Below are 41940 nucleotides of genomic sequence, written 5' to 3'. Positions count from 1 at the left end.
CAACCGCGTCGACAAGGTGGTCAAGGACAGGGCGAATCGGCGATGATGACGCGGCAGGCATGGTCCCTCGTGACGATCAAGGCGTAGGAAACCTTCATGATCATCACGAGGGCCGTGCCGCCCGAGCATCTCCACGGCGTGTCGCCACCAACATCACTGGTCACGCAGGTCTACAGACGACTTTGCCGGAGCCCTGCCCGCCTGGCCAGCAGCGGCCGATACCACCGCATCTCCAGTTCGTCGACCAACTCGCCGAGAAGCCGGTCAATGCCGTATTCCTCGACCTCGGCCAGGGTGGTCTTGTCGATGCCGGGTGCGCCGTCGTTGTTGCGCACCGCGACCCACGCGCGCCTCAGGACGTCTCTGCGGCAGACCTTGTCCATCAGCGCGTGGAACCGACGTCCGGGATCGGCCTTGGCCGCCCGGTACAGCGCATGCTGCAAGGCACGGACCGGATCACGACCCCGTGATCCCAACGCGGCGGAACTAGCCCGACCGGCACTCACCAGGCCTCCTCCTTGACAACACTGCGCATCGACGAAGCAGCGGCCCTTCCCTCACCGCCGATTGTGTTGTCCGGTCGGCTCCAGCGGTACTACGGCCGCCTCCGACGCCCACCCGACCAGCAATCCACTTCCCGGTTGGTCCGGTTATAGGACGCCACGCTCCGGCAACACCATCCGCAGGTTGCCGGGCCGGGGAGGGCCTCCCCAGTTCCCGCCGCCACTATCGATACGTTCCGCGCCCCATACGCCGGGGAGTTCCTCACGGCTGCGCTTCCAGGCTCTACACCGCTTCCCTGGCCTTCGCCCCGATCTCGAAGGGCTCGGCTCTCCCTTGTCCCACCCACCGGGCGGGCTGAGTAACGACGCCGCAGGCTTCGCTTCACGCTACGGACCGCATCGTCGCTTCCCCTTACAGGGCCTTTGACGCTGGGCTTCGACCCCGCCCGTTTCCAGGCGACACCACCAGCCTGCTACCGGGCCTCCTAGCAGCTACCCGGACCGGACTTCCACCGGCAAGCAACGACGAGCTTACGAACACCAAGGTCCACCGCTACGTCACGGCCAACCTCCTGTTCTGCTGGGCGCACGAGATCACCTCAATACGCACACAATCACTTACAAGAATGGTGATCTGTGTGCCTCGTCACTCGCATTGACTTTCACCGTGTCCGGTTCGTAATGTTCCCGCGTTCCTGCGGTGACCTGCGATCTGCCCCGAGGATCAGCGGCCGCGGACCACCCCGAGCAGCTTCTGGCAGCAATTCCGCTCTCGGCAGTCCCCCCCACTGCCGAGACGGGTCCTGCGCTGCCAGCGGCACAGGCGGGTGTGACTGAAAGGAACCCCGCAAGACGTTGGGACGTCACAGCAACAACCCCGGCAAGACGAAAACCATTCTCCAGCGAACCGGCGCGACAGCCGCTATCGCAGGGATCATTTTCGGTGGTCTCGCCATCGCCGAAGCCGGTACCGCCAACGCCTTCCCCGGCCAGGCCGGACTCGTCAGGTGCGAAAGCGGCGGCAACCCCAAGGCCGTCAACAACACCGCGGCGGGAGTGCAGGCGGGCCGCCCGGCCGGCCTGTTCCAGATCGTGACCAAAACCTGGCTGGCCAACGGCGGCGGCCAGTTCGCCCCGACCGCGGACAAGGCCGCACCATGGCAACAGCAGATCGTCGCGGACCGGATCTACGCCCGCCAGGGTGCCAGGCCGTGGCAGTGCAAGCCCGGCCCCGGACCATCGACGTTCGCCAACTTCGGCAGGTGACCTGTCGAAGGCCGGTGGAAGCGCCCCGCCGTATTCCCTGTGCGGTGGGGCGCATTCCGCCGGAAGTATCCGGACGGACTGTTTGAGGTGACCCGTCGCGTCCGGTGCCAGGTCAGCGGACCGAAGACCCGCCTCGATGGTTTCCGGAGCGGCCGGCCTGTTTCAGGTGCCCTCGCCGTGCCGGTTCCATGCAGCTCGGTCCGCCAACCGAGGGGAACAGTGAGGCGTCGCGGAGCCACCGTGGCCGAACATGCAGGCGGCGCCTCGATCCAGTGCTCTCGCTTCGCGTTCGCGCGGTAGAGGGTCTCGTGATGGTGGAACCGGTCCACCTCCGCGATCTCGCCGTGCAGTGCCTCACCGCGCGTTGGTCGGCCGTCCAGGAGTCCGACCTTCGATCTGTCAGGTCGTGCGCCTCGCGCAGCGTGGCCGGCATGGCGTCGGTGGGCTCGGTCGCCGGGTTCTTCCGTTCTTGTCCTCGGAGGCCCCGGAGCCGGGGGCCCCTGCGCCGTGGTCAACAACAACTCACTTCGTTGGCAGACCCCGTCTTCCGAGGGCGCCACACATCTCTCCAGGACCCGTCTGAGATCAACGCAATGCGCACTCGATCAATGCGCGGAATTACTGATCTGTGGTCCTCGTCACTCGGTTCGTTGACTTTCACCGTGGCCGTTTCGTAATGTGCTCGCACCCCTGCGGTGACCTGCGATCTACCCCGAGGATCAGCGGCCGCGGGCCACCCCGAACGTCACTGATAGCAGTTTCGATCTTGGCAGTACTCGACTGCCACGAGGGATTCTGTGCTGCCAGTGGCAAGGCGGTGTGACTGAAAGGAACCCGCGAAACGTGGGACGTCACAGCAAGCCAAGCAAGACGAAGACCATTTTCCAGCGAACCAGTGCGACCGCGATTCTCGCAGGAGCCACCGTCGGTGGTCTCGCCATCGCCGGAGCCGGTACCGCCAACGCCTTCCCCGGCCAGGCCGGACTCGTCAGGTGCGAAAGCGGCGGCAACCCCCGGGCCGTCAACAACACCGCGGCGGGAGTGCAGGCGGGCCGCCCGGCCGGCCTGTTCCAGATCGTGACCAAGACCTGGCTGGCCAACGGCGGCGGCCAGTTCGCCCCGACCGCGGACAAGGCCGCACCATGGCAGCAGCAGATCGTCGCGGACCGGATCTACGCCCGCCAGGGTGCCAGGCCGTGGCAGTGCAAGCCCGGCCCCGGACCATCGCAGTTCAGCAACTTCGCCAAGCCCGGCGGAACTGCCCCGGTCGTGGCCACCACCCCGGCGTCGGCCCCTGCCCCGCATGCGCCCGCTCCCAGCGGGTCGGGCCCGAGGGGCGAGTACACCGTCGTCGCCGGCGACACCCTGTGGGGGATCGCGCAGAAGTTCCACGTGCCGGGCGGTTGGGTGCAGCTCCAGCAGCTGAACCACATCCCGAACGCCGACCTGATCCTGATCGGGCAGCAGATCACCGTCGGGTGAGCTGCTGGAGGCCGGTGGAAGCGCCCCACCGTATTCCCCCGTGCGGTGGGGCGCATTCCGCCGGAACTCTTGCGGACAGAGGTTGTCGCGGAAATCCGGTGGCGCTGTCCGCGATGGGTAAGGACAGCACGCGACCAGCGCGCCGTATCCCACAGCGCCGACGTGGAGATCCTGGGTCGCGTACAGCACGAACACTCAGACCTGGGCGAAGCCTCCGTCCACGAAGAGTTCGGCGCCGGTGGTGAAACCGCTGGCATCGGTGGCCAGGAAGACCGCGGCCGCGGCCACCTCGTCAGGGTCACCCGTCCGCGCCAGGGGAATGCCGGCCAACGGGGTGTTCCTGAGCTCCGTGGCCTGTTGGTTCGCCCGCGACCGCGGCAAGACCGGGCGTCTCGACCTGGCCTGGGCTGATCGCGTTGACCCGGATACGGCGACCCGCAAGCTCGGCGGCCCAGGTGCGGGCGAAGCCGCGGATGGCGGCCTTGGTGGCGTTGTAGACACTCGTCGCCTCGACGTCCTTGGACGCGGCGACGGAGGCAGGCAGGATGATCGACGCTCCATCCACGAGCAAGGGCAGCGCCTTCTGGACGGTGAACAACAGTCCCTTGACGTTGATACCGAAGACGCGGTCGAAGTGTTCCTCCGTGATGTCTCCCAGCCGGGCGACCTCGGCGACACCCACGTTCGGGAACAGCACATCGATGCGGCCGCTGTCGTCCTTGACCCGAGCGTAAAGGCGGTCGAGGTCCTCGAGTACGGACACGTCGCTTCGTACCGCGATGGCTTCTCCGCCGTCGTGCTGTGCGCTGATCTCGTTCACCGTGGTGTCCAACTCGGCCTGACGTCGGCCGGTGACGAACACGGTCGCCCTTCGGCGGCGAAGCGCCGGGCGGTGGCCGCGCCAATGCCCTCGGAACCGCCGGTGACGACGGCGACCTTCCCGTTGAGCTGACCCATGGGGATCCCTCCCCCAGCCGATGCTCCGCTTGCGCCAGCCCGGTTACCTGGGTCGTTCGTCCTCCGGGCACAGGGCGCACGTCGCTGGGTTGACGCGGTGGTGCGCGCCGAGCGGGGTGGTCGGGTCGTGTGCCGACGAGGTGGTGAGTGCCGGGTGCGAGTCGGCGCGGCCCGAAGGCAGACGCGGCCGGTCCGCCGACGCGTGTCCGGCCCGATCTTCCAGCAGCGGGGCGGCTCAACCTCCACAGTGGACGGTTCGCGTCGAACGACCGGCACGGACGGGTCGGCCGGCAACCGGGGGGCGCATCGGCCGCGCTTCCCCGGAGGAAACGCAGCCGCCTGCTGTGCCGGGTTACTGCCGCTGCGAGATGCCCTTCAGGCACCACTGGCCCTTGGTGACGCCGAGCACCACCTCGGCGGGCACGTTCTGGGTCTGGCCCTGCGCGCTGAGCGTGATGTCGACGGGTGCCACCGCCTCGGTGTCCAGCAACTGCTGCGTCGGGCCCGCCGGCTTGACGGACTGGATCATCTGCATGGCCTGCGCCGGAATCTGCGCGGTCGACTTGCCGTCCGGGCCGTGGCAGGACACCTTCTCCAATTCGTCGGCGTTCTTGCTGGCCAGCGCCGCCGTTGCGGCGGAGGCCTTGCCGTCGGGCTTGCCCGGTCCGCTGAGGAAACCCGGCCAGACGAACGCGCCGAGGGCCAGGACGACGATCAGCCCGACCAGAGCGCCGCCGCCGACCCCGATCAGCAAACCCTGCCAGCGCGCCCTCCGTTGGGTCTCCGAGGTACCGGTGACGTCGGTGGACCCGGTTTCGGCCTGCCGTGCCTCGGTCTGCTCGATCCCCGCCCGCGCCGCCTCGGCGTCCGCCCGCGGCCGCTCGGCGGTGGCCTGTGCCTGCTCGGTACCGCTCTGGGGCTGCTCGCTGTGGGAGGCCCGGACTTCGGTCTCCGGCGCCGCGGAGGTGCCGGCCGGTTGCGTGGCGCCCTCGCCGGACTCGCCCTGATGCTGCGGCTTCGCCTGGTCCTGGCCGGAGCCCTCCTCGCCTGCTGACTTGCCGGACTGCTGCGGATCGGACATCGGACATACCTCCCACGGCGCCCGTGCAGGGCGCCGACGACGCCAGGTGTTCACCCACACGGTCCCTTATGCCGGGAAGCGAAGGACACCTGGGTCCGCTGTGCGGGCCGAGCGACGCCAGCGGCCCGCAACAGGGACCCGAGGACCAGCAGCTGCGCCGGCAGATGCCCGAGAACGGGTGCCGCGAAGCCCGGCATGACGGTGACCAGGATGGCGGCGATCACCACCGCGGTCACGGGGATGGGCAGGTGGCCGGTCAGGTGGCCTTTGCGGGTTTACGGGGTTCGCCGGCCTCGGCGGGTTCACCGGCGGTGAGCCAGCCCTGCTCGCCGCGGCCGATGTGGTACGGGACGTTGACCACGACCACGCCGCGGGTGAACAGCAGCCGGGCCTTGAGCCGGAAGGCGCTCTGGTTGTGCAGCAGGTTCTGCCACCACCGGGGCACCACGTACTCCGGGATGAACACGCTGACCAGGCCGCGCGGGTCCTCCCGGCGCAGCCGGTTGACGTGGTCGACGATCGGCCGGCCCACGTCCCGGTACGGCGAGCTGAGCACGATCAGCGGGGTCTGGATGCCGCGCCCCTCCCACTCCTGCTGCAGCGCCCGGGTCTCCTCCTCGTCGGCGGCCACGGTGACCGCCTCGAGCTGGTCGGGCCGGGTGGCCTTGGCGAACGCGAGCGCCCGCAGGGCGGGCTTGTGCAGCCGGGAGACCAGCACGATCGCGTGCACCCGTGGCGGCAGCGTGGGGGTGCCGCCCTCCGACGCGACCTCGGCCTCGACCCGCTGGTAGTACCGGCTGATGCTGCGCATCACCACGAACAGCACGATCATCGCGGCCACCGCCAGCCACGCCCCGTGCTCCACCTTGGTGGCGAACACGATGACCAGCACCACCGAGGTGACCACGCCGCCGACCGCGTTGACCACCTGGGAGGCGCGGATCCGCCGGCGCCGGCTCGGGTCGTCGACCGAGTCCAGTTCGCGGCTCCAGTGCCGCACCATGCCGAACTGGCTGAGCGTGAAGCTGGTGAACACGCCGATGATGTAGAGCTGGATGAGCCGGTCGATGTTCGCGTCGAAACCGATGATCAGCAGCACGGCGGCCACGGCGAGCAGCAGGATGCCGTTGCTGAACACCAGCCGGTCGCCCCGGTTGTGCAGCTGCCGGGGCAGGTAGCGGTTCTTGGCCAGAATCGAGGCGAGTACCGGGAAGCCGTTGAACGCGGTGTTCGCCGCGAGGATCAGGATGGCGGCGGTGGCCGCCTGGTAGAGGTAGAACAGTGCCGAGGTGCCGCCGAACACGCTGCTGGCGAGCTGCGAGATCACCGAGGGGTTGCCGTCCGGCTCGGCGCGCGCCTGGAGTTTGATGGCGAGGAACGTGATCCCGCCGAACATGGTTACCGAGATCGCGCCCATCATCGCCAGCGTTGCCGCCGCGTTGTGCGACTTGGGTTTGCGGAACGCCGGCACGCCGTTGCTGATCGCCTCGACGCCGGTGAGCGCGGTCGACCCGGAGGCGAACGCGCGGAGCAGCAGCGCCACCACCGCCACGGTGCTGGCGTGCACGGTGGCCGGCAGCGGCTGGGACGCCGACTCGGCCGGCGGCACGCCGTCGCCGAACGCGGCGCGCGCGCCGGCGACCAGGAACATCAGGTAGGTCAGGCCGATGAAGCCGTAGGTCGGGATGGCGAACGCCTTGCCGGACTCCTTGACGCCGCGCAGGTTCGCCAGCGCGATGAGAAGGACGAAGCCGACCGAGATGGCAACCGCATGCGGCGCCCACGACCGGACCGCCGAGGTGATCGCCACCACGCCGGCCACCACGGACACGGCGACCGTCATCACGTAGTCGACCAGCAGCGCGGCCGCCGCGGTCAGCGACGCGGACTCGCCCAGGTTCTCCTTGCTGACCACGAAGGCGCCGCCGCCGCTGGGGTAGGCGTAGCAGGTCTGCCGGTACGAGGCGACGACGATGATCAGCACCAGCGCGACCGCGGCGGCGACCGGGGCGGACAGCGACAGGAAACCCGCGCCGCCGAGCGCGAGGGTGAGCAGGATCTGCTCGGTGGCATAGGCGACCGACGAGATCGGGTCGCTGCAGAACACCGGCAGCGCCAACCACTTCGGCAGCAGCGTCTCACCCAGCCGCTCACTGCGCAGCGGGCGCCCGACGAGCAGGCGCTTGACGATGTCGAACACCCCGACGACCTCGATTCCTCGGCACGACCACCATGGTCACGCATCGGACGTGCGCGGCCCATGCTCGCAGAGCGAGAGCCCCTTGCGAAGGGTGCTCCGGCACACGTCGCGGACAAACGTACCGAATGTTCGCCCAGGTCAGCGGCGGGGCGGCAGCAGAGCGGCCAGTTCCGTGGCGGCCTCCGTCAGCGCGCTGTCGCTGGCGCTCGCCGCCGGGCTCACCATCGTGGTGCGGCCCGCCGCCAGGGCCACCACCCAGCAAATCACCACCACCGGCGCGCCCGTCGACCCCGCCGCACGCTGACCGGGCAGCGCCCCGCGACAAGATGGGGAGAGTGATGCAGGACAAGCCACGCGTCCTGGTGCCGTTCTCGGCCGAGGACCTCGGCGGGTTCCCGGCCGGGCTCCGGGTGGACACCTGGGACGGCACCGGCGACCCGCCGCGCGACCTGGCCGACGTCGCCATGTACGTGCTGCCCTACGCCGGCGGCCAGAACACCACCGACGTGCTCGCCGAGATGTCCGGGCTGCGGGTGGCGCAGAGCCTGACCGCGGGCGTGGAGAGGCTGCTCCCGCTGCTGCCGCCGCACGTGGTGCTGTGCAACGGCAGGGGGCTGCACGACGCCAGCGCGGCCGAGCACGCGCTCGCGCTCATCCTGGCCGCCCAGCGCGACCTGCCCCGCTGGGTGCGGGACCAGGACGCGCACCGCTGGGCGCCGCACTTCACCCGGTCGCTGGCGGGCAGCCGGGTGCTGATCCTCGGCTACGGCTCCATCGGCGCCGCGCTGGACACCAGGCTGCGGGCCTGCGAGGCCGAGGTCGTCCGGGTGGCCCGCGCCCGGCGACCGGCCGAGCACGTGCACGGCATCGCCGAACTGCCCGACCTGCTACCGCACGCCGACATCCTGGTCAGCATCCTGCCGGACACCGACCACACCCGGGGCCTGCTCGGCGCCAAGGAACTGGCCCTGCTGCCCGACGAGGCGCTGGTGGTCAACATCGGCCGCGGCACCGCGGTGGACACCCTGGCGCTGGTCGCCGAGACGGCCAGCGGCCGGCTGCGGGTCGCGCTGGACGTCACCGACCCCGAGCCGCCACCGGCCGAGCACCCGCTGTGGTCCGCGGCGAACGTGCTGATCACCCCGCACGTGGCGGGCGGCTCGGCCACCTTCTACCCGAGGGCGAGGCGGTTCGTGGCCGACCAGCTCCGCCGCTTCGCCGAGGGCCGCGACCTGCGCAACGTGGTGCCCAGGGACTGATCGGGAAATCCGGTCGCCACGGGAAGTGCCGTGGAGTAGGAACGCCGTCATGGCCGACCCGCAGTTCACCGTACGCACGCTGTCCGCCGAGGAGTTCGACGCGTTCCAGGCGGTGGAGAACGCCGCCTTCCTCGCCGACCGGCGCCCGGAGGTGGAGCAGCGGCGCCGGGCGCTGTTCGAGCCGGAGCGCACGCACGGCGCGTTCCAGGCCGGCGAGATGATCGGTGCCGCCCAGGTGTGCACCCGGTCGATGACCCTGCCCGGGGTGGGCCCGCAGCCGGTCGCCGCGGTGACCGGGGTCGCCGTGGCACCCGGGCACCGGCGGCGCGGCGTGCTCACCGCACTGATGCGGGCCCAGCTCACCGCCCTGCACGAGGCGGGCGGCGAGCCGGTGGCGGTGCTGTGGTCCTCCGAGAGCGAGATCTACGGCCGGTTCGGCTACGGCCTGGCCGCCGGGCACGCGCGGCTCGCCGTGCCGGCCGGCGCCGCGTTCCGCCCCGGCGTGCCCACCAGCCCGGCCCCGGTGCGGGAGATGTCCAGGGAGGACGCCCTGCCGCTGCTGGCCAAGGTCTACGACGAGGCGGCCGCGGGGCGGGTGGGCCACCTGACCCGCTCTCCCGCCGCGTGGGCCGCGCAACTCGCCGACGAGGAGTACCTGCGGGACGGCTGCACCAGCTACCGGTTCGCGGTGCATCCGGAGGGCTACGCGGTGTACCGGGCCAAGCCGGCCTGGGGCGACCGCGGGCCCGACGGCCAGCTACGGGTGCGCGAGATGGTGGCCACCACCCCGGCCGGTTACGCGGCGACCTGGCGGTACCTGCTCGACGTCGACCTGATCGCCGAGCTGCGCTGGGAGGTGGCCGCGGTGGACGAGCCGCTGGTCCACCTGCTGGCCAACGCGCGGGCGGCAGTCATGCGGGTGTCCGACGCGCTGTGGGTGCGTCCGGTCGATGTGCCCAGGGCGCTGGCGCTGCGCGGCTACGCCGCGACGGTGGACCTGGTGTTCGAGGTCGCCGACGAGTTCTGCCCGTGGAACGCGGGGCGGTGGCGACTGGCGGTGGACGGCGACGGCCGCGCCGAGGTGTCCCGCACCGACCGCGCCCCCGACCTCGCCCTGGATGTCGCCGACCTGGGTGCCGCCTACCTCGGCGGCACCACGCTGGCCACGCTCGCCGCGGCCGGGCGGGTGCGGGAGCGGGTACCCGGCGCGCTGGCCGCCGCCACGCGGGCGTTCGCCGGCGACCGGCCACCGCACTGCGCGGAGATCTTCTAAGCCGGGTGAACCACCTAGCGGGCCAGCCCCGTGGAACCGGACAGGTAGCGTCACCGTTATCCATGTACACCCAGGACGTGGCCGCCAACCTGGAGGATCCGTGCTTACCGCCGTCGTGCTGGTGCTACTGATCGCGCTGGTGATCGGAGTCGTCATGTGGGGCATGCGAAGGCAGGCCGCCGCCAAGCAGCAGGACCTGGAGGACGCCAGGGCTGAGGCGCGCCGCTGGATCGAGCGCCTCGGCGGCCAGGTCTACAACCTCGACGGCGCCAGCGACCCGGCGGCCAAGCAGGCGCTGGCCGACGCCGGCGAACGGTACAACGCGGCCGGCTCGCAGCTCGACCAGGCGAAGACCCCGGCACAGTGCCGGCTGGCCACACAGACCGCCATGGAGGGCCTGTACTACGTGCGGGCGGCACGCACCGCGCTGGGCATGGACCCGGGTCCGGAACTGCCCGACCTGTCCGGGCAGAACCAGGCCGGCCGGGTCACCGAGGACCGGAAGGTGACGGTGGAGGGCCACGACTACGAGGCGTCCCCGCGGCCCGGCGCGAACACCCCGCACTACTACCCGGGCGGCGTGATCGCCGGCCGCCCGGTACCGCAGGGCTGGTACAGCGAGCCGTGGTGGAAGCCGGCGCTGATCGGCGGCGCCTGGGGCGTGGGCGCGTTCCTGCTCGCCGACGCGCTGTTCTCGGGCATGCACAGCGTGCCGATGGGTGGTTGGGACGCCGGCTACGCCGAGGGCTTCTCCGACGCCCAGCACGACATGGGCGGCCAGGGCTTCGGTGACTTCGGCGGTGGCGGCGACGCCGGTGGGGACGGCGGCTGGGACATCGGCGACGTGTTCGGCGGCGGCGACGGGGACAACTGGGATCTCGGCGGCGGCGGCGACTTCGGCGGCGACTGGTGAGGCACCGGGGTCAGTGGTCATTTCTCGGCGCGCGCCGCGATCGCGTCACCGGGGCTCGGCTCCCTCTGGTACCCGGCGGTGCTCGCGGTGCGACGCCCCGCCACCGCGATCGCGGGGTCTTCGACCGGCGCGCTCAGGCGCGTTCCGGCTGGCAGGTGGGGCACCAGTAGAGGTTCCGGCCGGCCAGCCGGGTGCTGGCCACCGGGGTGCCGCAGACCAGGCAGGGCAGCCCGGCCCGGCGGTACACGTACACCTCACCGCCGTGCCGGTCCACCCGGGGCGGGCGGCCGGTGGCCTCCGGCGTGTGCTCGGGCCGCACCGTGTCGATCCGGCCGGCACGTACCCCGTCCGCCATGAGCGCGACCAGGTCCGCCCACATCGCGTCCCATCGTTCCCTGGGGAGGTCGCGGCCCGGCAGCATCGGGTGGACGCCATGCCGGAACAGCACCTCCGCCCGGTACACGTTGCCCGCGCCGGCCACCACGGACTGGTCCAGCAGCAGCGCCGCGAGCGGCGTACGTGACCGGGAGATCCTGCTGAACGCCCGATCCGGGTCGGCGTCCGCGCGCAGCGGGTCCGGACCGAGCCGGCCGCGCAGCGTGGCCACCTCGTCGTCGGTGAGCAACTCGCACGCGGCCGGCCCGCGCAGGTCGGTCCAGTGTGTCGGGCCGACCATCCGCATGCGCACCTGACCCTGCGGTCGGGCCACCGGCAGCGGGTGCTCGCGGAACGCGCCGTACAGGCCGAGATGCACGTGCACCACCGCGTCCGGGCCGTAGACGTGGAACAGATGCTTGCCGTGCGCCTGCGCCCCACACAGCGTCCGGCCGTCCACTTTGGACGCTCCGGCGGAGAACCTGCCCTGCGGGCTGGTCACCTCCACCGGCGAGCCCCCGTAGCGATCCTGGTGCAGCCTGGCAAGCCGGTGCACCGTGTGGCCCTCTGGCATGGCAGCGCACTTCTCCCGATCATGGCGCGGGATCAGCCGATTCCGGTCGGCCGACCGGATCACCCCGCGCGGCGGTAACCCGATCAGTACAGCATCGTCGGCCACGCCCGGACCCACGCGGCCGGGTCCCCGCCGTGCCGGCCGAGCAGTGGTTCACCCGGTGCGGGTGATGCCCCGGCGAGCGCACCGGCGCACCCTCGGAATCGGCGGAGTGGCCGCGGCGTGGGGTGGGCACTCCGCCCTCGTGTTCGCCCGGGTGCAGCCCCAACCAAGGAGCGCGATGGCGACGAGATCGGCGGCGTCCGCGGGGGAGGTCATAGCCGAGGCCGCGCCACCGACCATTCCGTTGCAGCGGCAGGTGGTGGAGGCCGAGCGGGCGGTGGCCTCCGTGGTGCGGTTCTCCGCGCGCGCGGTGGGCGGCATGGTCGGCGCGGTCCGCCATCCCGGCGCGGTGGTGCAGGCCGCCCGGCAGGTGCTCGACGCCCTACCGATGATCACCGCGTCAGTGAAACCGCTGGTCACCGGGCATTTCGACGACTGGCGCGAGGAGTACGCGTACACCCTGGGCATGCAGGCGTTCGTCTACGGCTTCCCGTGGATGCGGCTGGCCACACTGCGCTGGCGCTGGGTGACCCAACCCGACGATCCGGACTGGACGCCGTACGCCGCGCTCAACCAGTTCTGGCACATGAAGTCGCCGGCCACCGCCCGGCACCGGCCCGGAGGAGCACCCAACCCGGACACCCTGTGCTCGGTCGCCTGGCTGGACCTGCGGGACGGGCCGGTCATCCTGTCCCACCCGGACATGGGTAGCCGTTACTTCTGCTTCCAGCTCGCCTCGATGGACTCGGACAACTTCGGCTACGTCGGCACCCGCGCGACCGGGCCGTCGGCCGGCCGGTTCGCCATCGCCGGCCCGGACTGGGCGGGCGACCTGCCGGAGGGGGTGCGGCGGCTGGAGCCGTCCCGGACACCGTTCGCCCTGCTGCTCGGCCGCACCGCGGTGGACGGCCCGGACGACGTTCCCGAGGTGCGGCGACTGCAGCTGCGCTACCGGCTGACCCCGCTGCGCGACGAGGCCCGGCGGGGCGGCCAGAGCCGGCCGCAGCGTGACGTGTGGACCCCGCCCGACGAGCGGGTGGACCCGCTGGGCTGCTGGGAGACGATGAACCACGCGATGACGGAGAACCCGCCCGAGGCCCGGCACGCCGCGCTGCTGAACCTGTTCGCCACCATCGGCGTCGGGCCGGGCCAGGACGTCTACACCCGGGACGGGGCCACCCGCCGGGGGCTGGTGCGCGCCGCCTACGAGGGGCACCGGCTGCTCGACGACGCGCTCGGGCAGTCGGGCGGGCGGCGGGTGAACGGCTGGCAGTACCCGCCGCCCACGATGGGCCGGGCCGGGCTGCACGACGACTTCGTCACCCGCGCGGCGGTGCAGTGCGGCGCGGGCATCGTCTCGCACGACCCCGAGGAGGCGACCTACCTGATCGGCGCCGCCGACGAGAACGGCCATCCGCTGTCCGGCCGGCACCGCTACGAGCTGCGGTTCACCCCGCACGAGCTGCCCAGGCTGCACGACCGCGGGTTCTGGTCGATCACCGCGTACGACACCGACCACAATCTGGTGGACAACCCCGCCGACCGGTACGCGATCGGCGACCGCACCCGCGACCTGCGTTACGACCCGGACGGCGGGCTGACCCTCTACGTGCGCCGGTACCGTCCCCGCGGTCAGCGCGCGACCAACTGGCTCCCGACCCCGGCGGACGCCTTCTACCTGGTGCTACGCACCTACCTGCCGGGCAGGGAGATCGTCGCGCAGACCTGGAAGCCGCCGCCGCTGATCCCGTGGTGAGCGGCGCCGGGTCACCACCAGGCGACCACCGACAGCGCCGCGTAGCCGGCCGCGCAGCCGAGCGCCACCCACAGCCCCCGGCGCACCGCCGACCGCGGCCGCGGGTCCCGCTTGTGCCGCACCGCCACCACCGGGCCGGCGATCGCCGACGCGCACAGCGCGACGAACGCGTACCCGATGAGCTGCACCCCGATGCCGAGCGCGCAGTCCGGGGGTCGCCCGGCGCAGCCACCGCCCATGGCCGGCACCAGCCACGCCTCGCCGTAGTAGATGGCGACCACCGCGAGCAGCGTGGCCGCGAAACCGATCAGCGGGGTGAGCAGCCAACTCGCCGGTGGCCGCGGCGGATGGTCCCGCACGGGTGGGCCGGGTCAGCTCGCCGGCAGCGTGGGCGGCTTGCCAGTCTGCTCGTACTCGTCGATCAGGCGCAGCCGGCGGATGTGCCGCTCGCCCTCGGAGAACGGGGTGGCGAGGAACGCCTCCACGATCGCGGTGGCCTCCTCGGCACTGTGCATGCGCGCGCCGATGCCCACCACCTGGGCGTTGTTGTGCTCCCTGGCGAGCTTGGCGATCTCGGGGTTCCACGCCAGCGCCGCGCGGCAGCCGGCCACCTTGTTCGCCGCGATCTGCTCGCCGTTGCCGGAACCGCCGATCACCACGCCCAGGCTGCCCTCGTCGGCCACCACCCGGCGGGCCGTCTCGATGCAGAACGGCGGGTAGTCGTCGTCCGGGTCGTAGGCGGTGGGGCCCACGTCCACGACGTCGTGGCCGCGCCCGGTCAGATGCTGGACGAGGTGGGCCTTGAGTTCGTAGCCGGCATGGTCCGATCCGAGGTAGACACGCACGGCGCGAAGTCTGCCATCCGGAGCAGCCCGCCGCCGCACCGGTACCGGCACGCCGGAGGGGGTTCCGACCCCGCCGGGACCGCGGGCGCGCCCGGGCCGCCGAACGCGGGACGACGAGGTGAGCGATGACGGCCGTGGCCGGGGTGGACGGCATGCGCGGCGGGTGGGTGGTGGCCGTGGTGCACGCCGCCGACCGGGTGGTGTGGCACGCGGTGCCGGACGCCGCGACGGCACTGGCCCGCACCGCGGACTGTGCCGCGGTCGGCGTGGACGTGCCGATCGGGCTGCCCGAGCACGGCCGGCGGGACTGCGACGTGGCCGCCGCCCGCCGGTTGGGCGCCGCCCGCTCCTCGGTGTTCCCCGCCCCGGTGCGCGCGGTGCTCGCCGTCGCCGATCATGCCGAGGCAAGCGAGCTGGCCAGAGCGGTGGACGGGCGGGCGATCAGCAGGCAGACCTGGAACCTGGTGCCCAAGATCGCGGAGTGGGCACGGGTGCTGTCCTCGGACGAGCGGCGGATCGTGGAGGTGCATCCGGAACTGTCGTTCCGGGCGATGGCCCCTCGGATGTCCTTCGCGGCCAAGCGCACCGCCCGCGGCGCCGGCCAGCGGTTGGCCGCGCTGCGCGGCTTCGTGGACCCCGCGCTGACCCTTGCCGACCTACCCGCCGGCCCGGCGCTGGACGACGCGCTGGATGCGCTGGCCGCCGCCTGGTCCGCCCACCGCTGGGCGGCCGGCACCGCCGAGGTGCTCGGCGGTACCCGCGCGCCCGACGGCACCTCGATGCGGATCGTGATCTGACAGTGACAGCCGGTCCGGACGTGGACTGAGCCGCGACGCTGATCTTGGGAACACGCCGAGGTGTAGCCCCTGCGATCGTGCGGGCGGCGCGAGCCACCAGGACAACCCGGGGCGTGCCATGTCACTTGCGAGCCCCGGCGACACGATCGCGGCGCGCGTTCAGGAACAGGCATCGCGGCGCATGTGCGCCGAGCAGGACGTGTGACGGCGCGGTGAACCGATCGGCGGGGTTCGTGCGAAGAACAGGAGTGGCGCAACGAGGCGACACGCGATCGAAGGAGAATGCACGAATGGGCGACGTGACAGCCTGTTCCAGGACCGGACCGACCTGCGATGACGAGCACGGGAACGCGCCGCGGCGAAGCCCCGAGATCGCGGCGCGCGTTCCGGGACAAGCACCGAGGTGAGGTGGGCGAGTGGCGGGACGATGGGTCGAGGTCGGGGACCGGGTACTGGTCCGCCGGTACCGCGAACTCGACCTCTCGGTGGGCCTGGTGCTCGGCGACGGCGCATGCCTGGTGGTGGACACCCGCGGCGATGCGGCCCAGGGTGCGGAGTGGGCCGGCGCGATCCGCACGGTCACCGCCGACCCGTGGACCGTGGTGCTCACCCACGCCCACTTCGACCACTGCTTCGGCACGGAGGCGTTCCTGCCGTGCCCGGTGTGGGCGCAACGGGGCTGCCGTGCCGAACTCGCCGCGACCGCGGCGGAGCAACGGCGGGTCTGGGCCGAGCACTACCGGCGCACCGGGCAGCCGGAGACCGCCGCCCGGCTGGCCGAGGTGGAGCCGGTGCTGCCGGAGCGCGCGGTCGCCGAGCGCGGCGAACTGACCCTCGGCGCGCGGCGGGTGGTGCTGGCACATTTCGGTCCCGGGCACACCAACCACGACCTGGTGGTGCACGTGCCGGACGCGTCCGTGACGTTCGCCGGCGACCTGGTCGAGCACGGCGCGCCGCCGGATTTCTCCGACGCCGATCCGCTGGCCTGGCCGGCCGCACTGGACGGCGTGCTGGAATTCGGCGCGGCGGTGGTGGTGCCCGGCCACGGCGAGCCGACCGGGACGGAATTCGTCGCCGCCCAGCGCGCGGAGGTGGCCGAATTGGCCGCGCTGTGCCGGGCGGTGGCCGAAGGCCGGGTGCGGCCTGGCGAGGCGGTGCGCCGCTCGCCCTTCCCGGAGGCCACCACGCGGACCGCTATTGCCCGGACACCCACTCAGAGCGAGCCCATACCGGGACAGACCTGGCAGTAATCACCGTTCGGCGCTAACGACATTGGTCCGAACAGGCGATAGCCGCCTAGCCGATCAACGACAAACTGTTACTGAACAGGGACAAAAGCGAGACCCTGTCCCCCAGTGGGCCCCCGACCACTGGGCTGAACAGCCGATATGACAAAACCCCGATCCCCAAGTTCCGGAGACGCCCGTGCTGCATCAAACAGTGCAGTTCACTGCCGCCATCTCCGCCCATGACCAAGGCCTTCGACAGGCTGCCCAGGTCGCGGCCAGAAGCTCGTACGTGCTGAGCCTGCTCACCCTCATCTGGGGTGCGCTGGTCAGCACCGGGTGGGTGGAAAGACTCACCGGCAGGCAGGCCATGCGGTCGAGCCACATGATGCTGGCCACCCTCGCGGTAGGCTTCGGCGCCCTGCACTTCCTGGCGTTCCTGTACGCGCAGGACCAGAATTTCACCCTCTTCACGCTGCTCTTCCCCGCCTCCCCGGACGGGACGCTGCGCTGGACCTTCGGGATCATCGGTTGGGAGCTGATGCTCGCCATCCTGATCTCCACCGGCGTCGTGCGGTTCATGATTTACCGGCGCTGGCTGTGGCTGCACCGACTGGCATACCCGGCGGTCGGTCTGATCGTGCTCCATTCCCTGTTCGGCGCGATTCAGAACGGGCACCTGTCGATCGTGTGGTTCGGCGGTCTCACCGTGCTCGTCCCAGCCCTGCTGATCACTGCCCTGCGGATCGTGCCGCCGCGGGTGCTCACCAAGGCCGGTCTCGTTGAGGAGGAGATGTGAGGCATCGCCGCCGCGAAGCCGAGATCAGGATCAGCGTCAACAACCGGCGCTGCCATCGCTACGGGTTCTGTGTCATGGAGGCGCCGGACGTCTTCTGGCTCGTCGAGGACGGGCAGTTGCGCTTCGACTCGCGCCCCGACATCACCCGACGCGACCAGGCGCGCATGGCCGCGCGCATCTGCCCCATGCAGGCCATCGGCATCCAGGAGCGCGCCAAATGACAGACCTCGACCCGATGCTGTCCCGAGCCTCCGCCGACGCGGCGGCCGCGAGCCCCGAGCGGATCGTCATCGTCGGCGCCGGCCTCGCCGGCCTGCGCGCCGCCGAGCGGCTGCGCGAGCTGAACTTCACCGGTGAACTGGTCATCATCGGTGCGGAGCGGCACCAGCCGTACCACCGGCCGGCGCTGTCCAAGCAGTTGCTGCTCGGCGAGTTGCGCCCGAGCGACCTGCTCTTCGAGAGCTACGTGGAGCTGGACGCGCAGTGGCGGCTGAACACGCCCGTGTACCAGGTGGACACCTCGCGCCGGATGCTGCACCTGCCGGGCGGCGAGGAGATGCGCTACGACGGTCTGGTGATCGCCACCGGCGTGGAGCCCAGACACCTGGCTGGCTCCCCCCGGCACGATTCCCGCGTGGTGCAGCTGCGCACCCTGGACGACGCCGCCCAGCTGCGCCGCCAGCTCCGCCACGGGGACGGGCCAGTGGTGGTCATCGGCGGCGGGTTCACCGCCTGCGAGGTGGCCTCCACCGTGCGCCAGATGGGCCGGGCGGCGACGATCGCGTCCCGCTCGCCGGTTCTGATGGGCAGGGCGTTGGGCCAGAAACTCGGCAGGTCCCTGGCCGAGCTGCACCGCGCCAACGGGGTGGACGTGCACCTCGGCGTCAAGGTGCTGAACTGGTTCCGGGAGAGCTGGGGCATGGCGCTGCACCTCTCCGACGGGCACCTGGTGCTCGCCGACGCCGTGGTGCTCGCGGTGGGCAGCGTGCCGGCCACGGCCTGGCTGCGCGGCTCCGGGCTGGCCCTGGAGGACGGTGTGCTGTGCGGGCCGACCTGCCACGCCGTCGGCGCCAACGACGTGGTGGCCTGCGGCGACGTGGCCCGCTGGCCGAACCTGCGCTTCGACAGCACGCCGCGGCGGGTGGAGCACTGGACCAACGCCGTCGAGATGGGCCGGCACGCGGCGGAGAGCCTGCTCGCCGGGCAGCGCAGCGCCCGCCCGTACACCCCGCTGCCGCGGTTCTGGACCGAGCAGCACAAGACCCGGCTGCAGGGCTCGGGCCTGCCCGCGCTGGGTGACGACACGGTGCGGCTGGCCGGTGCCGCCGAAGACGGCGGCGGCGGGCTGGTCGGGTACGTCAAGGACGGCCGGCTGGTTGGCGTGGTGGGCCGAGAGGCCCCGCGGGCCATGGTCCGCTGGACGGCGGAACTGGAGGAGCAGCTGCGCCGCACCGCGACCCGCGCCCCGGGGCGCGAGCGGATCACCACCACCCAGCGGACCGCCGAGCGCAGCAGCGCCAACCTGCGCGGACCGGCAGCGGACCGCACCAGCGGCCCGCTGCGCACCCCGGACGGCGAGCGCAGCAGCGGCGCGCTGCGCCCGGTCGGCGCCGAGCGCAGCGGCCCGTACCTGCGCGCGGTGGGCGCCGAGCGCAGCCGACCGAACCTGCGCGCCGTGGGCGCCGAGCGCAGCAGCCCCAACCTGCGCAGCGTGGACCCCGGCCCGGCCTCGGAACAGGAGATGCCGCCGGTGGACCGCACCCGGCTGGCCGCGTGGGAGTTCAGCAGGGACGGGGCCAGGGCGATGAACTAGGGCGGAGCCCGGGAATCGCGGAAGGAGCATCGGGCGGGCCGGCGCCACGTCGGCCCGCCCGATGCCTGTGCCCGCTGGTCAGGAGAAGTCCAGCTCGCCGGTGCGGGTGCGCTTGAGTTCGAAGAAGTACGGGTACCGGGCCAGCGCCAGGGCGCCGTCGAAGATCTGTCCGGCCTCCTCGCCGCGCGGGATCTTGGTCAGCACCGGGCCGAAGAACGCCACCCCGTCCACGTGGATCGTGGGCGTGCCGACGTCCAGGCCCACCGGATCCATGCCCGCGTGGTGGCTGGCCCGCAACTCCTCGTCGTACTCGGTGGACTCGGCGGCCCGGGCCAGCTCGGCGGGCAGGCCGACATCGGCCAGCGCCTGCTCGATGGCCGAGCCGAAGTCCTTGTTCCCCTCGTTGTGGATGCGGGTACCCAGCGCCGTGTACAGGGCGGGAAGCACGTCCTCACCGTGGTGCTTGGCGGCGGCGATGCACACGCGTACCGGTCCCCACCCCCGGGACAGCAGCTCCTGGTACCGCTCCGGCAGGTTGTCCCGGCCCTCGTTGAGCACGGACAGGCTCATCACGTGGAACCGCAGGTCGATGTCGCGCACCTGGGCCACCTCGAGAATCCAGCGTGAGGTGATCCAGGCGAACGGGCAGATCGGGTCGAACCAGAAGTCGACACGGGCCGGGTGCTTCGTGGTCTCTCCAGCGGTGGTCACGGGCGCTCTCCAGTCGGTTGACGGGCACGGGCGCCGCCGTTCGGACGCCCATTCCTGCCAACCACCGCGGCCCGTCTACTCTTCCCGAGCACGATCTTGGTCGAGCTACGGCGATCATTGCACGCGTCGTGGTTGGATGCGACGGTCCGTGTTCGAAACGAATGTCGAAGCCGACAGATGAGGTGATCAGTGGCCGCGCCGAACCTCACCCGTGACCAGGCCCAGCAACGCGCCGCGTCGCTGGAGGTGGTGTCCTACCAGATCGACCTGGACCTCACCGACGGCCAGGGGGGCCCTGGTGAGGGGACGTTTCGCTCGGTGACCCGGATCCGCTTCCGGTGCCGTCAGCCGGGCATCTCGAGCTGGGTGGATCTGGTGGCCGCGCGGGTGGATCGGGCGGTCCTCAACGGCACGGAGCTGGACGTCTCCGGCTACCGCGAGGAGGACGGCATCCCCCTGCCAGAGCTCGCCGAGGACAACGAACTGGTGGTGTCCGCGGACTGCCGGTATATGACCACCGGCGAGGGGTTGCACCGCTTCGTCGACCCGGTGGACGGCGGCGTCTACCTGTACTCGCAGTTCGAGACGGCGGACGCGAAGCGGATGTTCGCCTGCTTCGACCAGCCCGACCTCAAGGCCAGCTACGACGTGACGGTGACCGCGCCCGCGGCGTGGGAGGTCGTGTCCAACGCGGCCGCCGAGGTCACCGAGACGCTGCCCGGCGGCGCGGTGCGACACGTCTTCGGCACCGCCGGCCCAATGTCCACCTACCTGGTGGCACTGGTCGCCGGGCCGTACGCGAAGTGGCAGGACGCCTACACCGACGACGAGGGCACCATCCCGCTGGGCATCTACTGCCGGGCGTCGCTGGCCGAGTACATGGACGCCGAGCGGCTGTTCACCCAGACCAAGCAGGGCTTCGGCTTCTACCACCGGGCGTTCGGGGTGCGCTACCCGTTCGGCAAGTACGACCAGTGCTTCGTGCCCGAGTTCAACGCCGGCGCGATGGAGAACGCGGGTTGCGTCACCTTCCTGGAGGACTACGTCTTCCGCAGCCGGGTCACCCGCTACCTGTACGAGCGGCGTTGCGAGACGCTGCTGCACGAGATGGCGCACATGTGGTTCGGCGATCTGGTCACCATGCGCTGGTGGGACGACCTGTGGCTGAACGAGTCGTTCGCCACCTGGGCCAGCGTGCTCGCCCAGGTGGAAGTGACCGAGTTCCGGCACGCCTGGACCACGTTCGCCAACGTGGAGAAGTCCTGGGCGTACCGGCAGGACCAGCTCCCGTCCACCCATCCGGTGGCCGCCGACATCCCCGACCTGCAGGCCGTGGAGGTCAACTTCGACGGCATCACCTACGCCAAGGGCGCCAGCGTGCTCAAGCAACTGGTCGCCTACGTGGGGCTGGAGAACTTCCTGTCCGGACTGCGGATCTACTTCGCCAAGCACTCCTGGGCGAACGCCACGCTGAACGACCTGCTCGCCGCCCTGGAGCAGGCGTCGGGCCGGGACCTGTCCTGGTGGAGCGCGCAGTGGCTGCAGACCACCGGGCTGAACATGCTGCGGCCGAAGTTCGCCGTGGACGAGCGGAACCGGTTCACCGAGTTCGCCGTGCTGCAGGGGCCGGCCCGGCCGGGCGCCGGGGAGCTGCGCACCCACCGGCTGGCCGTCGGCGTGTACGACGACGACCCGGCCACCGGCAGGCTGGTCCGCACCCACCGGGTGGAGCTGGACGTCACCGGCGAGCGCACCGACGTGCCGGACCTGGTCGGCGTGTCCCGGGGCAAGCTGGTGCTGGTCAACGACGACGACCTGACCTACTGCACGATGCGGCTGGACAACGACTCGCTGGCGGTGCTGATCGACCGGATCGCCGACATCACCGAGTCGCTGCCGCGCACGCTGTGCTGGTCGGCGGCCTGGGAGATGACCCGCGAGGCCGAGCTGAAGGCGCGCGACTTCGTCAACCTGGTGCTCGGCGGTATCCAGGCGGAGACCGAGGTCGGCGTGGTGCAGCGGCTGCTGCTGCAGACCCAGACCGCGCTCGCCTCCTACACCGACCCGGCCTGGCAGGCCGAGGGCTGGCGGCGGTTCACCACCCGGCTGTTCGAGCTGGCCGAATCGGCCCCGGCCGGCTCGGACCACCAGCTCGCCTTCGTCAACGTGCTGGCCGAGTCGGTGCTCTCCGAGGATCAGCTCGCCGTGGTGCGGGGCTGGCTGGACGGCTCCACACCGCTGTCCGGGTTGGTTGTGGACACCGACCTGCGCTGGCGGCTGCTGCACGCGCTGGCCGCGCACGGCAAGGCCGGCGAAGAGGAGATCCAGCGGGAGCTGGAGCGCGACCCCACGGCGACCGGCCGGCGCCGGGCCGAGCGGGCGCGGGCGCTGCGGCCCACACCGGAGGCCAAGGCCGAGGCGTGGCAGCGCGCGGTGCACGACGACGGGCTGGCCAACGCGGTGATGGAGGCGATCATCTCGGGCATTCCGCACCCGGGTCAGAAGGCACTGCTCGCGCCATACGTGGACCGCTACTTCGCGGATGTGGCCGGGGTGTGGCAGCGGCGGTCCAGCGAGCACGCGCAGCCGGTGGTGGTCGGGCTGTTCCCGGCGTGGGCGGTGGAACCGGCCACGGTGGCGGCCGCGGACCGGTGGCTGGAAGGCGACCACCCGCCGGCGCTGCGCCGGCTGGTGCTGGAGGGCCGCGCCGGCATCGTCCGGGCGCTGGCCGCGCAGGAGTTCGACCGCTCGTGAGCCGCGCGTGGCCCGGGGTGGTGTGCCGGCGTCACCCCACCCGGGCCACGCGCGGTCAGGCTTCCGGGTGAGCCGGGTCGGATCGGCCCGCACGGGAGGGCCGAGCGGCCATACCCTGCGGCCGTGGCCGACACGATCTCGGCGGTGAGCAGCCTGCTCTGGCCGCTCCTCGCGCTGGTGGCAGTCCTGTCGTTCCACCGACCACTGGGCCGGCTGCTGGACCCGGTCAGGCGGCGCAGGATCACGCTGGAGGTCGGTGGCCAGGAGCTCTCCCTGAGCGAGCTGATTAAGGAGCAGGGCCGGCTGGTCGCCGACCTGCAGGAGCAGGTGGTGGTGCTGCGCCGCGAACTGGAGGCGCTGGCCACCTACGGCGCGACCCGGCTGCCCGCCGAGCCGGGTGCGCCGCCGATACCGCCGACCGCCGACGGGCCGGCCCTGGTGCCGCACCAGCCCAGCGGGTCCAGCGTGGAGGAGCACCAGCCGGCGGCGAGCCCGGAACCGCCCAGCCGCCCCGGCACCCCACCGGCCGAGGAGATGCTGATCCGGCGGGGCATCAACTGGGTGACCCGCCGGCGCCGGTGGGCGTTCAGCCGGCGGGCCAGGTCCGCCGAGTTCGGCGTGGAGCCGTTCGGCGTGCTGTGGGTGGACGACAACCCGAAGAGCTTCGCGCTGCTCGCCGACCAGTTGCACGACCGCGGCATCCGGGTGGACGTGGCGACCACCACCAGCCAGGCGCTGGAACGGCTCGGCGAGCGCCGGTACCGGGCGGTGATCACCGATATGAGCCGCGCCGAGGGCAACGGCGTGGTGCCGGACGCGGGTGTGCGGCTGATCCGGCAGGTGCGCAGGGCGGACGAGGCCACCCCGGTGCTCGTCTACACCAACGAGCAGGCCGCCCGGCACTTCGGCTCCGAGGCGGTGGACGCCGGCGCCGACGCGGTCACCACCTCGGCGGTCGGCCTCACCGAACGCTTCCGCGAACTCGGCCTGCTCTGACAGCCTGTTCCGGGAACCGGACCGACCCGGCGATGACGAGTGTGGGAACGCGCCAGGCCGAAGCCCCGCGATCGCGGGGGGCGGGGCGCCTGACACGACCGGATTGCCGGGTCCCGATCGCGCCCCGGCGACGCGATCGCGGCGCGCGTTCCGGAACAGGCACTGACGTGGTTGCCGTCTCGCAGGTCGGCTCTCGCTGCACGAGATGACCGAGATCGACGCGGCCCTCCGTGTGGTACTCGGCCTGCGCTGACCGGGCCACCGCGCGGACCCCGCTTCCCTCGGTACCGCTCACCTTCGTCCGCGGCGGCAGGGCGCGGCTTCGCCGTCGGCGAGCAGCAGGCTGATGGCCGCAGAGGCGTGCAACCGCAGGACACCGCCGCACCCGCCGGCTGCCTGCGGCCAGCCCGCGCGAGTCAGTGGCGCGGCGGGGAGCCGGCCTGGTCGGTGAGCATGCGCAGGCCACCGATCAGGCCACCGAACAGGTCGCCCTCCTTGAACGAGGCCACCATGCTCATCACGGCCAGCTTGCAGCCGCGGTCGGCCAGCCGGCGGTGGGACTCCTCGCCGGTGACCACCTCGACCACCCGCTGGCCCGGGGACACCGCGATCAGCACGGCGTGCGGGGCCCGCTCGCCGGTGGCGGCGTGCAGGTTCTCCGCGGTGGCCCTGGTGTCCTCGCCGAGGTCGCCGAGGTAGACGCTGAAGTCCAGCCCGGTGGTCCGGGTGGCGAGGGTGAGCGCCTCGTCCAACCGGGTGAGCTGGCCGGGGCTGAACGGCACCCTCGGCTTGCTGAGCACCACGCGCCGGGCGATGGACACCCGGCCGGTCGGCATCACCACCTCGCCGTTGCCCAGTTGCCGCTGCGCGGTCGAGGGCTCGCCGCCCGCGCCGGATCCTTCCTGCTTCGCGACGTCACCAGCTACCACGGGCACCTCCCCGGGCGGTCGGGGCCGGCGCGCCGGCCCTGTCGTTGTCGGTGTGCTCGGCGCCTTCTCCCGCACGGGACAGCGCCTCGGGGGCGCTCGCCGCGGCCGGGTCCGCGCTCCACCACAGCGGCGGGTACTCCCACGGCTGGCCCGGCCGGTACCGCGGGGTCTGGGTGAACTTCGGCCACAGCGTCAACAGCATGATCACGCCGTAGATGCCCAGCGGGATCAGCGCGAAGACGGAAACGGTCTCCACGACGGTCACGGCGGTACGGTAGCCGATACGGCCCACTGACCGGCCAGGGCGGGGCCGTGGACTCCCGTGGTCCGTTCGAGGATCACGCGCCGGACGGGGTTCGGGGAACGCCCACCGGGCGGCTCAGCGGCCGGGCCAGCACCACCGCGGTCACCGCGATGACGGCCCCGGCGACGACGAACACCGTGCCCAGCGAGGTGGCGACGGCCAGCGGCCCGGCTACGCCGGCGCCCAGCGGCATCAGCCCCCACGCGAACAGCCGGTACGAACTGGTGACCCGGCCCATCATCGACCCGGGCGTGAGCCGCTGCCGGCGGGTCGCGGACAGCACGTTCCACGCGCCGGCGGCGAACCCCACCACCGCGTACGCGCCCCACACCGCCCCCGCCCGCGGCACCATGCCCACCACGAGGTACCCGCCGGCCAGCAGCAGCAGCGCGCCGACCAGCACCCGCCCCTCACCCGCGGCGCGGACCATGCGGGGAGCCGCCGTCGCGGCGGCCAGCGTGCCCAGCGACATGACCACCCACAGCGTGGGCACCACGGCGGCGGGCACGGCCAGGTCGCGCAGCGCGTACAGCGGGATCACCGCGTTGGCCGCGCTCACCCCGAACGCGGCGGCCGCCACGGCGGTCAGCAGCACCCGCAGCGGGCTGCTGCGCAGCAGGTGAGCGCCGCCCCGCACGACCTCCTCGCGCAGCGTCGCCAGCACGGCCCTGCCGGCGGCCGACGGCGCCTCGCGGGCGGGCACGACGTCCGGGAGCCCGGCGACCAGCACCGCCGCCACCACGAAGGACAGCGTGTCCAGCGCGAAGCACGCCGCCGGGTGCCAGAGGAACAGCGCCGAGGCGGCGAGCGGGCCACCGAGATCGAGGCCGACCGTCTCGGCCGTGACGAAACGGCCGTTCGCTCGTTCCAGTTCCGTCGGCCCCGCCAGGCCGACCAGCAGCGACTGTGACGCCGAGTCGGCGAATGTCTCGGCCGAGGTCAGCAGGAAGGCAACCGCCACGAGTAGCGTCACGCCCGCATGTCCGGTGACCACCGCGGCGGTCAGCGCCGCGGTCGCCACCGCGCGCACCGCGTGGGCGACGACGACGACCCGCCTCGGCCGCCACCGGTCGACGAGCGCGCCCGCTGGCAGCGCCACCGCGAGCCAGGGCAGCACCTCGGCCACGGCCACCGCCGATACGGCCAACGGGCTACCCGTGTTCACCGCCGTGAACAGCGGCAGGGCGGCCACCCGCACCCCGTCACCGAGAAGGGAAACCAGCCACGCTCCCGTCAGCCGGCGAAATGCGGGAGTATGCACACCTCGTCGGTCTCTACCAGCAGAAACGGATACCTTGCCCCCCGGCCCGCCACTCACCTGGTTTTCCTTTCTCTTTGCAAATTTTCCCCCGCCGAACGGCTGCGGTCAGTCATCAACCCGAACCGTTCGGTACTCATCGACGCTACCCGGAGTGCTCGTCGCAGGTGTCGCCATCACGGAGTGCTACACGAAGAGATCACGTACTGCGGCCGAACGGCCCCGGCCCGGACGGCGGCAAATGGCGGCCGGATTGGCGGCTTGTTCCGTGGGGGCCGACATCCTAGCTTTTCACCTGTCCGGACCTTGCGTAGTCGAGAAGTCCCCTTAACAGCACGTGAACCGCTTCTGGAGGACACGCCATGCTCACGTCCCTTACCCCTGCTCGGGTTACGTCGATCGTCCGTTCGGGTTACATCCGTTCGGCATGGAGTGGCCATGGCCGTACCCCGGCGAGCACTGCTCCAGATGCCGTCGCGGGCACCCGGATCACCGGCGGGACGCGCATCACCCAGCGTGAAGGCACCCGGATCACCGCCCACCCGGGCACGCGGATCACGGCCTTCGACGGCACCCGGATCACCGCGGGAACCCGCATCACCGCCCGCGAAGGGACCAGGATCACGGCCACCTCCGGCACCCGAATCACCGACGGCACCCGCATCACCGCCGGAACCCGGATCACCGCTGCCGACGGCACGCGAATCACGGCGCACGAGGGCACGCGCATCACCGCCGGAACCCGCATCACCGCACACGAGGGCACCCGCATCACGGCAAACCACGGCACCCGGATCACCGCACACCAGGGCACCCGAATCACCGCCGGAACCCGCATCACCGCACACCAGGGCACCCGGATTACCGCCGTCAATGGCACTCGGATTACCGCGGGCACCCGGATCACGGCGCACGAAGGCACCCAAATCACGACCCAGGACGGCACGCGGATCACCTGCCGCACGGGAACCCGGATCACCGCGGGAACCCGCATCACCGCCGCCGAGGGAACGCGAATCACCGCACACGAGGGCACGCGCATCACCGCCGGAACCCGCATCACCGCCGGAACCCGCATCACCGCACACGAGGACACCCGGATTACCGCCGTCAATGGCACTCGGATTACCGCGGGCACCCGGATCACGGCGCACGAAGGCACTCGCATCACGGCCAGCGAGGGAACCAGGATCACGGCCGGCACGCGGATCACCCGGGGCGGACTGACCCGTGCCCAGCTTGCGCTGGCGGCCTGAATCAGGCGGCGGGCTCGCCCAGGTAGGGCAGCCACAGCGGGTCGGTGTCGGTGATGCCGGCGAGCAGCCGCCAGTGCGGCCCACGGGGTGCGGTCGGCACCACGCGCAACCGCCAGCCCAACTCGGAGAGCAGCTTGTCGGCCTTGCGGTGGTTGCACCTGGCGCAGCTCGCCACGCAGTTCTGCCAGGTGTGCTGGCCACCCCGGCTCCGGGGCACGACGTGGTCGATGGTCTCCGCCCGACCCCCGCAGTAGGCGCACCGGTACCGGTCGCGGTGCATCAGCGCGGCTCGGGTGAGCGGCGGCCGGCCGCGGTAGGGCACCCGCACGTAGCTGCTCAGCCGGATGACCGAGGGCACCACGACGCTGGTGGTGGCCGAGTGCAGGGTCAGCCCGGCGGGGTCGTCGTGCACGACCTCGGCCTTGCCGCAGACCACCAGCACCACCGCACGGCGCAGCGGCAGCGCGGTGAGCGGTTCGAACGTGGTGTTGAGCAGGAGTACCCGCCGCCGACCCCAGGGAGGTGACCCGGATGCGGTCGCCTTATCCTGGGCGATCATCGTCGGCGCATGTGCCGACAGCGGGTTGGAGCACACAACAACCTGCGGCGCCACCGTCATGGGGGCGCCGATCGGGGTCGGTTGATGGTCGGGCACGCAACCACCTCCACCGGTGCCTGACATAGTCGACCACAAAACACGCCTCGAACGCACGTGTGATGCGGGACGTGTCACCTCTACGACACCTCTCTGCCACCACGGATTGCGCAGGGTAACCGCACATTCCGTGGTGGAGTCGCTAATGTCGTGCCGTGACCCAGGCCCCGACCCCGACCCTGAGCTACCCTGCCGCCCCGCGCCTCGACCTGGTCGACGAGCTGCACGGGCGGCCGGTGCCCGACCCCTACCGGTGGCTGGAGGACGCCGGAGACCCGCGCACCCGGGAGTGGTCGGCGGCCCAGGACGGGCTGGCCAGGTCGTGGCTGGACGCGCTGCCCGGCCGGGCGGCGCTGGGCGACCGGCTGCGGGACATGCTGCGCGCCGGGTCCACCATGGCTCCGGCGTGGCGCGCCGGCCGGGCGTTCTTCCGCCGCCGCGGCCCGGACCAGGAGCACCCCGTGCTGTACGTCCGGGAGGGCGACGCCGAGCGCGTTGTGTTGGACGTCACAGCACTGGATCCGACCGGGCAGACCACGCTGGACGGCTGGGCGCCCAGCCCAGACGGGCGGCTGCTGGCCTACCGGCTGTCCACCGGCGGTGACGAGGAGTCGTCGCTGTCCGTGTTGGACGTGGACACCGGCGAGGTGCTCGAGGGGCCGATCGACCGGTGCCGGGTCAGCCCGGTCGCCTGGCTGCCGGACGGTTCCGGCTTCTACTACGTGCGCCAACTTCCGCCGGACGAGATACCGCCCGGCGAGGAGATGCTGCACCGCCGGGTGTGGCGGCACGCGCTGGGCACCGATCCGGACACCGACGCACTGGTGCACGGCGACGGTCTGGACCCGACCAACTACTACGGGATCGACCTGTCCACCGACGGGCGGTGGCTGGTCGTCACCGCGCGTCCCGGGACCGCGCCCCGGCAGGCGGTGTGGCTGGCCGACCTGCACGGCGACGGCACCCTGCGCGAGCTGATCGGCCAGGACGCCGGCGCGTACTGCCACACCTGGGTGGAGCGGGACGGCCGGCTGTACCTGCTCACCACGCTCGGCGCGCCCCGCTACCGGCTGTGCGTGGCCGACCCGGAGCACCCGGAGCCGGAGCACTGGACCGAGCTGATCGCCGAGGAGCCGGACTCGGTGCTGGACGCGGTGCGCTGGCTGGACGGCGGCGAGCACGGGCCCCGGTTGGTCGCGCTGCGCACCCGGCACGCGGTGTCCGAGGTGCACCTGCACGACCCGGGGTCCGGCCGGCGGCTGGACCGGGTTCCGCTGCCCGGCACGGGTTCCGTCGTCGGGCTGTCCACTGTAGACGACCGCACGGAGGCGGGGCGGGACACCGTGTGGCTCGGCTGGACCGACTTCGTCACCCCGCCGTGCGTGCACCGGTTCTCCCTCGCCGAGCGGCGCACCGAACTGGTCGAGGCCGCTCCCGGCGCGGTCGCACTCCCCGACATCAACACCCGCCAGGTGGCCTACCCGTCCGCGGACGGCACCACCGTGCGGATGTTCCTGATCTCCCGCACCGGCCGGCCGGACGTGCCGCGGCCCACCCTGCTCACCGGCTACGGCGGCTTCTCGATCAGCCGCGAGCCCGGCTACTCGGCCAGCACGCTGGCCTGGGTGGAGGCCGGCGGGGTGTGGGCGGTCGCCTCGCTGCGCGGCGGCGGCGAGGAGGGCGAGGAGTGGCACCGGGCCGGCATGCGCGAGCGCAAGCAGAACGTGTTCAACGACTTCCACGCGGCCGCCCGCCACCTGGTCGACACGGGCTGGACCACGCCGGACCGGCTGGCCATCATGGGCGGGTCGAACGGCGGGCTGCTGGTCGGCGCGGCGCTGACCCAGCGGCCCGAGCTATACCGCGCGGTGGTGTGCTCGGCTCCGCTGCTGGACATGGTGCGCTACGAGCGGTTCCTGCTCGGCCGCATCTGGAATGACGAGTACGGCACCGCGGATGACCCGGAGGAGCTGGGTTGGCTGCTGTCCTACTCGCCGTACCATCACGTCCGCGACCGGGTGGCCTACCCGGCCGTGCTGTTCACCGTGTTCGAGTCGGACACCCGGGTGGACCCGTGCCACGCCAGGAAGATGTGCGCGGCGTTGCAGCACGCCACCGCCGCCGACGTCACCACGTCCCCGGTGCTGATCCGCCGGGAAACCGAGGTCGGGCACGGCGCTCGCGCGGTCAGCCGTACCGTTGACCTCGCCGTCGACCAGCTCGGCTTCCTCGCTCACGCGACCGGACTCGACCTGGAGGTGCTCCCCCGGTGATTGACCTCCCGAGAGACCCGTTGGGCAATCCCCAACTGGCCGCTCAGTGGCTCGCCGACAACTGGCTGAACATCCTGCTCGGTCTCGGCAAGATCGCCGGCAATATCGCGATCATCGTGGTCGTCGCCTTTGTGGTGCGCTACCTCACCCACCGGGCGATCGACCGGTTCACCCGGGGCGCGAGCGAGGACCGGGTGCCGATGCTGCTGCGGCCGCTGCGCGAGCGGGCGCCGGAGGCGCTGGGGCCGCTGATCTCCGAGCGGCGCGCGCAGCGGGCCAGGACGATCGGCTCGGTGCTGAAGTCGCTCACCTCGTTCGTGGTCTACGGGCTGGCCTTCATCGAGGCGCTCCGTGAGCTGGGCATCGACCTCGGGCCGATCCTGGCCTCGGTCGGGGTGGTCGGCGTCGCGCTCGGCTTCGGCGCGCAGAACCTGGTCAAGGACTTCATCTCCGGCGTGTTCATGATGCTGGAGGACCAGTACGGTGTCGGCGACGTGGTCGACCTCGGCCCGGCCAAGGGCACCATCGAGTCGGTGGGCCTGCGGGTGACCACCCTGCGGGACATCAACGGCACCGTCTGGTACGTGCGCAACGGCACCGTGCAGCGGGTGGGCAACTCCAGCCAGGGCTTCGCGTTCGCGGTGGTGGACGTGCCGCTGGCGTACTCGGTCAACCTGGAGAAGGCCAACCACGTCCTCGGCACCGTGGCCGAGCAGGCCAGCCGGGACGAGGACCTGGCCAAGGACGTGATCGAGCCGGCCGAGGTGCTGGGCGTGGAGAAGGTCACCGCGGAGAGCATCACGCTGCGGCTCACCGCCAAGGTGCGACCCGGCCGGCAGTGGGCGGTGCAGCGCAAGCTGCGCGCCCGGATCATGGCGGCGCTGGACGAGGCTGGGATCGAGCCGCCGCTGGGCCGGCCACCCCTGCTCAACGGTTCCTCGTCGGCGGCCACCCCGGCGGTGCCCGCCGCGCCGGCCGGTGGGGCACCGGCCGAGGAGGAAGAGGACGACATGGAGTCGCTGCAGCCCGGGCACTGACCAGGCGCTCCCGCGCCCCGGATGGCAGCCCGCACGCGCGATGAGCCAGGATGGAAAACGTGGGTATGCCGCAGAACCGCAGCCTGTACGAGGCCGTCGGCGGGGAGGAGACGTTCCGGCGGATCGTCGCCCGCTTCTACGCCGAGGTGGCCAGGGACGAGGTGCTCCGGCCGCTGTATCCGGGCGAGGACCTCGGTCCGGCGGAGGACAAGCTGCGCTGGTTCCTCATGCAGTACTGGGGCGGCCCGCACACCTACGGCGAGCGGCGCGGCCATCCCCGGCTGCGCATGCGGCACGCCCCGTTCAAGATCGGGCCGATCGAGCGGGACGCGTGGCTACGCTGCATGCGCATCGCGGTGGACGAGGAGCGGCTGCCCGAGCCGTACCGGACGCAACTCTGGCAGTACCTCGAGATGGCCGCGCACAGCCTGATGAACTCGCTGGAATGAGCCCTGGTCTACCTGGTGTAGCGCGCCGCAGTGGTGTTCACCTCGATCTTGCCGGGTTGACCAAAGTGTCCCTTCTCGGTGGCAGGATGGGCCTTCGTGCGACGCTCCGCCGACATCCGAGACGAGATCGCCGGGGGCCCGGCCTGGTGGCGTGACGCGGTCTTCTACCAGGTCTATGTCCGGTCCTTCGCCGACTCCGACGGGGACGGGGTCGGCGATCTCGACGGGTTGCGCTCCCGGCTGGGCTACCTGGAGCTACTCGGCGTCAACGCGCTCCGGTTGACCCCGTTCTACCGGTCGCCGATGGCGGACCACGGTTACGACGTGGCCGATCCCCGGGACGTGGACCCGGTGTTCGGCAACCTGGCCGCGTTCGACCGGCTGGTCGACGAGGCGCACGCGCGGGACATGCGGATCACCGTCGACCTGGTGCCCAACCACACCAGCGACCGGCACCCGTGGTTCCAGCGGGCGCTGCGCGCCGCACCGGGCAGTCCGGACCGGGACCGCTACGTGTTCCGCGACGGCCGGGGCCGCGGCGGCGCGCTGCCGCCCAACAACTGGACCAGCCTCTTCGGCGGGCCGGCGTGGAGCAGGGTCGCCGACGGCCAGTGGTACCTGCACCTGTTCGCGCCCGAGCAGCCGGACCTGAACTGGGACAACCCCGAGGTCCGCGCCGACCTGGCGCACACCCTGCGGTTCTGGTTGGACCGCGGGGTGGACGGGTTCCGCATCGACGTGGCGCACGGAATGTCCAAACCGGACGATCTGCCGGACATGGATCTCGCGGCGCCGGCGGCCGGGAACGGCGACCCGCGCTTCGACCACGACGGCGTGCATCACATCCACCGGATGATCCGCGAGGTGCTGGACGAGTACCCGGGCCGGGTCGTGGTCGGTGAGCTGCGGGTGCGGGACGAGGAGCGGTTCGCCCGCTACCTGCGCCCGGACGAGCTGCACCTGGGCGTCAACTTTCAGCTGCTGGAGGCCGACTTCGACGCGGACTCGGTGCGCGGCTCCATCGAACGCACGCTGGACGCGGTCGCCCGGGTGGGCGCGGCGCCCGCCTGGACGCTGTCCAACCACGACGTGGTGCGGCACGTTTCCCGGTACGGCGACGGCGCGGTGGGTCAGCGGCGGGCCCGGGCGATGGCGCTGGTCCAGCTCGCGTTGCCGGGCACGGTGTACCTCTACAACGGCGAGGAACTCGGCCTGCCCAACGTGGAGTTGCCGGACTGGGCGTTGCAGGACCCGATCTGGGAGCGCTCCGGGCGGGCCTGGCGCGGCCGGGACGGCTGCCGGGTGCCGCTGCCGTGGGAGGGGCACGCTCCGCCGTTCGGGTTCTCCACCGGCCCGCACAGCTGGCTGCCGGTGCCGCACGAGTGGGCCCGGCTGACCGTCGAGGCGCAGCTGGAGGACCCGGACTCGATGCTGTCGCTGTACCGCCAGGCGATCGAGCTGCGCCGGACCCATCCGGCGTTCGTCGGCACCGGGGTGGAGTGGTACGGCGCCCCGCCGGGGTGCTTCGCGTTCCGCCGCCGTGGCGGCGGCCTGATCTGCGCGCTCAACACCTCCGGTACCGCTGTGCCGCTGCCGCCCGGTGAGCTGCTACTGGCCAGTGGCCCGGTGGCCGGCGAGGAACTGCCCCCGGACACCGCCGCCTGGCTGGCCTGATGCCCACCCCCCAGATTCCCGTTCAGCCCGCTGAATGCGGTCTGAAGGGCGCCCGAAACCCCCGTTCAGCCTGCTGAATGCGGGTCAGGTCAGCAGCGGCAGCAGCGCGTGCCGGCGGCGGACCACCGCACCGTAGCGGGCGTCCATCCGCAGCCACGCGTCCGTCGCGCTGACCCGGACCACCTCGTCCGCCTCTCCCTGGCCGACGAAACCCATCCCGGACAGGGCGAACAGGCAGCGCAGCGGCACCTTGACGGCCAGCCCGCCGCCGGACACGGTGAGCACCTCCTGATCCAGCAGCGAGGCCGGCGGCGTGCCCTGCGGACCGGTGTTCTCCCTGGCCACCGCGATGCCCCGGTCGGCGAGGTCGGAGACCACCGGCGCGGGCAGCGTGTCCACCGGCTGCCACCCGGAGAGCGGCGGCAGCGCGGACCGCCACAGGATGTCCCGCGCCGGGCCGGGGTCCACCCGGTCCCCGCGCATCACGGTGAGGCCGGCCAGCAGCTCGTTGCCGGACACGGTCACGTCCGGCGGACTCACCCGGCCGGCCACGGTCCTGGTGACCAGGGCGTCGAACGGCGTCGCCACCCACGCCTCGACCAGGTACCCCTCCCCGGCCTCCCGGTTGCGCAGCCGCACCGCGGCCAGCGCGTCCAGCCGCACCGCGCGGGCCACGAACGCGCCCAGATCGTCCCGCTCGGCGCGGTCGGCGAAGACCAGCTCAGGCACTTCTGCTCCCGGCCCGCCAGCCGGCCAGGAAGTCCCGCTCGGCGTCGGTCAGCCTGCGCGGCCGCGCGGAGTCCACGTTGTACGGCACCATCAGCGTCTCCGCGTTGACCGCGACCGGGCCGGCCGGGTCCGCGCGGACCGCGTAGTCCAGCGTGAACGAGGCCGCGCGCAGGTCGCGCACGGAGATCTCCACCCGCACGTCGCCGCCGGTGTACACCAGCGGCGCGTGGTAGTCCACGGCCAGCCGGGCCACCACCATGCCGCGCATCATGCCGTCGGCGTGCCGCCGCGCCGCCTCGTCGCCCAGCAGCGCGATCCGCGCCTCCTCCAGCAGGGTCACCGTCCGCGCGTGGTTGACGTGGCCGAACGCGTCCATGTCCGACCAGCGCGGCCGCACCGCGGTGACGAACACACCCACTCCGCCAGTGCCTCCCGTCGTCTTGCCGGTCAGTGCCTGTCCCCCGAACCCGGCCCCGCGCGTTCCGTGCGCGTCATCGCAGACCCGCCCGGACCCCAGAACAGGCTGTCAGCGAACCATGCCGCGCACCTGCCGGGCGGCCACCGACAGCGTGGCCAGGTCCAGCCGGCCGACCCGGTTGATCTCGTCCAGGGTGGCCCGTGCCCGGCCGAGCCGGGACGCGTTGGTGGCCTCCCACTGGGCGATCTTCTCCTCCGGGCTGTCCGTCGGGTCGCTGTGCCGCAGCACGTCCACCGCGATGCCCCGCAGCGAGGAGTACAGGTCGTCGCGCAGCGCCAGCCGGGCCAGCGCGTGCCAGCGGTTGCCGCGCGGCAGCTCGCTGACCGAGTTGAGCATCAGGTCGATGCCCAGGTGGTCGGACAGCGCGTAGTACAGCTCGGCGGCCTCGGCGTGGGTGCGCTCGGCGCCGATCGTGCCCGTGCCGGCCTCCCGCTCGGCCAGTTCGGCGATCTCCGCCACGTCCAGCAGGCCGTATGTGTAGAGCAGCGACGCGACCCGCTCGGCCAACCCGGCGGGCACGCCGCGGTCGATCAGCCGCTCGGCCCGCTGCCGCACGCCCTCCTGCTCCCGGCCGTGCAGCAGCTCCATCATCCGCGGCGCGAGCTGGCCCACCACCGGGGCGAACCGGCTGATCTCCGCGCCGACCGCGAGCGGCTGCGGCCGGTTGGACAGCAGCCACCGGGACGCCCGGTCCAGCAGCCGCCGGCTTTCCAGCACCATCTCGTCGGCCACGTCGCTGGAGATCGCGTTGTCCAGCGCCTCGATCTCCGCCCACAGCCGGTTCAGCTCGTAGATCCGGGTGACCGCGGTGTAGGCGCGGATCGCGTCGGTGGCGCTCGCGCTCAGCTCCTCGGCCAGCCGGAACGCGTACGACACGCCGCCGCCGTTGACCACCTCGTTGACCAGCAGGGTGGTGATGATCTCCTTGCGCAGCGGGTGCGCGGCGATCGCGTCCTCGTAGTTCTCCCGCAGCCTCGTGGGGAAGTAGTCGGGCAGCCGGCGGGCGAACACATCTCCGGTGGGCAGGTCGCTGGCCAGCGCCTCGTCCTTGAGCCGCAGCTTGACGTGCGCCAGCAGGGTGGCCAGTTCGGGCGAGGTGAGCCCGTGGCCGGCCTTCTCCAACTCCTTGAACTGCGCGGCGGTGGGCAGCGACTCCAGTCGGCGGTCCAGGCCGCCACGCTCCTCCAGGTCGGCGACCAGCCGCGCGTGCACCGGCAGCATGGCGGCGGCGTGCGCCCTGGCCACGCCGAGCACCTTGTTCTGCGCGTAGTTGTCGGCCAGCACCAGGTCGGCGACCTCGTCGGTCATCTCGGTGAGCAGCTTGTTCCGCTCGTCGGTGCCCAGCCGCCCCTCGGTGACCAGGTGGTCCAGCATGATCTTGATGTTGACCTCATGGTCGGAGCAGTCCACCCCGGCGGAGTTGTCCAGGGCGTCGGTGTTCACCCGGCCGCCGGCGCGGGCGAACTCGATCCGGCCGCGCTGGGTGAGCCCCAGGTTGCCGCCCTCGCCGACCACCTTGACCCGCAGGTCGCGGCCATCCACCCGGACCGCGTCGTTGGCCTTGTCGCCGACCTCGGCGTGGGTCTCGGTGGCCGCCTTGACGTAGGTGCCGATGCCGCCGTTCCACAGCAGGTCGACCGGGGCGAGCAGGATCGCCTTGATCAGCTCGGTGGGGGCGAGCCGGGTGACCTCCTCGGACAGCCCCAGGGCCTCCCGCATCTGCGCGGTGACGACGATGGACTTGGCGGTGCGCGGCCACACCCCGCCACCCTCGCTGATCGTGCTGCGGTCGTAGTCGTCCCAGGACGACCGGGGCAGGCCGAACAGCCGCTCCCGCTCCCGGAAGGAGGTCGCCGCGTCCGGGTTCGGGTCGACGAAGATGTGCCGGTGGTCGAACGCGGCCACCAGCCGAATGTGCTCCGAGAGCAGCATCCCGTTGCCGAACACGTCGCCGGACATGTCGCCGACGCCGACCACGGTGAAGTCCTGGGCCTGGGTGTCCACGCCGAGTTCGCGGAAGTGCCGCTTGACGCTCTCCCACGCGCCACGCGCGGTGATGCCCATGGCCTTGTGGTCGTAGCCGGTGGAGCCGCCGGAGGCGAACGCGTCGCCCAGCCAGAACCCGTAGCTGATCGCGACCTCGTTGGCGATGTCGGAGAACGTCGCGGTGCCCTTGTCCGCGGCGACCACCAGGTAGGTGTCGTCGCCGTCGTATCGGACCACCTGCGGGGCGGGCACCACCGTGCCACCGGAGAGGTTGTCGGTGAGGTCCAGCAGGCCCGAGATGAACTGCCGGTAGCAGGCGATGCCCTCGGTGAGCTGGGCCTCCCGGTCCAGGCTCGGGTCGCCGGTCGGGGCGGGCGGGCGCTTCACCACGAAGCCGCCCTTCGCGCCGACCGGCACGATCACCGCGTTCTTCACCGCCTGCGCCTTGACCAGGCCGAGGATCTCGGTGCGGAAGTCCTCCCGGCGGTCCGACCAGCGCAGCCCACCCCTGGCGACCGGGCCGAAGCGCAGGTGAACGCCCTCCAGCCGCGGCGAGTACACGAAGATCTCGAACTGGGGCCGCGGCTCGGGCAGTTCCGGGATGCGGCGCGGGTCCAGCTTGATCGCCAGGTACGGACGGGGTCGGCCGTCGGCGTCCCGGACGAAGTAGTTGGTCCGCAGCGTCGCGGCGATCAGGGTGAGGTAGCTGCGCAGGATGCGGTCCGCGTCCAGGCTCTCCACCTCGTCGATCATCTGGGTGATCTCGGCGGTCAGCGCCTCGGCCTGGTTGACCCGGTTGGTCTCCGGCAGCGCCGGGTCGAAGCGGGTCTCGAACAGCCGCACCAGCGCGGTGGCCACCGCGGTGTGCGCCAGCACCGCGTCCTCGATGTAGTTCTGGCTGTACGGGGTGCCGGCCTGGCGCAGGTACTTGGCGTACGCGCGGAGCACCGACGCGCCGCGCCAGGTCAGCCCGGCGCGCAGCACCAGCGCGTTGAACCGGTCGACCTCGCACTCGGCCCGCCAGGCCGCGGCGAACGCCTGCTCGAAGCGGGTGCGCACGTCGTCCAGGTCGGCCTTGGCCAGCCGCTCCAGCACGGCCGGGTCCACCCGCAGCCCGAAGTCGAAGATCCAGTACTGCCGGCCGTCGTCCAGCCGCACGTCGTACGGCCGCTCGTCGACCACCTCGACGTCCATCCGCTGCAGCACCGGCAGCACCTGGGACAGCGTCACCCGGCGGCCGGAGAGGTAGAGCTTGAACCGCCGCTCCCCCGGCTCGGCGTCGGCCGGCACGTAGAAGGCGATGTCCAGGCCGCCATCCCCGAGCGCCTGCAGCCGGCGCAGGTCGGCCAGGCCGTCCGCGGCGGAGAAGTCCTCCTTGTACGCCTCGGGGAACGCGGTGGCGTACCGCTGGCCCAGCTCGGAGGCGGACTCGGGGCCGAGCTGCGGGCCGCCCTCGGTGTCCCGCTGCTCGGCCACCACCGCGTCCACCATCAGGTCGTCCCAGCTGCGCACCGCCTCCGTCAGCCGTTCCTGGATGCGGGCAGTGTCCGGCTCGACCGCCTCGGTGGGGTCGGTGTGCACGGTGAAGTGCACGCGTGCCAGCGCGGACTCGCCGACCCGGGTGCTGAACTCCAGGTGGGTGCCGTGCAGCTCGTCGAGCAGCACCTCCTGCATGGCCAGCCGGGACGTGGTCGTGTACCGGTCCCGGGGCAGGTACACCAGGCAGGAGAAGAACCGGTGGTAGGGGTCGCGGCGGAGGAACAGCCGCAGCCGGCGGCGTTCGGCGAGCGCGAGCACCCCGGTGACGGTGTGGTACAGCGTGTCGACATCCGTGGAGAACAGCTCGGTGCGCGGGTAGTCCTGGACCACCTCGAGCATCCGCTGGCCGGAGTAGGACTCCAGCGGGAACCCGGCGCGGTGGATCACCTCCCGGACTCGCCGCTCGATGACCGGGATCTCCAGCACGTTCTCGTGCAGCGCGGCGGTGGTGAACGCGCCCAGGAAGCGGTGCTCGCCGGTGACGTTGCCCTCGCCGTCGAAGGTCTTCACGCCGACGTAGAACGGGTAGACCGAGCGGTGCACCGGCGAGGGCGCGCTCGCCTGGGTGAGCACCAGCAGTTCGCGCGCGAGCGCCTGGGCGGCCGCGTCCGGCCCGGCGACGAAACTGCGCGCGGCCAGGCTGTCCTGGCGGAGCACGCCCAGCCCGGAGCCGAGCACCCCGCGCAGCGCCGGCTTCTCCTCGGTGGACGAGTCCTGCACCAGCTCGTAGTGCCGGTAGCCGAGGAAAGTGAAATGGCCGGCGGCCAGCCAGCGCAGCAGCCGGGCGCCGTCCCGCACCTCGTCGTCCGGCAGCGGCGGCGGGTCGGCCTCCAGCCGGTCGGCCAGCGACCGTGCCATGCCGGCCATGCGCTCGGTGTCCTCGACCACCTCGCGCACCTCCATCAGCACCGACAGCAGGCCGTTCTCCAGCTCCCGCGCCCGCTGCGGGTCGGTGATGAGGTCGATCTCGACGCTCATCCACGACTCGGCGAAGGTGTCCCGTGGCGGCGCGTCCGGGTCCGCGGTGGGCAGCACCTCCAGCAGCCGGCCGGCGACGTCTCGCCGCACCACCACGATCGGGTGCACGGTGCGCTGCACCTGCACCCCGCCGCTGGTCAGCCGGGAGGCCACCGAGTCGACCAGGTAGGGCATGTCGTCGGTGACCACCTGGACCACGGTGGAGTTGGAGGTCCAGCCGTCGTGGCCGCGGGTCGGGTTGAGCACCCGCACCAGCGGGCGTCCCGGGACCCGGTTCTCGGCGAGTTGCAGGGTGGAGCGAACCGCGCCGACCAGGTCGACCGGGTCGTCGTCGATCACCTCCTCGGGCGGGAGGTACCGGAAGTACAGCCGGATCAGCTCGGCGATGTCCGGGGCGAGGCTGGCCGCGCGCTCGATCAGCTCGTCGCGGGCCTGCTCGGGACTCGACGTCCGGTCGTGGCCGAGTGCGTTACCGACGGTGAGGGGGCGGGACGGGGCTCCGGTCGAGGTCATGTTCAGGCGGCTCCACGGCTATCCGGCACGTCGGTGTGCCGGGTCCGGCTCAACCCTAGACGGCCCCCGGACACCGACCGGCGACGGGATGGGCGGCCACGGCCGCGCCGCCGCCGGTCGGGACGCGGGGTCCGCGCGGGTTCTCCCGCGCCGGCACACCCTTGGGTAAGCGTTGTCACAGCCGGGAGTAGCCCGCATCTCCAGGCCCCCAGCCGGGTTCGTCGCCGGCATGGCCCATCAGCCCCGGCGACGCCGGCGTCCAGCCGCCGCCGTCTGGTCGGCTGGCCGGCGGGTTGGTCACCGGGCGTGACCAGTCGGCGAACGAGGTCTCCTCGGCCGTGACAGAGTACTGATCCAGAGAATATTTGTCGGTGGTCGACAGGTCGCCGTCGTCCTCCGGGAAGCCGAACCGGATCGGGCCGGTGTCCTCCTCCCACGGCCGCCCGCCGGACACGGCGGTGAGCCGGCGGGGGCGCCCGTACCGGTCGGTTGGCCCGGGTTCCGCGGACTCGTCACCGGGGTAGCCGGTGGCTCCGCCGTCCTGCCGGGCGCGGTCCGCGCCGCCGTCCTGCCAGGCGCTGCGGAAGTACTCCGCCGAGTGACGCCCCCGGGTGGCGCGCGGCGTTTCGGCGGGGTCGGCCGCCGCCGTGTCCCGGACGCCGGATCCGGTCGCGTGTCTGCCGGCCGGAGCCTCCTGGTCCGTCCCGCCGTCCGCGCTCCGGCGGCGCGCCGCCCGGGACGCCCTGCCGCGGGCGGCGCGGGAGGTGTCGACGCCGAGCCCCTCGAGCAGATCGGCGACGCTCACCGTGCCCTCGCCGCCGCGCCGGGACCGGCCCCCGGAGGGCGGACGACCGTCGCCGGTCTGCGCGGCGGAGCGGCCCGCCTGTGCGGGCTCGTCCCCCTCGCTGCCGGTGTGGTCGCCAGGATCAGCGCGATCGTCAGTGTCGGCGGGTTGCGGCGCGGTGCCGCCATAGCCGGTGGGTTCGGAGCCGTCGCCGGTCCGGTCGCCGCCAGCCCGGTAGCCGGCGGGTTCGTGGCCGGCGGGTTCGTGGCCGATCAGGTCCGAACCGGCGAGGTCGTCGGCGAGCAGGTCGGGTCCGGCGAAGTCGGGTCCGGTCAGGCCGCTGGCCGCCGGTTCGAGTCCCGTCAGGTCGCTACGGCCGGGTTCGGGGCTCATCGGGCCACGGCCGGCGAATTCGAGCCCGGTCCGGCCGCTACCGCCGGGTTCGGCGCCGACCGGGTCGCGGCCGGTGGTTCCGATGCCGCCCGGTTCGTCGCTGACGGGCTCGTCGGCGGGCAGCGAGTGGGCGGTCGCGTCGCCTGCGGCATAGCCCGGTGCAACGGAATAGCCGCCCGGTTCGGGGGATGGTTCGTGGATTGGTTCGTGCCCGGTGAGATCGTCGTCCGTGGGTCCGTGGCCGGTCGCCCGGCGGCCGCTGGTCGGGTAGCCCGACGTCGAGTAGCTGAAAGCTTCGCCGGCCGTGGCCCGCTCCGCCCACGCGGCGAGGTGATCCACCTGGTCGGCGCGGTGGTCCGGGTTGTCGGCGCCGCTCTCCGCCCAGCCACCGTCGGGCCGGGCGTCACCGGCCGGCTGCTCTTCCGGTGGAGCCTCGCCCCGCCGGCCGGTTTCGTAGGCGACCAGCGCCTCCGCCAGCAGCTCGGCGAGCGCGGCGTTGACCCTGCGGCGGGACTCCCGGGACTCGGGATCACCGAACCGGAACGAACTCTTCCTGCGCGGTCGCCCGCTGGCTCTCGCCCCGGTCGCGTCATCCGCCACGGCGGGCGTGTCGTCGCTCTCGTCGGTTGGGACACGCTCGGCCGGCAGCTCCACCACGCCGATGAAGCCACCGCGTGTATCGGCGCGGGTGCCGGCCCGCACGCGCCCCGGCTCGGCGCCTTCCGCCGCCGTCCCGGTTCCCCCGTCGCCGCGCCGGTCGGGCGAACCGGCTCGCGCGTCGCTTCCGGGGTCGGCGAGCGCCCCGGGCTCGCGGTCGGCCCACCGACCGGCGGGGGTCGGCTGCTCGGCCCCGTGATCGGAGAACGCCGCCGGTTCGCTGCCCGCCCGATGGCCGGCGGCGGTGCGCCGCTCCGGGCCGGCATCCGGCTGCTGGGGCGGCTCCGGAGGTGGCGGCTCGGGATCGTGCGGCCGCTCGTCCGGCTCGGGCACCGGCGGAATGGCATCCGGGCCAGGCTCGGGTGG

36 protein-coding genes (1 of these 36 only partly in view) are annotated in these 41940 nt (G+C 72.3%); 19 read left to right on the top strand and 17 right to left on the bottom strand.

The annotated features are described in order from the left end of the window. Nucleotides 1-170: 170 nt before the first annotated feature. Nucleotides 171-443, bottom strand: coding sequence for a hypothetical protein (locus tag FFT21_RS19745; RefSeq protein ID WP_225978570.1), 273 nt, complete (start codon nt 441-443; stop codon nt 171-173). Between the two features lie 915 nt (nt 444-1358). On the opposite strand from FFT21_RS19745, the gene FFT21_RS19740 reads away from it, so the two are divergent. Then, the gene (locus FFT21_RS19740) at nt 1359-1769 is read left to right on the top strand and encodes a transglycosylase family protein (protein WP_137815389.1); all 411 of its coding nucleotides are present in this window, start codon (nt 1359-1361) and stop codon (nt 1767-1769) included. A gap of 843 nt (nt 1770-2612) precedes the next feature. Continuing rightward, complete coding sequence (locus FFT21_RS19735; protein WP_137815388.1) at nt 2613-3251, top strand: LysM peptidoglycan-binding domain-containing protein; 639 nt, start codon at nt 2613-2615, stop codon at nt 3249-3251. Nucleotides 3252-3446: 195 nt separating this feature from the next. Here FFT21_RS19735 and FFT21_RS30360 read toward each other — a convergent pair whose 3' ends face one another. The 4 genes from FFT21_RS30360 to FFT21_RS19720 form a co-directional block, all read right to left on the bottom strand. After that, complete coding sequence (locus tag FFT21_RS30360) at nt 3447-3581, bottom strand: SDR family oxidoreductase (protein ID WP_264081657.1); 135 nt, start codon at nt 3579-3581, stop codon at nt 3447-3449. Next, nucleotides 3550-4113 (bottom strand): SDR family NAD(P)-dependent oxidoreductase, encoded by a 564-nt coding sequence (locus tag FFT21_RS19730; RefSeq protein ID WP_264081656.1) that lies wholly within the window; start codon nt 4111-4113, stop codon nt 3550-3552. Before FFT21_RS19730 ends, FFT21_RS30360 begins: the two co-directional genes overlap by 32 nt. Before the next feature lie 447 nt (nt 4114-4560). Continuing rightward, a complete protein-coding gene (locus tag FFT21_RS19725) occupies nt 4561-5289 on the bottom strand; it encodes a hypothetical protein (protein WP_137815387.1) in 729 nt (242 codons plus the stop codon). A 256-nt stretch (nt 5290-5545) separates the two neighbouring features. After that, nucleotides 5546-7489, bottom strand: coding sequence for an APC family permease (locus tag FFT21_RS19720; protein ID WP_137815386.1), 1944 nt, complete (start codon nt 7487-7489; stop codon nt 5546-5548). A gap of 172 nt (nt 7490-7661) precedes the next feature. Here FFT21_RS19720 and FFT21_RS30355 point away from each other — a divergent pair, with 172 nt between their 5' ends. From FFT21_RS30355 to FFT21_RS19705, 4 genes are all read left to right on the top strand, one after another. After that, nucleotides 7662-7793 (top strand): hypothetical protein, encoded by a 132-nt coding sequence (locus FFT21_RS30355; protein ID WP_264081655.1) that lies wholly within the window; start codon nt 7662-7664, stop codon nt 7791-7793. A gap of 34 nt (nt 7794-7827) precedes the next feature. Beyond that, complete coding sequence (locus tag FFT21_RS19715; protein ID WP_137815385.1) at nt 7828-8748, top strand: 2-hydroxyacid dehydrogenase; 921 nt, start codon at nt 7828-7830, stop codon at nt 8746-8748. Between the two features lie 49 nt (nt 8749-8797). Then, on the top strand, nt 8798-10021 hold the full coding sequence (locus FFT21_RS19710; protein WP_137815384.1) for a GNAT family N-acetyltransferase: 1224 nt from the start codon (nt 8798-8800) through the stop codon (nt 10019-10021). 100 nt (nt 10022-10121) lie between these two features. Continuing rightward, complete coding sequence (locus FFT21_RS19705) at nt 10122-10934, top strand: hypothetical protein (RefSeq protein ID WP_137815383.1); 813 nt, start codon at nt 10122-10124, stop codon at nt 10932-10934. Between the two features lie 133 nt (nt 10935-11067). Here FFT21_RS19705 and FFT21_RS19700 read toward each other — a convergent pair whose 3' ends face one another. Next, nucleotides 11068-11883, bottom strand: a complete 816-nt coding sequence (locus tag FFT21_RS19700) for an Fpg/Nei family DNA glycosylase (protein ID WP_137815382.1) — start codon at nt 11881-11883, stop codon at nt 11068-11070. A 280-nt stretch (nt 11884-12163) separates the two neighbouring features. Here FFT21_RS19700 and FFT21_RS19695 point away from each other — a divergent pair, with 280 nt between their 5' ends. Then, nucleotides 12164-13741, top strand: coding sequence for a DUF1254 domain-containing protein (locus tag FFT21_RS19695; RefSeq protein WP_137815381.1), 1578 nt, complete (start codon nt 12164-12166; stop codon nt 13739-13741). An 11-nt stretch (nt 13742-13752) separates the two neighbouring features. Here FFT21_RS19695 and FFT21_RS19690 read toward each other — a convergent pair whose 3' ends face one another. Then, nucleotides 13753-14100, bottom strand: coding sequence for a hypothetical protein (locus FFT21_RS19690; RefSeq protein ID WP_137815380.1), 348 nt, complete (start codon nt 14098-14100; stop codon nt 13753-13755). Nucleotides 14101-14112: 12 nt separating this feature from the next. Then, nucleotides 14113-14586 (bottom strand): ribose-5-phosphate isomerase, encoded by a 474-nt coding sequence (locus FFT21_RS19685; RefSeq protein ID WP_137815379.1) that lies wholly within the window; start codon nt 14584-14586, stop codon nt 14113-14115. A 125-nt stretch (nt 14587-14711) separates the two neighbouring features. On the opposite strand from FFT21_RS19685, the gene FFT21_RS19680 reads away from it, so the two are divergent. From FFT21_RS19680 to FFT21_RS19660, 5 genes are all read left to right on the top strand, one after another. Next, entirely contained in the window at nt 14712-15383 is a 672-nt protein-coding gene (locus FFT21_RS19680; RefSeq protein ID WP_137815378.1) for a DUF429 domain-containing protein, read from the top strand. 416 nt (nt 15384-15799) lie between these two features. Next, nucleotides 15800-16633: an MBL fold metallo-hydrolase gene (locus FFT21_RS19675; protein ID WP_137815377.1), complete on the top strand. Its 834-nt coding sequence runs from the start codon at nt 15800-15802 to the stop codon at nt 16631-16633. 268 nt (nt 16634-16901) lie between these two features. Further along, on the top strand, nt 16902-17408 hold the full coding sequence (locus tag FFT21_RS19670; RefSeq protein ID WP_225978569.1) for a ferric reductase-like transmembrane domain-containing protein: 507 nt from the start codon (nt 16902-16904) through the stop codon (nt 17406-17408). Then, entirely contained in the window at nt 17405-17629 is a 225-nt protein-coding gene (locus FFT21_RS19665) for a ferredoxin (RefSeq protein ID WP_137815376.1), read from the top strand. Before FFT21_RS19670 ends, FFT21_RS19665 begins: the two co-directional genes overlap by 4 nt. Next, a complete protein-coding gene (locus tag FFT21_RS19660) occupies nt 17626-19221 on the top strand; it encodes an NAD(P)/FAD-dependent oxidoreductase (protein WP_225978568.1) in 1596 nt (531 codons plus the stop codon). Before FFT21_RS19665 ends, FFT21_RS19660 begins: the two co-directional genes overlap by 4 nt. A gap of 78 nt (nt 19222-19299) precedes the next feature. Here the strand turns inward: FFT21_RS19660 and FFT21_RS19655 are convergent, their stop codons facing one another. Further along, nucleotides 19300-19932: a mycothiol-dependent nitroreductase Rv2466c family protein gene (locus FFT21_RS19655; RefSeq protein ID WP_137815375.1), complete on the bottom strand. Its 633-nt coding sequence runs from the start codon at nt 19930-19932 to the stop codon at nt 19300-19302. A 189-nt stretch (nt 19933-20121) separates the two neighbouring features. Between FFT21_RS19655 and pepN the strand changes: the two genes are divergently transcribed. Beyond that, complete coding sequence (pepN, locus tag FFT21_RS19650) at nt 20122-22686, top strand: aminopeptidase N (RefSeq protein ID WP_137815374.1); 2565 nt, start codon at nt 20122-20124, stop codon at nt 22684-22686. A gap of 123 nt (nt 22687-22809) precedes the next feature. Then, a complete protein-coding gene (locus FFT21_RS19645) occupies nt 22810-23682 on the top strand; it encodes a response regulator (RefSeq protein ID WP_137815373.1) in 873 nt (290 codons plus the stop codon). 416 nt (nt 23683-24098) lie between these two features. On the opposite strand, the gene FFT21_RS19640 is transcribed toward FFT21_RS19645, so the two are convergent. The 3 genes from FFT21_RS19640 to FFT21_RS19630 form a co-directional block, all read right to left on the bottom strand. Then, nucleotides 24099-24611 (bottom strand): DUF5130 family protein, encoded by a 513-nt coding sequence (locus FFT21_RS19640; RefSeq protein WP_225978567.1) that lies wholly within the window; start codon nt 24609-24611, stop codon nt 24099-24101. Next, entirely contained in the window at nt 24598-24876 is a 279-nt protein-coding gene (gene ctaJ, locus FFT21_RS19635) for an aa3-type cytochrome oxidase subunit CtaJ (protein ID WP_137815372.1), read from the bottom strand. The genes FFT21_RS19640 and ctaJ overlap by 14 nt, the downstream gene beginning before the upstream one ends. Before the next feature lie 73 nt (nt 24877-24949). Then, nucleotides 24950-26176 (bottom strand): MFS transporter, encoded by a 1227-nt coding sequence (locus FFT21_RS19630; protein ID WP_192909642.1) that lies wholly within the window; start codon nt 26174-26176, stop codon nt 24950-24952. Between the two features lie 359 nt (nt 26177-26535). On the opposite strand from FFT21_RS19630, the gene FFT21_RS29870 reads away from it, so the two are divergent. Beyond that, on the top strand, nt 26536-27429 hold the full coding sequence (locus tag FFT21_RS29870) for a hypothetical protein (RefSeq protein ID WP_225978566.1): 894 nt from the start codon (nt 26536-26538) through the stop codon (nt 27427-27429). A gap of 1 nt (nt 27430) precedes the next feature. Here FFT21_RS29870 and FFT21_RS19615 read toward each other — a convergent pair whose 3' ends face one another. Further along, nucleotides 27431-28084, bottom strand: coding sequence for an HNH endonuclease (locus tag FFT21_RS19615; protein WP_371856834.1), 654 nt, complete (start codon nt 28082-28084; stop codon nt 27431-27433). A 155-nt stretch (nt 28085-28239) separates the two neighbouring features. Here FFT21_RS19615 and FFT21_RS19610 point away from each other — a divergent pair, with 155 nt between their 5' ends. The 4 genes from FFT21_RS19610 to FFT21_RS19595 all read left to right on the top strand — a co-directional run bounded on the left by FFT21_RS19610 (nt 28240) and on the right by FFT21_RS19595 (nt 33517). Then, nucleotides 28240-30357, top strand: a complete 2118-nt coding sequence (locus FFT21_RS19610) for a prolyl oligopeptidase family serine peptidase (RefSeq protein WP_137815369.1) — start codon at nt 28240-28242, stop codon at nt 30355-30357. 65 nt (nt 30358-30422) lie between these two features. Then, nucleotides 30423-31394: a mechanosensitive ion channel family protein gene (locus FFT21_RS19605; RefSeq protein ID WP_225978571.1), complete on the top strand. Its 972-nt coding sequence runs from the start codon at nt 30423-30425 to the stop codon at nt 31392-31394. 50 nt (nt 31395-31444) lie between these two features. Next, on the top strand, nt 31445-31843 hold the full coding sequence (locus tag FFT21_RS19600) for a globin (protein ID WP_371856833.1): 399 nt from the start codon (nt 31445-31447) through the stop codon (nt 31841-31843). A gap of 96 nt (nt 31844-31939) precedes the next feature. Further along, the gene (locus FFT21_RS19595; protein WP_137815367.1) at nt 31940-33517 is read left to right on the top strand and encodes a glycoside hydrolase family 13 protein; all 1578 of its coding nucleotides are present in this window, start codon (nt 31940-31942) and stop codon (nt 33515-33517) included. Nucleotides 33518-33601: 84 nt separating this feature from the next. Here FFT21_RS19595 and FFT21_RS19590 read toward each other — a convergent pair whose 3' ends face one another. The 4 genes from FFT21_RS19590 to FFT21_RS19575 all read right to left on the bottom strand — a co-directional run. Then, a complete protein-coding gene (locus FFT21_RS19590) occupies nt 33602-34246 on the bottom strand; it encodes a DUF8185 domain-containing protein (RefSeq protein WP_137815366.1) in 645 nt (214 codons plus the stop codon). Beyond that, entirely contained in the window at nt 34239-34664 is a 426-nt protein-coding gene (locus FFT21_RS19585) for an acyl-CoA thioesterase (protein ID WP_137815365.1), read from the bottom strand. The genes FFT21_RS19590 and FFT21_RS19585 overlap by 8 nt, the downstream gene beginning before the upstream one ends. A gap of 108 nt (nt 34665-34772) precedes the next feature. Continuing rightward, nucleotides 34773-39740 carry an NAD-glutamate dehydrogenase gene (locus FFT21_RS19580; RefSeq protein ID WP_137815364.1) on the bottom strand — a complete coding sequence of 1656 codons (4968 nt, stop codon included), beginning with the start codon at nt 39738-39740 and terminating at the stop codon, nt 34773-34775. A 175-nt stretch (nt 39741-39915) separates the two neighbouring features. Further along, nucleotides 39916-41940 carry the 3' end of a hypothetical protein gene (locus tag FFT21_RS19575; RefSeq protein ID WP_137815363.1) on the bottom strand. It continues 2733 nt past the right edge of the window, so the window shows 2025 of its 4758 coding nt (coding positions 2734-4758); its start codon lies beyond the right edge, outside the window; it ends in the stop codon at nt 39916-39918.

This window comes from Gandjariella thermophila (assembly GCF_005405885.1).
Classification (GTDB): domain Bacteria; phylum Actinomycetota; class Actinomycetes; order Mycobacteriales; family Pseudonocardiaceae; genus Gandjariella; species Gandjariella thermophila.
This window is presented reverse-complemented; position numbering and strand designations above follow the sequence as displayed.

Coding starts and splice junctions, on each gene's coding strand:
- FFT21_RS19725 (WP_137815387.1), bottom strand. CDS start 5,289: ATGTCCGATCCGCAGCAGTCCGGCAAGTCAGCAGGCGAGGAGGGCTCC.
- FFT21_RS19715 (WP_137815385.1), top strand. CDS start 7,828: ATGCAGGACAAGCCACGCGTCCTGGTGCCGTTCTCGGCCGAGGACCTC.
- FFT21_RS19710 (WP_137815384.1), top strand. CDS start 8,798: ATGGCCGACCCGCAGTTCACCGTACGCACGCTGTCCGCCGAGGAGTTC.
- FFT21_RS19700 (WP_137815382.1), bottom strand. CDS start 11,883: ATGCCAGAGGGCCACACGGTGCACCGGCTTGCCAGGCTGCACCAGGAT.
- FFT21_RS19695 (WP_137815381.1), top strand. CDS start 12,164: ATGGCGACGAGATCGGCGGCGTCCGCGGGGGAGGTCATAGCCGAGGCC.
- FFT21_RS19680 (WP_137815378.1), top strand. CDS start 14,712: ATGACGGCCGTGGCCGGGGTGGACGGCATGCGCGGCGGGTGGGTGGTG.
- FFT21_RS19660 (WP_225978568.1), top strand. CDS start 17,626: ATGACAGACCTCGACCCGATGCTGTCCCGAGCCTCCGCCGACGCGGCG.
- FFT21_RS29870 (WP_225978566.1), top strand. CDS start 26,536: ATGCTCACGTCCCTTACCCCTGCTCGGGTTACGTCGATCGTCCGTTCG.
- FFT21_RS19600 (WP_371856833.1), top strand. CDS start 31,445: ATGGAAAACGTGGGTATGCCGCAGAACCGCAGCCTGTACGAGGCCGTC.
- FFT21_RS19580 (WP_137815364.1), bottom strand. CDS start 39,740: ATGACCTCGACCGGAGCCCCGTCCCGCCCCCTCACCGTCGGTAACGCA.